Source organism: Actinoplanes sp. NPDC051494 (genome assembly GCF_044454705.1).
Lineage (GTDB): Bacteria > Actinomycetota > Actinomycetes > Mycobacteriales > Micromonosporaceae > Actinoplanes.
In genome coordinates this window covers 238,651-279,685 of the sequence record NZ_JBITDZ010000013.1, presented here as the reverse complement: position 1 = coordinate 279,685, position 41,035 = coordinate 238,651, and the positions used below count along the sequence as shown (strand labels likewise).

The window sequence follows — 41,035 nt, the reverse complement described above, 5'->3', positions numbered from 1 at the left end:
TTGGAGGCCTTCATCTGTTCACCAGATCGATCCAAGATCCTCAGATCGAGTGGTCACAACCCCTCGACCAACGTCTGGGGACATCACAGCTAGACCGACGCGGTGCGGCGTGAACCGAGCCGCAGACGGGGTGCGACCAGGTGATCCACGCTGTACTTGCCGGCGCCCAGGACGGCGAACAGCAGGGTGGCCGCGGTCAGCGTCAGCACCAGCTCGAAGCCGTTGCCGCTGACGAAGACGCCGTTGCCGGCGTGGACGATGATGAACGCGCCGAGCATGTCGACCGCGAGCAGCAGCGCGACGACCGGCACCGCGGCGCCGAGCACGAGGGCGGCGCCGCCGACGAGCTCGACGATCGCCGCGAACCAGGCGCTCAGCGTCGGCAGCGGGACGCCCATCTGGTCGAACGCGGCGGAGGTGCCGTCGAGGCCCCACTCGTCGACCTTCTGCCAGCCGTGGGCGATGAAGACGATGCCGACGGCGACCCGGGTCACCAGGATGATCACGTCACGGAGCGTGGCGTTGTTCACGAAGAAGCCTTTCCGGTGGTGACGGCTCAGTTGGTGACGGCTAGGCCGCCGGTCCAGGTGATCTTCTCGGCGGCGGCGAGGGTGATCTGCAGGAAGCCGATGGCCTCGAGCTCGCGGGCGCGCTTGAGGCCGCCCGCGTCGACCGCCTTGAGGCCGGCGGCGGTGACCACGCCGGCGAGCAGCGCCTTGGCGTCGGCGTCGTCACCGGCGATGAGCACGGTGGTGGTCTCGGCGCCGACCGTGCCGGCGACCAGGGTGCTGCCGAAGTTCGTGTTGAACGCCTTGAGGACGGTCGAGTCCGGCAGCTGCGCGGCGATCTCGGCCGCGGCGGAACCGTCGGCCGGCACGGTCAGGCCGTCGAACGTCGCGAAGTCGAGCGGGTTGGTGATGTCCACGACGATCTTGCCGGCGAGCTGCGTGCCGCGCTGGGCGACGACCTCGGCCACCGACCCGTACGGAACGGCCAGCACGACGATGTCGCCGGTGACCGGGTTGCCGCTCTGCGTGCTGTTGACGGTCTCGACGGTGTTGCCGCCCTTGGTGACCAGGCCCGAGATGGCCTGACCCATGTTTCCGGTGCCGATGATGCTGATGTGCGCCATGACGTTCTCCGTTCACTTGGTTGTAGCTACAACCATGGCAGTGACGTTCAGTTGAAGCAACAACTATTGTTGCTTCAACTATATGGAGTGGGTCACACCGCGTCGTAGCGGCGGTGGATCGCCGCCCGGCTGTCCCCGGGATCGAGGCGGCGCAACAGGGCGTCGGTGATCGCGGTCAGCTGGGTGATCTGCTCGGGGGTGAGCGCGTCGATGACGTACTCCCGGGCGGTGGCCACGTGGCCGGGCGCGCTCTCGCGCACCACCCGCCACCCCTCGTCGGTCAGCCGGGCGTTCGTGGCCCGCCGGTCCGTCGGGCACGGGAAGCGTTCCAGCAGGCCACGGGCCTCCAGTCGCTGCACCACGTGGGACAGCCGGGCGAGCGTGGCGGTGGTCCGGTCGGCGAGCGCGGACATCCGCAGGGTGTGCTCGGGCGCCTCGGAGAGCTGGGAGAGCACGTAGTAGTCGAAGTGCGTGATGTGCGCGTCCCGGCGCAGCTGCGAATCCAGGACCCCGGGCAGGAGCTCGACCACGCCGAGCAGCCGCACCCATGCCGCGAGCTGCTCCGGGGTGAGCCACGGTGTCTCCACGCCCACATTGTCGACCCTGAGGCCCCGAGGCTGTCGCAGGGGGCCGGTAGCCTGGCCCGCATGACCGACGATCGTCCCTGGCTGGGCGCCTACCCGGAGGATGTCCCGGCGGACATCACGCTGCCGGACCGCCCGCTGACCGCCAACCTGGACGGCGCGGTCGCGCGCTTCCCCGACCGGATCGCGCTCGACTTCCTCGGCGCCACCACGACGTACGCGCAGCTCGGCGACCAGGTCGCCCGGGCCGCCGAGGCGTTGCGGGGCCTCGGCGTGAGCCACGGCGACCGGGTCGCGCTGATCCTGCCCAACTGCCCGCAGCACGTCGTCGCGTTCTACGCGGTGCTGCGCCTCGGTGCGATCGCCGTCGAGCACAACCCGCTGTACACCGCGGACGAGCTCGCCCACCAGCTCGCCGACCACGGCGCCACGGTCGCGATCTGCTGGGAGAAGGTCGCCGCGACGGTCGTCGCCACCGCCGCGAGGACGTCGGTCACCACCGTCGTCAGCGTCGACCTGACCGCGGCGCTGCCCCTGGTGAAACGCCTCGCGCTGCGCCTGCCGCTGCCGCCCGCGCGCCGGACCCGGGCCGAGATGACCGGGCCGGTGCCCGACGGCGCGCTCAAGTGGGAGAAACTGGTCGCCGGCACCGCGCCGATCGCCGCCACGGTGGCCGGGCCCGGCGTCGACGACGTCGCGCTCCTGCAGTACACCGGCGGCACCAGCGGCACCCCCAAGGGCGCGGTGCTCACCCACAAGAACCTGGCCGCCAACGCCGAACAGAGCCGGGTCTGGGTGCCCGGGCTGCGCGACGGGGGCGAGACCTTCTACGCGGTGCTCCCGTTCTTCCACGCGTACGGGTTGACGTTGTGCCTGACCACCGCCGTGCAGATCGCCGCGACGATCGTGCTGCTGCCCCGCTTCGAGGCCGGCATGGTCCTCGACGCGGCGAAACGCCGCCCGCCGACGTTCTTCCCGGGCGTGCCCCCGATGTACGACCGGCTCGCCGCGGCGGCCCGGGAGCGCGGCGCCGACCTCAGCTCGGTGCGCTACTCGATCAGCGGTGCGATGCCGCTGCCGCCGGAGACCGTGGACACCTGGGAGGCGATCACCGGTGGCCTGCTCATCGAGGGCTACGGCATGACCGAGACGTCGCCGATCACGGTCGGGAACCCGATGTCCGCGAAGCGCCGCACGGGCTCGATCGGGATCCCGTACCCGTCGACCCGGGCCCGGATCGTCGACCGGGACGACCCGTCGCGGGCGATGCCCGAGGGCGAGCCGGGTGAGCTGCTGCTGCAGGGCCCGCAGGTCTTCTCCGGCTACTGGGGGATGCCCGAGGAGACCGCCGCGGTGCTGCTGCCCGGCGGGTGGATCCGCACCGGTGACGTCGCCGTGCTGGGCCCGGACGGCTTCCTGTCGATCGTCGACCGGGTCAAGGAGCTGATCATCACCGGCGGCTTCAACGTGTACCCCTCCGAGGTCGAGGACGTGCTGCGCGGGCACCCCGAGGTCGCCGACGTCGCGGTGGTCGGCCTGCCCTCGGCACGGACCGGGGAGGAGGTCGTCGCGGTGGTCGTGCCGGTCGAGGGCGCCGACCCCGACGCGACCGCGATGGTGGCCTGGGCCCGGGAACGCCTGTCCGGGTACAAATCCCCCCGCCGGATCGAGTTCACCGCAGAGCTGCCGCGCAGCCAGATCGGCAAGGTCCTGCGCCGGCAGGTGCGCGACGGGCTGATGGGCAGCTCACCCTCGGTGTGACGGTCCGCTCAACCGCTGGTAAACGCTTGTTGATTGGGGCGAGGATGATCCCCGGCTAAGTCAACGAACGTTTACCGGTGTGGGAGTACCCGTGGCTCAGGTTATCGGCAAGGCGCGCCGCCATCGCGTCCGTGGCCGGCTGCGGCGCTCCCGGGTCGTCCGGGCGGTCTGCACCGGCCCCTCGAAAGACCAGGCCAAGCCCTCCTGGGTACGCCGTAACGGGCTGCGCCTGCTGGCCGGGCTCGCCGCGGCCGTGGCCGTCGTGGTGGCACTGCGCGGCCGGATCCCCGACCCCGCCGAGGTGGCCTCCGTCCTCGCCGCCGCCAACGTCGGCTGGCTCGCCACCGCCGTGGTCGTCCAGTTCCTCTCCCAGGTCGCGTTCGCCCGCCAGCAGCGCGCCCTGCTCGCCGCCCTCTCCGTCGAGATCTCCCGGCGCGACGCGCTGGCCATCACCTACAGCCGCTCCGCGATGAGCATGGTGCTGCCGGCCGGCTCGGCCATGTCCGCCGCGTTCGCGCTGCGGCAGTACAAACGGCGGGGCGCCAGCACCGCGGTCGCCGCCACCGCCATGGTGCTGTCCGCGGCGGCGTCCGTGCTCGGCCTCGGCCTGCTCTACGCCGGCACCGTCGGCGTGCCCACCTGGGTGCACCTGGTCGCCGAACACGTGATCCCGGCCGTCGTGATCGCCGCCGCCCTGGTCGCCGCCGGCCTGGCCGCGTACTGGCGGGCGGTGACCCACCGCTCCGCCGCCGTGGTCCGCGCGGCCCGGCACCTGCGGTGGGGCTGGGCCGACCGGCTGCTCGGCCACCTGCGGGGCATCCTCGCCGAGGCCCGCACCGTACGCGTGCGCGACTGGGCCCTGACGATCTCCTACGCGGTGCTCAACTGGCTGCTCGACCTCTGCTGCCTCGTCGCCGTCGCCCAGGCCTGCGACCTGGAGCTGGGGGTGTTCCAGCTCGCCACCGTGTACCTCGCCGTGCAGGTGGTCCGGCAGATCCCGCTGACCCCCGGCGGCGTCGGCCTGATCGAGGCCAGCCTGCTCACCGGCTTCGTCGCGGTCGGCACCCCGCAGGCCGTCGCCGCCGCGGTCGTGCTCGGCTACCGCATCGTGTCGTTCTGGCTCGTGCTGCCCGCCGGACTGTTCGCCTACCTGCGCGTCAACCGGGGCGGCGCGGGGGAACGTCCGGCGGTCGTCACCCCTTCCTGAGGACCGGGTCGGCGGCCAGCGCGGTCGTGCGCTGCTCGATCACCGTGCGCAGCTGCTGGGCGTCCGAGGTGACAGTGTCCGGGGCGGCACCGTCCACCGTGGCGAGCACCCCGGTGATCCGGTCCAGCGCGCTCAGGGCCGTATCGTCCGCGAAGATCTTCCGGTAGAGCGTGGCGTAGGCCTTCTCGTAGACCTCCGTGAACGCGGGCGCGGCCAGGAAACGCTCCTTGAGCACATGCCCGCCGAAACCGCCGCCCCCACCACCCATCCGGCCGGCGGCGTGCGGCCCCTGCGCCGGGTCGCCGCTGAGCGTCAGGTTGTAGTCCCAGCCGACGACGGAGAACCTCTTGCTACCCAGGTCGTACCAGAGGTAGTAGTTGCGGCCCGGGCCGGCCATGTCGTCGAAGTTCAGCAGCAGGTTCTGCAGGGCGGCATACCGGGCGAACGACGCCACGTCGACATGCTTGTCGAGGTCCGCGGCGAACGCTTCGTCGCTGCTGGTGTTCACCCACTTGATCAGGTCGATGACCGGCTGCAGATCCTGACTGCCCTTCTTCGTGATCTGCTTGAAGTCGTCCTGATAATCGGTCTGGTCGTCACCCTGATCGGTGAACTGACTCCCGGCGAGAGCCTTGTAGAGCACGCCGGAGCCGTCGATACCATCGGCGAAGTGCTCGTCCGGGTGCTCGACGACCAGCCGGGCGGTCCGCGGCCGATCGTTGATCGTGAACGTGGTGTAGGCATACCGCTGCGCGACCTCGCCGGCCTGGGCGAGCACATCCAGGGTGACCGCCTCGTTGAGCACGGTCGAGCCACCGCCCATCCCGGCCACCCGCACGGTGACCTCACGATGCCCCTGGTACCGCCGCCCGTCCACGAACTCGTCGAACCGGATCAGCCACGGCAGCGTCTCGGGTTGCTCGGCCCGCAACGAAGCCCGCCCGAACCCCCCACCCCGCCCCGGCCCAGCCCCGCCCGGCGCCGCACCCTGGTCCGCCCCGCCTTGGTCGGCCCCGCCTTGGTCGGCCCCGCCGGGAAAGGCGCCGCCGGGAAAGGCGCCGCCGGGGAAGCCGCCTTGATCGGCTCCGCCGGGGAAGCCGCCGCCGGGGAAGCCTCCGTCCGGCCCGCCACCGGGAAAACCGCCTCCTGGAGCGCCTCCTGGAGCGCCGCCTCCCGGCCCGCCGCCGCCCGGGGCGCCGCCTGCGCCGCGGCGTGGGCTGGTGACGCCGTTGCGGGTCAGGCCGCCGAGGGTGGAGTTGCCCTTGAGGCGGATGCCGACGCTCGGCACGCTCAGGCCGTCGATGCGCAGATCGGCCTCGACGTACTCCTTCTCGCCGTCGTCGAAGTAGGCGTCGAGGGCCCGCTGGTAGTCGTCGTCGCGGAACGTGAGCTGGATGCTGTGCGGCACCGCGGCGTCGAACAGGTCCACCGAGCCCGTGAGGTCCACGGTGACCTGGTCTCCGCTCGCGGCGCTACCGCTGGTCACGTACGGGCGGATCCGGGTCGTGTTGACGACCAGGGTGACCGTCACGACGAAGGCCCCGCAGACGGCCAGCAGCTTCCAATAATGCCGGACCCGGACCGGGATGCGCTGCCGCAGCGTCCGCCCCATCACAGATCCGTCTGGTCGTAGCCGGTCAGGACGGTGACCTTCTGGCCGGCGTTCTGTTCGCCCAGCGCCGCGATGAGCCCGCCCGGTTCGACGCCCTTCTTCATCCGCACGGTGTACATGATCTCGGTCAGTGCCCCGCCCCGGATGCTCTCCATGCTGACCAGCTCGAACTCGGTGGTGAAGCGGATCAGCACGTCCTGCAGCCCGGCGGTGCGGTCCCCGTCCGGCGGTACCTGCACCTTGACCACCTGGCGCTGCACGTTGAGCGCGAACCAGTTGAAGCGGTACATCACCACGATGATGAGGCAGATCGCGACCGCGGCGATGATCGCCAGGCTGTAGAACCGGGTGCCGGCGGCCATCCCGATGCCCATCACCAGGAAGATGAACCCGACGTCGCGGGTCTCCTTGATGGCGTTGCGGAACCGGACCACGCTCAGCGCGCCGACCAGGGCGAAGGCCCGCGCGATGTTGGAGCCCACCACCAGCATGATCAGCGAGATCAGCATGCCGAGGATGACGAGCGTCTGCACGTACGACTGGCTGTAGGAGACATTGCGGTGGGTGAACCGGTACACCCAGCCGATCATGGCGCTGAGCACGAACGACAGCAGCAGGGCGATGGCGATGTCGCCGACACTGAACGTGCCGGACAGGTCCTGGATCTCGAAGGGCATGGCTGGTCAGTCCTCATCGGTGACGTGGAAGATGGAGCGCGGGGCCCGGCCGAACGCCTCGACGCTCTGGCAGTACTTGGACATCCGGACGACGGACATGTCGGTGCGGGCGGCGAGGTCGGTGAGCCAGTACGGCACCCGTTCGTTGGCCTTGACCTCGACGACGGCGAGCCCGGCCGGTACGGTCAGCCGGTTCTCCGCCTCCGCGCCGAGGTCGAAGTCCCGGTCCCGGCCGCGGATCCGCTGGTCGACGGTGACCCGCAGGCCGACGTCGGCGTCGCGGCCGACGAACGCCTCGCGCTGGTACCCGGTCATCGCGACCGGGCGCAGCCGCAGACCGGAGACCAGCTCGAGGACCTCCTCGAGGAACGCGCGCTGCCCGGGCTCGTGCTCCACCATCACCTGCCGATCACAAAGATCCAGAGCGAGGTGGTACGGCAGCCCGACCCGCCGTTTCTGGGTCACCTTGTTGACCCGCTGCTTGATCTCGACGTACACGATGGTGTCGTCGTCGATCGTGGACCGGTCGCCGTAGTGCCGGATCCGCAGCTTGCGCCGGAACCGCAGGCCCTCGATCTTCTCCCAGTAGAAGCGCAGGTCGGCGGTGTCGTAGTAGACGCTCCAGACGCCGTATCCCGAGCTGTCGCCGTGGCTGTCGGCGTCCATCCGGCCGGCGAGCTCGGCGCGCAGCACGGGCAGGTCGCCGCTGGGCACCAGGTATTTGATCTCGTACCGGTTGAACGCGTGCAGCCGGCCGGGCGCGCGCAGGGCATGACCGGCCTCGTCGCCGGTGGCGTGCGCGGGCCGGGGCGGTGGCTCGGGGGCGGGTCCGGCCCGTCCCCTTCGGAACAAGGAACGCATGGGGCGCAGCCAAGCACCCGGACCTCAAAACTTCGTGTGAATCCTGGCTGAACGGAAGGCATACCCCACCCTGACGGGGGCGCAGCTCTACTTCGGCCGGCCGGCGGCGCGCATGAAGAAGCCGGGGCCCCGTTGACGGGGCCCCGGCTGCTTACCTCAGTGCCGGACCAGCTCGCGCTGGTGGGTCAGGAGTCGCGCAGCGGGCGGCCCTGGGCGTCGACGCCGCCGTTGACGAGGATGAGGATGCCGTCGATGAAGCCCCAGAGGCCACCGATGCCACAGGTGATGAGGGAGACGACGAGCTGCCAGACGCCGGTCTTGGTGTCACCGATGTAGAAGCGGCCGACGCCGAAGGTGCCGAGGAAGATGCCGAGAAGGCCGGCGACGAGCTTGCTCTTGTCGGAGAGAGCCGGGTTCTGGTACTGAGGGTTGGTCATGAGGCGCCACCCTAGTGATCCAGTGGTACTGCGACAGGCCCCGGGTCCAGAATGTGGGACGGAGATCGGGTAATGGTGCCCGATCGGACTCCGCCGGGGGCCGTTTTCGCCGAAGACCGGACCATCGGACGACCTCGGGCGGGCGTCCCGCGTATGACGAAGGTGATATGGCCGCGCGCCGTCCGGTGTGACCCTAGAATCACCAGCATCTATGTAGCCTGGTGATCGGAGTGACCATGTCCGGGCCGACGCGTTACCGGCGAACCGCGGTGCTCGCCACACCCGCCCTCCTGGGGGCGCTGGTCCTGCTAGCCACGTTCTTCCGGGCCCCTGTCATGGTTCCGGCCGCCGCCGCCAGCATGACGGTCGCCCAGGCGATCGCCAGTCAGAGCGGCACCGGCACGGTGACCGGATACGTCGTCGGGGAGCCGACCGCCACCAGCACGGTGCGCACGAGCGGCTTCACCGGCGACACCGCGCTGGCGCTGGCCGACAGCAGCAGCCAGACCGGCACCGGCTCGATGCTGTACGTGCAGATCACCAGCACGTACCGGTCGGCGTTCGGGCTGCTCACGAATCCCGGGCTGATGCGGACCCAGATCACCGTGACCGGGACGCTGACCGCGTACTTCTCGCACGCCGGCCTGAAGTCGCCGACCGCGATGACGAAGGGCGCGGGCAGCACGACCAGCCCGACCACGGCCCCGACCGTGACGCCGACGAGTTCGAGCGGCACGGACGCCTACTACGCGTCCGCGCTCGGCAAATCCGGTGACAGCCTGAAGAACGCGTTGCACAGCATCATCTCCAGCGGCGTGACCAAGCTGTCGTACGACGCGGTGTGGAACGCCCTGAAGGTCACCGACCAGGACCCGTCGAACTCGTCGAACGTCATCCTGGTGTACTCGGGCACCAGCCGGTCCAAGACGCTCAACGGCGGCGACACCGGCGACTGGAACAGGGAGCACGTCTGGGCCAAGTCGCACGGTGATTTCGGCACCGCCACCGGGCCCGGCACCGACCTGCACCACCTGCGCCCCGAGGACGTCACGGTCAACGCGGTGCGTGACAACAAGGACTTCGACACCGGTGGCAGCGCGGTGTCCGGGGCCGCCGGCAACTACACCGACAGCGACTCGTGGGAGCCCCGCAACGCGGTCAAGGGCGACGTCGCGCGGATGATCTTCTACATGGCGGTGCGGTACGAGGGTGACGACGCGTTCGCCGACCTCGAGGTCAACAACTCGGTCTCGAACGGCAGTGCCCCGTACATCGGCAAGCTCTCGGTCCTGAAGACCTGGAACACCCAGGACCCGCCGGACGCGTTCGAGAAGAACCGCAACCAGGTGATCTACGCCAGCTACCAGCACAACCGCAACCCGTTCATCGACCACCCGGAGTGGGTCAGCTCGATCTTCTGAGCCCGCGACGAGGTGCCGGGTGGGTCACCCGGCACCTCGTCGCTCAGGCCCGCAGGACCACCCGCAGCCGCTGCGGGGACGGCTTCAGCCGGTAACGCGGCAACACCCCCTGCCCGCAGGACGCGGTGCCCACCCCGGACGACGCGGCGTCGATCGAGACCCAGGTCCCGGTCGGCGCCGCCAGCTCGTGATCATGGCCGGTCCTGGCGATCTCGGTACGGGACCAGGGCCGCACCGTCAGCGGCACCCCCGCCCCGAGCACCCGCAGCGCCTGCCCGCCGACGTCGATCGTCGCGTCGTCCACCCGGCGGGCCCCGTGCTCCTGCGGCCGCACGGTCCGGACCGCATAGGTGTCCCGGTCCGCGGTGAACGTGCCGTACCGGGCGCCCTGGCCGGTGTCGGGGTACTGCGGCCCGGGCCCGTAACCGGTCCAGGTGACCGATGTGGTGGGTGCGGCGAGGCGCAGGTCGAGGCCGGCGCGGGCCCAGTCGCAGGGCCAGGGTCCGTACGGGTCGATGCTGAGGTCGAGCGCGAGGGCGGTCCCGTCGGTGGTCCAGCGCCAGGTGAGGTCGAGGCCGGCCGAGATGACGGGCGGCCCGCTGCGGGTCCGCACGACGAGGGCATCGCCGTCCGTGGTGATGTCGACGAGCCGGGACCGCAGGTCGTCGAGCCGCGCGCCGGCCCACCGGACGGCCATGGGCGGCAGGTCCCGTTCCTCCCACCCGGTGCCGCGGTCGTTGTCGGTGGGCGCCCGCCACAGGCTCACCGCGACGTCGTGCAGCTCCAGCTCCCCGAGCCGGGTGGGCATGCCGGTCCGCTCATCGAACACCGCCGGTCCAAGTCGTAGCGAAACCGCGCCCGGTCCGCCCGCTGCTGCCGCGCCCGCCCGGTCCGTGCCCGGCTGGGTGACGGCTGGCTGGGAGACGGCTGGGTCGGGCAGGGTCGGGTGGGGGCGTGCGGGGACGTGCTGGGTCCAGGCCACCTCGTGGCCGGCGGGGCAGCCGTCGCCGGGGGCCCGGCGACGCAGGGACACGGTGGCGACCGTGTCCGCCGCGAGGTGGAGCGGCACCACCGCGGTGGTGCCGGCGGGCACCGGTGGCAGGGGGAGCGGGGTTTCGGTGCCGTCCACCAGCAGGACCGCTTCCAGGTGGGCCAGGTCCAGGCTGTGGTGGCGGTTGACGACGGTCAGCTGCTCCGTCGTGAGGTCGAGGCCGACGGGGGCGAAGACGCGGGCGAGGTCGGCCAGCGCCGGCCCCGGGGTCTTGTCGGCGTGCACCAGACCGTCGATCACGAAGTTGCCGTCGTGGACGCGTTCGCCGAAGTCGCCGCCGTACAGCCATCTGGTCTGCCCGCCGTCGGTGGTGCCGCCGTGCAGGGCGTGTTCGACCCATTCCCAGATGAAGCCGCCGGCCAGGCTCGGATACCGGTGGAACAGGTCCTGGTACTCGCTGAGCCCGCCCGGCCCATTGCCCATGGCGTGCGCGTATTCGCAGAGCACGAACGGCAGCTGCGGCCCCTCGCCGGAGGTGGCGAAGGTCTCCACCTCGTCGACCACGGCGTACATCCGGGAGTAGACGTCGACGTACGTGGAGCGCCGGTCGCCCTCGTAGTGCACGAGCCGGTCCGGGTCGCGGCGTTTGGTCCAGCGGCCGATCGCCTCGAGGTTCGAGCCGGTGCCGGCTTCGTTGCCGAGCGACCAGATCAGGACGCTGGGGTGGTTCTTGTCGCGTTCGACGGTACGCAGCATGCGGTCCTCGAACGCGGGCAGCCACGCCGGGTCGTCGCTGGGGTTCCCGGCCCAGTCCTCGTTGTTGACGAAGCCGTGGGTCTCCAGGTCGTTCTCGAGGATCAGGTAGAAACCGAGTTCGTCCGCGAGATCGAGGAATCCGGCGTTCGGCGGGTAATGCGAGGTGCGGACCGCGTTGATGTTGTGCTGTTTCATCAGCAGCAGTTCCGCGCGGGCCGTCTCCAGGTCGACCGCACGGCCCTTGTACGGATCGTGTTCGTGCCTGTTCACCCCGCGGAACAACAGTGGTGCCCCGTTGAGTTTCAGCGTCCTGCCGTCGACGTGCACGGTTCGGAAACCGACACGCAGGTGCACGGTTTCCGCGTCGGTGCGCACCTGGGCGTCGTACAGCGTGGGTGTCTCGGCGGTCCAGGGCCGGACCGACGGCAGGTGATGATCCACCCCGGGGGTGATGTCGTGCAGCCCGAGCTCCGGGATGCTGATCACGGCCGCGGACGTGGTGTCGACGCGCAGCGTGCCGGTGCCGTTGTCGTAGCCGGCGTGGACGAAGACATCGTCGATGCCGCCGGTGGGGCGGGCGAGCAGGGTGACGCCGCGGAAGATGCCGGGCATCCACCACATGTCCTGGTCCTCGAGGTAGCTGTGCGCCGACCACTGCGCCAGTCGCACGTCGAGGACGTTGGTGCCGGGCCGCAGGATGCCGGTGGTGGCGAACTCGTGGGTGAGGCGACTGCCCCGGATCGTGCCCAGCTCGACGTCGTTGAGCCACACCGTGGCCGCGCCGTCGACACCTTCGAAGCGCAGCAGTGACGGGTGGGCCAGGACCTCGGCCGACGCGGCGAATTCCAGCCGGTGGTCGTGGACCGGGTTGTCGTCCGGCGGGTACGGCGGGTCCATCGGGAACGGGTAGTCCGCGTTCGCGTAGACCGGGGAGCCGAATCCCTGCAGGGCCAGGTGCCCGGGGACCTGGATCGGGGCCCACCCGGAGCCCTGGCGCACCTGCCAGGTGCCGTCGAGGCTCTGCCGGGGCGCGTCGGAGTGCAGATGCGCGCGCGGGGGGAGGCTGCCGCGGCCGGGAAGCGGCGATGCCAGGTCGGCGACCAGGGGATTGTTCGTCACACCACCGAGTCTGCCCGGGCCGGAGCCCGGTCGGTAAGCGGTGCGGGCCGATGTGGTGATCCCCACGGACGGGGTCACGGTGCCGGCGGCCGGCACCGTGACCTCCGGCGTCAGCCGCGGATGGCGTCCTTGATCCACCGGGCCAGGTTGTCGGTGCGGGCCGGGCTCTCGACCTCGGTGTGCGGGCAGCTCGGGCCGTTGCTCACGACCGCCACCAGCTCCGGGGCACGCCAGCGGGACTCGCGGAAGAACGGGCCCCCCGAGTCGTACGGGCAGGGGGTGGTGTCCGCCTGCGGGGCGAGGCCCTTGAGGCCGAGCGTCGCGTCCTGGATCGACTCGACGGTGAGCTGACCGGTCTGCAGGTGCGTCGCCGGCACCGGGTTGGTGCTGGTCAGCGAACCGTACCCGGTGAGCCGCAGGGTGTCGCCGACCTCGGGGGCGCGCTTGCCGAGCTTGAGCGGCTTGACGTCCTTGACCGGCGTCGCGAGCTTGGCCAGCGCCACGTCCGCGGTCGCCGACTGGCGGACCGCGACGATCTCGACGTCGTGGCCGCCGGTGCCGGTGGCCAGGTCGGTGCGCCCGACGGTCGCCACGGTGGACGCGGCGACCGGGCGCTCGACGCGCACCCCGTTCTCGTCGCGGAAGCAGTGCCCGGCGGTGATGATCCACTGGGCCGAGATCAGCGCACCCGAGCAGGCGCTGTTGCGGGTGCCGCCGCCGGCCACCGGGATCCCGGTCATCGTCAGCTTGGTGGAGAACGCGTACTTGCCCTCCTCGACGGCCTCACCGTTGGCGATCGCATTCGCCGGGCCCATGCCGAGCATGGTGATACCGGCCGCCACCACGACGGTGGCGGTGCCTGCGAGCAGGCTGATTTTCCTGTTGCGTCGCACCAATTCACTCCTCGTGTCGGACTTGCGGTTCTCACGCTAATAAACGCATGCGAATGCCTCAACTCGAGAAGCTGGATTCGTATTGATGGAAATTGCTGAGAGTCGTCGCCGTATATCTGTTTGCGACGACACGCCGTGCGCCTATGGTCGGCCCATGAATACGCCGCCCGCGGATCTGCCCGAGCCGGCACTGATCGCTGCCCTCGAGGACGGCTGGTCGTTGCCCGCCGCGACTCCGGCGCACCGGTGCCGGCTGGCGGCTCATCGACTGGGACACCGCGCTGATCGCCCCGCCCGAGCGCGACCTGTGGGACCTCGGCCTGGACGACGAGTACGCCGCGGCCACCGGCGTCACCCCGCGCCCGGATCTGACGGCGCTGTACCGGCTGCGCTGGGACCTCGCCGAGATCGGGGTCTGCGCGGCCCGGTTCCGGGAACCGCACGGCACCACCGAGGACGACGACGAGACCTGGGGGATCCTCGAGGAGACGGTCACCCGGCTGGCGGCAGCGTGACCCGGGTGACCGCGCTGGTGTTGCCGGCCCGGTCGGTGGCGGTGACCTCCAGGATCTGCGGCTCGTCGCGCAGCGCCCGGGTGAACGGCTCCTGGTAGACACCCCAGAACGTCTCCGGCGTGCGCCAGCGGATCCGGTCCACCCCGGAGACGTCGTCGTCGGCGTCCAGGGTGATCTCGACGTTGTCCGGGCCCAGCGCGCGGACCCGGGTGCGCACGACCGGCGGCTCGGTGTCCACGGCGACCTCCCGGGTGGCGTGCACGACCCGGCCGGCCAGGTCGGTGGCCCGCGCGCGCAGCACGTGCCGGCCGTCGCGGCCCAGCGGGACCACCCCGGTCACCGGCTGCCAGTCCGCGGAGCCCACGGCCGCCTCCAGGGTGGCGGGGGCGAGCGTGGTGACGGTGACCGTGGGTGCGGTGGTGTACCAGCCGGTCGCGGTGCGGTCCCCGGCGACGTCCACCCGCAGCACCGGCAACGGGTCGCCCGCGCCGATGTCGGCCGGCAGCGTCCACTCGTACGGCCCGTGGGCGGCGGCGGCGGCCTTGAGCACCACGATCGCCTCGTCCCGGCTCAGCAACCCGGACCGGGCCGCCCGCACCACCCCGGCGTGCACCGCGGCGAAGAAGGTGGCGGTGTCCGGGAAGCCGCCGGAGCCCCACAGCCCGGTGAGGAACGACCAGCCGTCGCCGTCGTGCCGGTCGGGGACACCGGTGGGGGTGTCCAGGAACGCGATCTCGTCGTCGGCGAGGCGCAGGTACATGTGGTAGCGGTGGTCACCGCCGGACCAGGCGGGCTCGAACGTGCGGCCGAACACCGACACGAGGTCCCCGTCGGTGGTGTGCCCGGCGATGCTGCCGTCGACGTGCCGGTGGGCGGCCGGGGCGATCGGCAGCGTGGTGGTCGCCTCGTCGCGGGCCAGCAGCACGGTCGGCCCGAGCTCCAGGCTGACCAGGGTGGGGTCGTCCGGCGTGGGGACCAGGCGCAGCGGCATCGGCAGGTCCAGCCGCACCACGTCACCGCGCCGGAAGGGGCCGGGACGCACCACGACATCGGTGCCGGTCCGGGCCCAGGGCGGGAGGCGCAGGTGCAGCTCGCCGTCGAAGTCGGCGTCGAACTCGACCGCCACCGCCCCGTCGCGCGGATAGCGGGTCCGCAGCGTCACCGTGCCGCCGGCGAACCGGAGCCGCGACGGTACGTACTGGGCCACGACGAGCGTGCCGGGGGCGTGGAACCACACCGATTCCTGGTGCTTGACGTGGCTCTCCAGGCCGGTGCCGCCGCAGCAGGTGCCCACGTTGTCGTACTCGCGGACGGCCCCCGGGTCGACCGGGTACATGTACAGCACCTCGGGGCTGGTGTCCGAGGTGACGTCCGCGCGCGAGCCGACGATGTGGTTCAGCGACGCGCGTTCGATGTAGTCGGCGTAGCGGGTGTCCCGGGTCCGCCCGAACAGCGCCCGGGCGATCTTCAGCAGGTTGTACGTCGCGCAGGTCTCCGCGTTGCGCCGGGCGACGAACCCGGCCACCGCGCCCGGCGGGCCCCACAGCTCGCCCTCGCCGGTGCCGCCGTGCGCGAACGTGCGGCCCGGGACGACCTGGTCGAACAGCGTGGTCGCCGCGTCGAGGTAACGGTCGCGGCCGGTCGCAGCGAACTGGTCGAGGTGGCCGATCAGCATCGGCAGGTGCTGGTTGGCGTGCATCCCGGCGAGCACGTCGCGGCCTTCCGCGGCGGCGTCGAGCAACGGGTCCAGCTCGAAGCACCCGGCGGCGTCCAGGAACGACCGTTCACCGGTGATCCGGTGCAGCTTCGTCAGGCTCTCGTTCATGCCACCGAACTCGCCGGCGATGTACAGCGCCCACATCCGCTGCAACCGCGCCCGGTCCAGGCGCAGGACCCGGCCGGCCACCCAGTGCCCCATGCCGGTGGCGAGCTCCAGGGCCTGCCGCGAGCCCGTCATCTCGTACGCGTCCAGCAGCCCCGCCATGATCTTGTGACAGGTGTAGTAGGGGGCCCAGATCTCGCCGTACGGTGCGAGGTCCTCGAGCCGGGCGAACTGCCACTCGCCGTACGCCGCGAGGAACCCGGGATGGGTGTACCGCCCGGTCGCGGCCAGCACGGCGCGCACCTCGGCCAGCCCGGCGACCATCTCGTCCGTCTTCGCCAGCAGCAGCGGGTCCCCGGTCGAGGCGTAGGCCAGCGACAGCATCGACAGGAAGTGCCCCGCGTAGTGCCCGCGCAGCAGGCTGGCGGTGGGTGCCACGCCCGGCCCGGGGTAATCGGCCCCGGACCACGGCTGCTCGTCGGGATGCCCGAAGTCCTCCCAGGTGCCCGGCGGCAGCGCGCCCCGGGTGTCCAGGCCGGCGTTGGCCCGGAACACCGCGAGCACCCGGTCGACGGGGAACTCCCGGGCGAGGTGCAGCATCTGGTCGCGGGTCCGGGAGTGCACGCCGTCGAGCAGGTCCACGTCGCGCAGCGGGAACGGGGAGACCGGGGTCACCGGGCCGCCCACTTCTCGATCCCGGCCGCGTCGATCGGCAGCGCCCCGGACAGTACGTCGTGCCCGGTCGCGGTGACGAGCAGGTCGTCCTCGAGGCGTACGCCGATCCCGCGCAGCTCCGGTGGCACGGTCTCGTCGTGGGCGTGGAAGTACAGCCCGGGTTCCACGGTCAGCACCATGCCCGGGCGCAGCGCGGCACCGTGGTACTCCTCGTACCGCGACGAGCCGCAGTCGTGCACGTCGAGGCCGAGGTGGTGCCCGACGCCGCAGACGATGTAGCGGCGGTGCTGCTGGCCGGTGGGCGCGAGCGCCTCGTCGACCGAGACCGGCAGCAGCCCCCAGTCGTGCAGGCCGCGGGCCAGGACCTCCATGGACGCGAAGTGGAAGTCCGAGTAGGAGCCGCCGGGGCGGACCTGCGCCATGCCGGCCCGGTGCGCGGCCTCGACCAGGTCGTGCACCCGGCGCTGGGCGGGGGAGAACGCGCCGCCGACCGGGATCGTCCGGGTGACGTCGGCGGTGTACAGCGAGGTCGCCTCGACGCCCATGTCCAGCAGCAGCGTCTCGCCGGGCCGGACCGGGCCGTCGCAGCGGACCCAGTGCAGGATCGGCGCGTGCTCCCCGGACCCGACGATGGTGCTGTATCCGGGCCCGTTGCCGAACGTGCGGGCGTACCGGTCGAACGTGCCCTGCAACCACCGCTCGCCGAGCCCGGCCGCGACGGCGTGCGGCACCTCGTCGGCGACCGCCGCGAACCCGGCGACGGTGTGGTCGACGGCGGACCGCAGCTGCGCGATCTCCCACTCGTCCTTGATCATGCGAAGGTCGGAGACGACGGTGCCCACCTCCGTGCCCGCGGTCTCCGGCAGCTCCGTGAGGGGCCGGACCGGCAGATCCAACGCGGCGGACCACTCCGCCAAGCCCGCGGACGGGCCGACCCACAGCTCGCCGTGAGCCGCGCTCGCATAGAAGTCGCGCTCGCCGGGGCGGGCCGGCGGCGGCATGTAGAGGACCGTGTCCCGCGGGGTCAGCACCAGCACCGCGCCCTCGACCTGGCACGACGTCGCCCAGACGAAGTCGCTGTCGGCGCGGAACGCGTAGTCGGCGTCGCCGTTGCGGTGGCGCGCGTGGCCGGCCGCCAGGACCACCGTGCGGCCCGGCAGCGCGGCCCGCAGGCGTTCCCGGTGCTCGGCGGCCGCACGCGCGGCCGCCGGGTCGACGGGTGCCGGGACCCGGCGGTCGGCCCAGCCCTGCGCGATGAACGCCTGGAAACCCGGGCTGTCATCGGCCAGGCGCGGGGGTTTCGTGCCCGAATACGGCAGGGTCATCGCTTCTCGCCTCCACGGTCGCGGACCATCTCCCGCAGCCGGCGGAACACCCGGCTGTCGGTGATGCCGTCGTGCTCGTACTCGTTGGTGACCCAGGCCTGGGTGTTGCCGACCCGGGCCAGGGTGTCGCGTTGCAGTCCGGCATCGACGAACACGTCGTCGGCATACACCGCGGCGGCCAGCGGCACGTCGTTCGCGGCGAGCCGGGCCGGGTCGTACAGCGGGCTCCAGATCTCCTGCCCGGCGAGCAGCTCCATCGCGGGCGCGAACGCGCGCAGCGCCGGGATCTCCTCGAACATCCAGGGGAACGTCATCTCGGAGGTGAACAGCAGCGGCCGGCGGTCCCCGTCGAACTCCGGGCGCCGGTCGCGTTCGCGCTGCGCGGACCAGCGGAACGGCCCGTTCGCCCCGTCGCCGTAAATGGATTCCTGCAGCGTCCAGAACAGCGGATTGCCGGTGTTGCCGGTCTTGACCAGCGCGGTCTCCAGGAACTGGTCGGTGAGCCGGCCGTCGGGGCGGATCGCCTCGGAGACCAGCCAGTGCAGGCGTACGTGCCCGGTCCCGAAACCCAGGTCCCCGCCCAGGGTCTGGAACCGGCGCACCGACAGCGGGTACGTGCCGCCGGCGAGCCGGTCGGCGATCGCCGCGACGGTCGCGACGTCCTGCGGGTAGCGGCGGTAGAAGTCGGCGGTCTTGCCGGCGATCCGGTCGAACGTGCGCCGGTAGACCTCGTCCGGGTCGGCCGGGAGGCCGGGGATCCCGCCGCAGACGTAGCACGCGGTCAGCGCCTCGGGGGCCGTGGACAGGTAGGTCAGGGTGATCCAGCCGCCGAAGCTCTGCCCGAGGGTGGCCCACTTCTTCCCGCCGTAGCAGTGCTTGCGGACGTGTTCGAGGTCGCGCACGATCGCGTCGGCCCGGAACCGCAGCAGATGGTCGGCGGCGGCCCGGGCGTCCGGGAACGCGCTGATGACCGTGCCGTCGACCGGGGTGCTGCGCCCGGTGCCGCGCTGGTCGACCAGCACCACCCGGTAGGTCCGCAGCGCCTCGGCGAGCCAACCGTCCACGGTGGCCGGGCGCGGGTTGGCGCCACCCGGACCGCCCTGCAGGTACGTCAGCAGCGGCAGATCGTCGTGCCGGCGCTCAGGATCCACGAACTCCCGGACGAACAGCTCGATGGTGGTGTCACCGTCGAACGGCGCGTCCACCGTGAACTCACGCACCCACGCCCCGGGCAGCGGGTATTCGACCGGTGTCATGCGACGGCTCCTCGGCGGCGGCGTGCGGCTTCCCACTCGGGGCGGATCCGCGGCACGGCGGCCAGTAGTTTGCGGGTGTAGTCGTGCCGGGGATTGCCGAAGACCTCGTCGCGGTCGCCGGCCTCGACGATCCGCCCGGCGGTCATCACCGCGACGCTGGTGGCGATCTGCCGCACCACGGCCAGGTCGTGCGCGATGAACAGGCAGCCGAAGCCCTCCTCGCGCTGCAGGTCGCGCAGCAGCGTGATGATCTGCGCCTGGACCGAGACGTCGAGCGCCGAGACCGCCTCGTCGCAGACCAGCACGCGCGGGCCGACGGCCAGGGCGCGGGCGATGCCGATGCGCTGGGCCTGCCCACCGGAGAACTGCGCCGGATAGCGCCCGTAGTGGTCGGGGTTCAGGCCGACCCGGTCCAGCAGGGTACGGGCGACCGCGCGCGAGCCGCCCGGCATCGGCCGCTTCTGGTAGCGCAGCGGGGCGGTGACGATCCGTTCCACGGTGTGCCGGGGGTTCAGCGACGAGAACGGGTCCTGGAACACCACCTGCACCTGCCGCCGCACCTCGTTCAGGGCGGCGCCGGTGGCCGTCGTGACGTCCTGGCCGTCGAGGTGGACCGAGCCGCTCGTGACGTCGATCAGCCGGGCGGCCAGACGGGCGGTGGTGGACTTGCCCGACCCGGACTCGCCCACCAGCGCCAGCGTCTTCCCGGCGTGCAGGTCGAACGACACCGCGTCGACGGCGGTGAACGTACGGGCCGGGCGCAACAGGGTGGCCGTACCCGCGACCGGGAATTGTTTGACCAGGTCCCGGGCCTGCAACAGAATCGCGTCGCTCATGGTGCCCCGATCTCGTCGTCGATGCGCGGCAGCGCGTCGAGCAGCGCCTGGGTGTACGGATGCCGCGGGTCGGAGAAGATCCGCTCGGCCGTCCCCGCCTCGACCACCTCGCCCTGCCGCATGACGATCAGCTCGTCGGCGACCTCGCTGACCACGGCCAGGTCGTGGGTGATGAGGATGAGCGCGGCCCCGGTGTCCCGGCGGACCTCGGCGAGCAGCTCCAGGATCTGGGCCTGCACGGTGACGTCCAGCGCGGTGGTCGGCTCGTCGGCGATGATCAGCTCGGGTTCGGTGCTGAGCGCCATCGCGATCATCACCCGCTGCCGCATGCCGCCGGAGAACTGGTGCGGGTAGTCGTCGACCCGCCTTCCGGCGTCGCGGATGTGCACCCGTTCCATCGCCTCGATCGCGGCCCGGCGCCCGGCCCTGCGGCTGACCCCGGAGCGGTGCGCCCGGTAGGCCTCGGCGATCTGCGTGCCCACCGGGTAGTACGGGTTCAGCGACGAGAGCGGATCCTGGAACACCATCGCGATCCGGTCGCCGCGCACCGAGCGCATCTGCCGCTCGCTCAGCGTGGTGAGGTCGTCGCCGCCGAACGTGATGGTGCCCGAGCGGGTGGCGCCCTTCGGCAGCAGCCCCATGATCGCGAGGCTGGTCATCGATTTGCCCGACCCGGACTCGCCGACGATCCCGAGTGCGCCACCCGGGGGCAGCGCGAAGTCGATCGCGTCCACCACCGGGGTCGCCCCGAACGCGACGGTGAGGCCCCGGATGGTCAGCAGGTCGCTCATGAGGTCCCCACCCTGACCCGCGGGTCGATCGCCGAGTAGAGCAGGTCGACGACCATGTTGCCGACCACGACGAAGAACGCCGCGAGCAGCGTCACCGCCATGATGACCGGCTGGTCGTTCTTGGTGATGGAGTCCGCGGCGAGCTTGCCGACGCCGTTGATCCCGAAGACCGTCTCGGTGATCAGAGCGCCGCCGAGCAGCCCCGCGAAGTCCATGCCGGCGATGGTGACGATCGGGGTCAGCGCCGGGCGCAGCGCGTGCCGGCGCCAGACCAGCGCCGGTGGCAGGCCCTTGGCCTTCGCGGTCCGCACGAAGTTCTCGCCGAGCGTGTCGATGACGTTGGCGCGGGTCAGCCGGGTGTACGACGACGCGTACCCGATCGCCAGCACCGTCCACGGCAGGATGAAGTTGAGGAACCACCGCACCGGGTCGTCGGCGAACGGTACGGCCTGGGGGAACGGCAGCCACTGCAACCACACGACGAAGACGTACTGCAGCGCCAGGGCGAGCACGTAGTTCGGGATCGACATGCCGGCCAGGGTCAGTCCGGCGATGAACCTGTCGGTGAACTTTCCCTCCCGCACCGCGCTGACCAGTCCGCCGATGACGCCGGCGAGCAGCCAGAGCACCGCCGCGCCGACGGCCACCACCGCGGTCACCGGCAGCCGCTGCATGATCATGTCGGTGACGACCTGCGACGTCTGGAACGAGTAGCCGAGGCAGGGCGCCGGGCAGTGCACGCCGTTGCCGTAGTCCCGGCCGGTGAACAGCCCCTGCAGGAAGTGCAGGTACTGGGTCAGGAACGGTTCGGTGAGGCCGAGGTTCGCGCGGATCTGGTCGATGCGCTCCGGCGTGCAGTTCTTGCCGCAGATCTGCACCGCCGGGTCCGGCGACAGGGCGAAGAAGATGATGTACGTGAACAGGCTGACCAGGAACAGCACCACGAGCATGCCCCACAGCCGGTGCACCACGTAACGCGTCACGCCCTGCCCTCCTTTGGCATGCTCTTCTGGCCCTCGCCTGCGACGCCGCCTGGAACCGCCGGCAGGTGCCGCTCGGTGCAGGCGATCATGCCGCGCCTCCCGGCTCGGCGGCCGCTCTGACATGGTCGCCGAGCACCATGAAGGACAGCACCAGCAGGGCCAGGAACACACCCGGGACCAGGAAGTACGTCGGGACGACCGAGTACCACTGGACCGAACTGGAGATCATCTGGCCCCAGGACGGGGTGGGCGGCACGACGCCGACGCCGAGGAACGACAGCCCGGCCTCGGTGCCGATGTAGCCCGGCACCGCCATGGTCACCATCACCAGCACGGTCGAGCGCAGGTTGGGCAGGATCTCGGTGAACACGATCGTGGTGCGCGAGGCACCGGACGCCCGGGCCGCCTCGACGAACTCGCGTTCCTTGAGCGACATGGTCTGCGCCCGCACGATCCGGGCCAGGTACGGCCAGCCGAACACCGAGATCACCACGACCAGCAGGTACTGCCGGTCGTCGGCGGGCAGCGCCGAGAGCACCGCGATCATGAAGATGAGGGCGGGGAACGCCATCAGGAACTCCATGACCCGGGAGATCAGCATGTCGGTGCGCCCGCCGAAATAGCCGGAGAGCAGGCCGAAAACCATGCCGAGCGCGGTGGTGAGCAGCGTCGCGGACAGCGCGATGAGCATCGAGGAGCGGGCGCCGTACACGATCCGGGCGAAGATGTCCCGGCCGCTGCCGGGTTCGACGCCGAGCCAGTGCGACCCGGAGATGCCGCCCCAGGACCCGAGCGGTACGCCGCCGAGGTTGGTGTCGATCGCGCTCTGGTCGAACTCGTACGGGTCCCAGCCGCTCACCTTCACGATGAGCGGCGCGAACAGGGCCATCAGCAGGATCAGGGCGATGTAGCCCAGACACGCCACGGCGGCGGGGTCGCGGGCCAGGCGCCGCGCCACGCTCCACCGGGGATCCGGTGTGGTGACGACGGCGCCCAGCTCGGTGGAAGGGAGGGTCATGTCAGCCCTTCGCGGGGTCCTTGAGACCGATGATCCCGTAGTCGAGGTCGCCCGACGGCGCGATCACCCCGGCCACGTTGGTGCCCGGCAGGTAGATGCGGTTCTCGACGTTCAGCGGCACGATCGGCGCCAGCTCCATGATCTGCTTGTCGAGAGCGCCCCAGGCGGTGTTGGCCTTGGCCAGGTCGGTCTCGTTCTTGGCCGCGTCGATCGCCGTGTTCACCGCGTCGTCGTTGATCTGGGCGAGGTTCTGGTTGCCCTTCGCGGTGATCAGCCGGCCGTCGAACAGCGGCGGCAGGAACGTCGACGCGCTCGACGCCCAGTCGGGGCACCAGCCGGTGATGGCCGCGTCGTGCTGCTGCGACGGGGTGCCGATGGTCTCGTAGTACGTCGAGACGTCGATGACGTTCAGCTTGACCTCGATGCCGGCCTTCTTGAGCGACTGCTGGATCGCCTCGGCCTGCCGCTGGGCGGTCGGGTGCGAGCGTACGTCCAGGGTCATCGTGAAGCCGGTGGGCAGGCCCGCCTCGGTGAGCAGCGCCTTGGCCTTCTCCGGGTCACCGGCGTTGTCCGCGCTCGGGTACAGGTCGAAATCGGTGTGCCCGGAGACCGTACCCGGCAGGATCGTGGTGGAGACGGTCGCGAACTGGGTGCCGCCGGTCGCGTTCAGCACCGCGCTCTTGTCCACCGCGTACTCGATCGCCTGGCGCACCTTGACGTCGCCGAGCGGCTTCTTGGTCGTGTTCAGGCCCATGTAGGTCTGGCAGGTCGACGGCGCCTTGAGCACGCGGTCCTTGAGCTGCGGGGTCTGCAGCCGGGCGATGGTGGCGGTCTGCACGCTGCCGGCGATCGCGTTGACGTCGGCGCCCTGGCCGGCGATGAGCCGCTCGTCGATGGTGGCGCCCTCGATGCCGATGGTGAAGTTCCACGCGTCGGGGTAGGCCTTGCGCACCGGGTCGGTCGAGGCGTCCCACTTGTCGTTGCGCTTGAGCTTGATCGTGCTGCCCGGGGTGAACGTCTCCAGGTCGTACGGCCCGGAGGCGACCATGTCCTTGATGAACGTGTCGCCCGCGCCGGTGCCGACCGGGAACGGTGTGCCGCTGGGCATCGACAGCGCGGCGTCGAACTCGGGGAACGGCGCCTTGAGGTGGAACACGATCGTGGTGTCGTCCGGCGTCTCGATCGTCGCCAGCTCACCCGACCGGTACGGCCCCTGGTAGCCGGCCGGGGCGTCGATCAGCTGCTTGAGGTACGGCGAGCCGATCCCGATCTCGGGGTCCCAGCCTCGGCTGATGCCGAACTTGACGTCCTTGGCGGTGATCGGGGCACCGGTGTCGAACGTGATGCCGGCCTTGAGCTTGTAGGTCCAGGTGAGACCGTCCGCGGAGACCTCGCCGAGGCTCTGCGCGAGGTCGGGGACCATCGCGTTGGGGTCCTGGGCGTCGTTGGGTGCCTTGGTGATCAGCTGGCGGTAGACCAGGCGGTAGAACGCGTTCACGCCGCCGTCCCAGCCGCGGGCCGGGTCGAGATAGGAGAAGTCGGCGTTCTGCAGGACCTGCATGGTCCCGCCCTTGACCGCGCTGCCGCCGCTGCCGCCGGTGCCGGTGCCGGTGGACGAGGAGCCGCCCCCGGAACACGCGGAAAGGGCGAGGACGCCGGCCGTCAGCCCAGCGAGCGCCGCCGAGGATTGGATTCTTGTCACAGGGTCCCACCTTCAAGCACGGTGATCTGGGTCGCTTGGGGGAGACAGTAGTATGTCACACCTCGCAGGTGAAGAGATGTTCACCAGTTTTTTAACCTGTGGTCAGGGCGGCTCCCGGGCATACGCCGACGGCCCGTCCGGCTCGGCCGGACGGGCTCACGAAGCGGTGGTGCTCAGTCCTCGGAGCGGCCGTTCCACCAGCCGAGGACATGCCCGATGTGCGCGGTGAGCAGGGTTTCCGCGCCCCGGCCGTCGTGCGCCTCGAGCAGGTCGACCAGCAGGTGGTGCTCGGCCGCGGAGCGGGCCAGCTCGGCCGTGCCGACCATGTCGGCCAGCCCCACCATGCGGGTCTGCTGGCGCAGGTCCTTCACGATCGCGACCAGCCGGCGGTTGCCGTGCAATTCCAGCAGCCGCAGATGGAACGCCATGTCGGCGGCGAGGTAGGCGGCCAGATCGGCGGTGGCCGCCGCGTCGACGATGGTCTGGGCCAGGACCCGCAGCTCGGCCGCGGGGCCGGGCTGCAGGGTCCGGGCGATCTCGCGCATCGGCGGGGCCTCCAGCTGCTGGCGCAGCCGCACGATCTCCCAGAGGTCCTGCTCGCTGACGTCGGTGATCCGGAACCCCTTGTTGCGCACCGCGTCGACGAACCCGCGTTTCTGCAGGTTGAGCATCGCCTCGCGGACCGGGGTGGCGGACACCCCGAACCGCGCGGCCAGCGTCGGCGCGGTCACCAGGGTGCCCGGGGCCAGCTCGCCCGAGACGATGGCGGCGGCGACCGCGTCCTCCACGGTGCCGCGCAGGCTCGTCGCCACGGCCACCGGCCCGATGGTCGAAGGATGCATCCCCGCCCCCACTAAAATGTCACATCGCGCAGATCAGATGGATCGCGTGGTGCCGAGTATGGCATCCACCGCTCAGCGCAGGTGTGCGGGCAGCACCGTCGCCGGAGTGCCCTGGAACGTCACCGGCCGCTGCCACCGGGCGATCGCGTGCAACCCCACCGAGGTCGACGTCGGCGCGGTGGTCGCCGGGTACGGCCCGCCGTGGTGCTGCGCGCCGGACACCGTCACCCCGGTGGGCCAGTCGTTGTACACGATCCGGCCCGCCTTGCCGGCCAGCAGCTCGACCACCTCGGCGGCCACCGGGTCGTCGCCGTCGCTGAGCGCCTGCACGGTGCCGGTGAGCTGCCCGGGGAGCAGTTCCAGCACCTCGGTCAGCTCGCCCGGCGAGGCGTAGCCGATCACCAGGCCGGCCGGCCCGAACATCTCGATCTCCAGCATCCGCGGGTCGGCGAGCACCGCCCGGGCGCTGGAACGCAGCACGCTCGCGCGGACCCCCTCGTCGTTGGCCGGTCCCTGCACCGCGGCCCGCACCCCGGGCAGGTCGCCGACCCGGTGCACCGCGTCGGCGTACCCCTGTTCGAGTCCGTCGGTGAGCATCCGGCCCGGCGCCGGCAGTTGCAGGCCCTTGAGGAAGCCCTCGGCGTCGGGCACGAGCACGATGCCGGGGTTCGTGCAGAACTGGCCGGAACCCAGCGTCAGCGAGCCGATCCACTCGCGGGTGATGCCGGTGCCGCGCTCCCGCCACGCGGCCGGGGTCACCACGACCGGGTTGACGCTGCCCAGCTCGCCGTAGAACGGGATCGGCTCGGGCCGGGCCGCGGCGATGTCGAACAGCGCGCGCCCACCGGCGGTGGAGCCGGTGAAGCCGACCGCCTTGATCCGCGGGTCGCGCAACGCGGTCAGGCCCTCCTCGACCCCCTCGATCAGGCCGAAAAACGGCAGGTGCCCGCGCACGATCTCCGCGGTGCGCCGTGACAGCCGGGGATGCCCGGGGTGGGCCTTGACGACCACCGGGCAGCCCGCGGCCAGCGCCGAGACGGTGTCGCCGCCGAACACGCTGAACGCGAACGGGAAGTTGCTCGCCGCGAACACCAGCACCGGCCCGATCGGCACGACCGTGCGCACCAGCGCCGGCTTGGGACCCATGCCCCACTCCGGGTCGGCGGGCTCGACGGTCACCGGGGCCAGGTCGGCGCCGGCGAACAGCCGGGCCTGGAACGTGGTGCGCTTGAGCTCCCCGGTCAGCCGGGCGACCGGCAGGTGGGTCTCCTCGTGGGCCAGTGCCACCAGCTCGTCGGCGGCCGCGTCCAGCGCGTCGGCGGCCGCAGTCAGCCAGCCGGCCCGGTCCGCCGCTGTCGAGCGGCGCATGACGTCACGTGCGGCCTGCGCCGCGGCGAGAATCTCCACAGAAAACCCCTCAGAACTCGAAGCCGGCCGGGTACGGGTCGGCCGGGTCAAGCATGTACTGCCCGATCCCGGTCACCCACGCCCGCCCGGTGATGGTCGGCAGCACGGCGGGCCGGCCGCCGACCGTGGTCTCGCCCACCAGCCGCCCGGTGAACCGGCTGCCGATGAACGACTCGTTGACGAAGTCCCGCTCCAGCGGCAGCTCGCCGCGCGCGTGCAGCTCCGCCATCCGCGCCGACGTGCCGGTCCCGCACGGCGACCGGTCGAACCAGCCCGGGTGGATGGCCATGGCGTGCCGGGACAGTGTGGCGTCCGAGCCGGGCGCGATGAACTCGACGTGGTGACAGTGGTCGACCCCGTCGATGGTCGGGTGCTCCGGCGGCGCCGTCGTGTTGATCGCGTCCATGATGGCCAGGCCGGCGGCCAGGATCTCGTCCTTGTGAGCGCGGTCGAACGGCAGCCCGAGGTCGGCCAGCTCGACCATGGCGTAGAAGTTCCCGCCGAACGCCAGGCTGTAGCGCACCTCGCCGAGCCCGGGCACCTCGACGGTCGCGTCGAGCCGGTCGCAGTACGACGGCACGTTCTCCAGCGTGACGCTCTCGGCGTGCCCGTCCACCACCGCCACGTTCGCGATCACCAGCCCGGCCGGGGTGTCCAGCCGGATCCGGGTCACCGGCTCGGTCACCTCGACCATGCCGGTCTCGACCAGGACCGTGGCCACCCCGATCGTGCCGTGGCCGCACATCGGCAGGCAGCCGGACACCTCGATGTACAGCACGCCGAAGTCCGCGTCCGGGCGGGTCGGCGGCTGCAGGATCGCCCCGCTCATCGCCGAGTGGCCGCGCGGTTCGTTCACCAGCAACCGGCGTACGTGGTCGAGGTGTTCGATGAAGTGCAGCCGCTTGGCGTTCATGGTGGCACCGGGGATCACCCCGATGCCACCGGTCACGACGCGGGTCGGCATCCCCTCGGTGTGCGAGTCGACCGCGGAGAACAGCCGCGACGCGCGCATCTCAGCCCGCCAGCCCGGCCACGGCCCGCTTCATGTCCGCGCGTACCTGCTCGGTGTGCTCGGCGGTGAGCGGACCGCGCGGCGGGCGGCACGGGCCGCCGTAGCGCCCGACCAGGTCCATGGCGAACTTGATGGCCTGCACGAACTCGGTGCGCGAGTCCCACCGGAACACCGCGACGAGGTGCTTGTACAGCTCCCGGGCCTCGACGAACCGGCCGGCCAGCATGTGCTCGTAGATCGCCACCGACTCGGCCGGGAACGTGTTGGGGAAGCCCGCGAACCAGCCGACCGCGCCGTCGGCCATCAGCTCGAACAGCACGTCGTCGGCGCCGGCCACCACGTCGATGTCGCACCGCTCGGCGATCTCGAACAACCGGCGCACGTCCCCGCTGAACTCCTTGATCGCGGCGACGTTGGGCAGCTGGGCGATCTCGGCGACCAGGTCGGGCACCAGGTCGACCTTCGTGTCGATCGGGTTGTTGTAGATCATGATCGGCAGCCCGACCTCGTCGATCCTCGCGTAGTGCTCGACGACCTGGGCCCGGCTCGCCCGGTACATCGTCGGCGGCAGCGCCAGCACCGCGTCGGCGCCGTCCTCGGCGGCCAGCTCGGCCCAGTGCTTCGCCTGGTGCCAGCCCGGGCCGTGCACGCCCGCCACGACGACGCCGCGCCCGGCGACCGCCTCGACGGCGACCTGGACGACCCTGCGGCGCTCGGCGTCGGTCAGCGCGGAGTACTCGCCGAGCGAGCCGTTGGGGCCGACCCCGTGGCACCCGTTGGCCATCAGCCAGTCGCAGTGCTCGGCGTAGCGGTCGTAGTCGACCTCCAGCCCGGCCGGCGCCGAGGGGTTCTCCTTGAACGGCAGCGCGGTGGCGACGATGACCCCGCGCAGGGGGGTCGGTGCGGAACTCATGGGACGTCCTCTCGGTTACTGGTGGCAAGCTCGCCCAGGCGTAGCGGAAGTGCGATGGGCCGCCGGTCGGTGCGGCCCGGATCAAGAAGGCCGGGGACCAGGTCCTCGACGGTACGGCCGCACGTGCGGCCCTGGCACAGCCCGAGACCGGCCCGGGTGGTGAGCTTGAGCGAGCGCAGCCCGCGCGAACCGGTGACCGCGACGGCGTGCCGCAGCGCGCCGGCGGTGACGTCCTCGCAGCGGCACACCACGGTGCTGTCGTCGAGCCACGCCTGCCAGCCGGGGCGGATGCCGTGCGCGGCGGCCATGCGGGCGGCGAACTCCCGGAAGACCGCGCGTTGGCGCACCGCGGCCGGCCCGGGCACCCCGCCGGCGGCCACCGTCCCGGCGATCTCGCCCTCGGCCAGGGCCAGGTCGGCGCCGCCGATGCCGGTGAGCTCACCGGCGGTCAGCACGCCGGGCACCGACGTGCGCTGCCGGTCGTCCACGGTCACCGAGCCGTCCGGGCCGGTGACGCAGCCGGCGGCGACGGCCAGTTCGGTGCGCGGGACGAAACCGTGGCTGACACACACCGCGTCGGCTGCGATCCGTCGTTCCGTGCCGGGGACCGGTGCCCAGTCCGCTGACAGCCGGGCGACGGTGACCGCCTCGACCCGGTCGGTGCCGTGCGCCGCGACGACGGCCGCCCCGGTCCGGTACGGGACCCGGTGGGTGGCGAGCTCACGGACGTACCCGGCCAGCTCCGCGGTCTTGTGCCGGGCCGCGAGCAGCCGCCAGGGGCGGGCGGCCCAGCCGCGGGCGAGCTGCGCCGGGCCGGCCGCCTCGACGACGCCCGCGACCCCGGCGCCGATCCGCAGCAGGCTGGAGACCACCGGCAGCAGGAACGGCCCGGCCCCGGCGACGAGGACCCGCGCGCCGACCGCGACGCGCTCACCCTTGGCGAGCGCCTGCGCGGCCCCGGCGGTGTAGACGCCGGGCAGGTCCCAGCCGGGGAACGGCAGGGTCCGCTCGAACGCCCCGGTGGCGAGGATCAAAGTCTCCGGGGCATAGGTACGCGACTCGCGGCCCTGCCCGTCCGGTTCCCCGACGAGCACGTGCACCACCGGCGGGGCGTCGTCGCGCCGGTCGAGCTTCCAGACGTGCGCGTTCGTCACGACCTCGACGCGGGTCAGCCCGGAGCGCAGCGCGAGGAAGCGGTCCCAGCCGTGGTGCCAGACCCCCTCGTCCGCGCCGGTGCCCCGATGGCGCCAGAACTGGCCACCCACGTCGTCGCCGGCCTCCAGCAGCACCACCCGGGCGCCGTGCCGGTGGGCGGCGAGGGCCGCGGCCATCCCCGCCGGTCCGCCGCCGACGACGAGCACGTCGCTCACGCCTGGTCCTGCTGCAGCTCGACCCGGTCGCCGTCGGCGGCCCGGCGCTGGCAGGCCCGCACGTCGCGCAGCCCGTTGACGGTGACGAGGCAGTCGAAGCAGACGCCGATCCCGCAGAACACGCCGCGCGGCCGGCCGGTCCGGGTGCGCCGCCAGGACGCCCGCCCGTCGGCCAGCAGCAGCCCGGCGAGGGTCTGCCCGTCCCGGCCCGCGAGCCGCTGCCCGTCGACCTCGATGTGGATCATCGGGTGCTTCCTTCCAGGTGCGGCAGCAGGGTGGGCCGGTCGAGACGGAACTCGTTGTCGCCGCCGGGGCCGCCGTCGAGCATCAGGTCGCGCAGGATCTCGGCGGTGGACAGGCTCAGCCCGATCCCGGCGCCCTCGTGGCCGGTGGCGTGCCACAGCCCGGGCAGCCGGGGATCCGCGCCGATCACCGGGAGATGGTCGGGGACGAAGGGGCGGAACCCGCCGTACGCCCGCATCACCTGCACGTCGGCCAGGAACGGGAACAGCAGCAACGCCTTCGCGGCCAGCGTGGTCAGCACCCGGACCTCGATCCGCTCGTCGAAGCCACGGCGCTCGCGCGACGACCCGATCAGCACGGTGCCGCCCGCGGTGGACTCGACCACGCTGGAGACCTGCAGATCGGCCGAGCCGGAGCCGACCGCGCCCACGTAGTCGGCGTCGTAGACCTTGTGCCGGATCCGCCGCGGCATGCGCGAGGTGACCAGCACGGTGCCCCGGCGCGGGCGCACCGGCAGCGGTACGCCGAGCCGCTCGGCGACCACGCCGGACCACGGACCGGCGGCGACCACCACGGCGTCGGCCTCGAACGTCCCGCCCCCGGCGCGGACCCCGCCGAGCCGCCCGGAGACCAGCAGCGGCCCGGTCACCTCGACGCCCTGGACCACGCGCGCGCCGTGCCGGCGGGCCGCGGCCAGCAGCGCCTCGGTCGCGGCCACCGGCTGCACCTGCAGGTCCTCGGGGTAGTACACGGCGGCGGTGCTGTCCGGCGTGAGATCCGGTTCCAGCTCGTGGGCCCGCGCGCCGTCGATCGTCTCGGCACGCACCCCGGCGGCCCGCTGGGTGCCGGCGAACGCGAGCAATGCCTGCGCCCCGGCGCCGGTGGTCGCGACGACCAGGCCACCCTTGCGTTCCAGCTCGAGGTCCGGGAACCCGGCGGGCAGCTCGTCGCGCAGCTCGTCCTCGATCGTCGCCCAGGCGGTCAGCGAGCGCTGGGCGAGCCGCAGCTCGGCGCCGGGCTCCTTGTCGGAGACGAGCAGGTTGCCCTCGCCGCCGGAGGACGTGCCGCCGGCGGTGGCCCCGCGGTCGACCACGGTCACGGCGCAGCCCGCGCGGGCCAGGGCGCGGGCGGTCGCGGCGCCGACGATGCCGGCGCCCACCACGACGACCCGGAGAGGAGAGGACACCGCAGTACTATGTCACATGCCCTCGGTTCGCGGGAATAGTTGCCCCGAACGGCCAAATACTCGTGCTGTGAAATGTTACTGAGCATCAGAGACTCATGGACACCATCGCCGGACCGCCCACCCCGCTCACCACCCCGGACGGGCGGCCCGCCGCGGCCGCGTGGCCGCTCACCCCGGCCCTGCGGCACCTCAACCACGGCTCGTTCGGCGCCGTCCCGTCCGCGGCGCTCGCCGTCCAGGCCGCCCTGCGCACCGAGATGGAACAGGCCCCGGTGCGCTGGTTCGCCGGCCTCCCGCCCCGGATCGCCGCCGCGCGCGCCGAGGTGGCCGCGTTCCTCGGCGCCGGACCGGGCACGCTCGCCCTGGTGCCGAACGCGAGCGCGGGGGTCAGTGCCGCGTACGCCGGGCTGCCGTTCCCCGCCGGAGGCGAGATCGTGCTGACCGATCACGGGTACGGGGCGGTGGTGCTGGGCGCCGAACGCCTGGCCCGCCGCCACGGAGGCACGGTGCGCGTGGCGCACGTACCGCTGGCGGCGGGCCCGGAGGAAGCGTGCGCGGCGGTTGTCGGCGCGCTCACCGGGCGGACCGCCCTGGTCGTGGTGGACCACGTGACGTCACCGACCGCCCGGTTCCTGCCGGTCGCCGCGATCAGCGCGGCGGCCCGGGAACGCGGCATCCCCGTACTGGTCGACGGCGCCCACGTCCCGGCCATGGTCGCGGACCCGTTCGACGGCCTCGACTGCGACGTGTGGGTCGGCAACCTGCACAAGTTCGGCTGCGCGCCACGTGGCAGCGGCGTCCTGGTGGCCCGTGGCCCGCACGCCGCCGGCCTGTACCCGCTGATCGACTCGTGGGGCGCGCCGCTGCCGTTCCCGGACCGCTTCGACGTCCAGGGCACGCTGGACGTCACCGGGCAGCTCGCCGCGCCGGCCGCGCTGGGCGGGATCGACCGCCTGTGGGGCTGGGCGACCGTCCGTGACTACGCCACCCGGCTCGCCGGCTGGGGCGCGGACCTGGTCGCGGCCGCGTTCGGCGAGCTCACCGGCGAGGACCACACCGTCGTCACCGGCATGCCGGCCGGCCCCCTGCGCCTGGTCCGCCTGCCCGGCGAGCTCGGCGCGGTGCCCGACGACCTGCGGCTGCGCGTGCTGGACGAGCTCGGCGCCGAATGCGCGTTCTCCCGCTTCGCCGGGGTGGGCTACCTGCGGCTGTCCGCGCACGCCTACAACACCGCCGCCGACTACGAGGACTTCGCCGAGCGCTGCGTCCCGGCGCTGGCCGCCTGGTCCCGATAGGGCGGGTCGTTTGCTCAGGTCCGGGCCGCGGGGGACCGATCAGGGGGCAGTGAGGGAGTTCGAGAGCCGGGCGCTGCGCGTGCTGGCCGGGGTGACCGCCGTCTGCGTCGCCCTGTTCGCGGTCGGGGCCGCGGGTGGGTGGTTCCCGCCCGCCCCGGTCACGTGGGTGCTGATCATGGTCGCGCACGGGCTCAGCGTGCTGGTGTGCGCGCGGACCGCGGTGGCGGGCGGCCTTGACCCGTACGCGCGGAGGTTCTGGCGGACCGCGTCGCTGGGGCTGGCCGTCATGGCCGGTGGCCTGGGCCTGCGGCTCGTCACGGCGGTGACCGGCGCGGACCTGACGTCCACCGCGCAGATCATCCACGGCGCCGGCGCGCTGACGATGCTGTGGGCCGTGGCCCGGCTGCCGGTCGCCACGCGCGGTGGGCGCTCCCGGATCGCCCTGTGGCTGGACCTCGCCATCACGATGACCGCGTCGGCGATCTTTCTGTGGCACACCGCGGCGCTGGAGGCCGTCCGCGATCCTGCGGCGCTGGCCACCACCGTCGTCATGATGGGTGTCGGGCTGATCGTCGTCTTCCTGGTGGCGAAACTGATCCTGGCCGGCTCCGAGTCGCTGCCGCGCGGCGTGCTGCACATGTTCGCGTGCGCCTGCCTGGTCGGCGGCGTCGGCACGGCGGCCGGGATCGCGCTCGGCGACCACAGCGGCCTCGAACCCCTGCTGATGGTGATCCCGGGCGCCGGCCTCGCCATCGCGATCGCAGCCCGGCGTCAGCTGCCCGCCCCCGGCGGCGCGACGGCCACGGCCGGCCCTCCGCGGCAGTTCAGTCTGCTTCCGTACGTGGCGGTGGCCGCGGTCGACGGCCTGCTCCTGCACGTCGTGGCCACCGACGGCCGCAACGCCCTGGTGGTCGCGATCTTCGCGGTGCTGCTCACCGCGCTGGTCGTCTACCGGCAGGTCAACGCGTTCCGGGACAACGAGGCGCTCAAGGAACGGTTCCGGCTGATCGCCCAGAACTCCTCGGACATCGTGACGATCACCGACCGCGACCACAACGTGAAGTACCTCAGCCCGGCGACGCTGCGGGTGCTCGGCCGGCACCCGGACGACCTGCTCGGCACTCAGCTGCGCACGTTCCTGCACCGCGACGACCTGCCCCTGGTGCAGGCCGCCGCGGTGGCCGTGTTCACCGACCCCACCAGCACCGCGACCTACCAGGCCCGCTTCCGGCACGCCGACGGCACCTGGATCTGGTTGGAGGTCGTGCTGTCGAACCTGCTCGACCAGCCGAGCGTCGCCGGCATCGTGGGCAACGCCCGCGACATCACCCAGGTGCGCGAGACCCAGGACCGGCTCAGCCACGACGCGACCCACGACGCGCTGACCGGCCTCGCCAACCGGGTGCTGTTCGGGCAGCGGGTCGCGGAGAACACCCGGGCGCCGTTCCCGGACCACCGGTTCACCGTCGTGCTGATCGACCTCGACGAGTTCAAGCTCGTCAACGACACCCTCGGGCACGCCGCGGGCGACGCGCTGCTGGTCGCGGTCGCCGAGCGGATGCTCGCCTCGGTGCGCCCCAGCGACCTGGTGGCCCGGCTCGGCGGCGACGAGTTCGCGATCCTGTTCGAGAACCTCGGCGGCACCGACGTCACCCGGGTCCTGGACCGGATCGCCGACCAGCTGCGCCTGCCCGTCGAGGTCGACGACCAGCTGCTCGCGGTCCGGGCCAGCTATGGCGTCGCCGAGGGCGTGAGCGGCGACGACGCCGGCGACCTGCTGCGCCGCGCGGACGTCGCCATGTACGAGGCGAAGGCCCGCGGCGAGGGCGGCCACCAGCGGTACGAGCCCGGCATGGACACCCAGCGCGCCGAACGGGCCCGGCTCAACTCGACGCTGCAGTCGGCGCTGGCCGGCGACGAGTTCGTGCTGCACTACCAGCCGGTGGTCAGCCTGCCGGACGGCGTACCCGTCGGGGTCGAGGCCCTGCTGCGCTGGCAGCACCCGCAGCGCGGCCTGCTCGGCCCGCACGAGTTCCTGGCCGCCGCGGAACAGAACGGCCTCATCGTGCCGCTGGGCCGCTGGGTGCTGCGCGAGGCGTGCCGGCAGGCCGCGTCCTGGCCCGCCTCGATCGCCTCGATCGCGGTCAACGTGTCCGCCCGCCAGCTGCACGAGGGAGACTTCGTCGCGGAGGTGGCCGCCGCCCTGCACGACCACGGCCTCGCCGCGTCCCGGCTCACCCTGGAGATCACCGAGTCGACCGCGGTCGACCCCGGCCGCACCCGGCACGGCCTGGAACAGCTGCGCGCGCTCGGGGTCCGGATCGCCCTCGACGATTTCGGGACCGAGGCGTCCACCCTCAGCGTGCTGGCCACCTGCCCGGTCGACCAGATCAAACTGGACCGCTCGTTCATGCCGGTCCCGCGCCCGGACGCGATCGCCCGGGCCGTCGTCCAGCTCGCCGACGCGATGGGCCTGGAAGCGGTCGCCGAGGGCGTGGAGACCGAGGAACAACGCCGCCGGATCATCGACCTCGGCTACCGCCGTGCCCAGGGCTACCTGTTCGGCCGCCCGGTGCCGGCCGCGGAGCTCACCGCGATGCTGGCGGTCAGTCCTCGCTGAACCCCGTCAGTGCAGGGCGGGCTGCCTCATCTCGGTCGTCAGGGCCGTACAGGCGTGGGCGACCCGCTCGTACTCGGCGCGGATCCCCGGCAGGACCTGCTCCGGGTCGGGCAGGTCGTCGTCCTCGCGGGCGGCCGCCTCGAGCGGGGCGAACAGGGCGGCCAGCGCCCCGGCGCCGAGGTTGCCGACCGTGCCCTTGAGGGTGTGGGCCCGGCTGCGGACCGCTTCCCGGTCACCGGCGCGCAGGGCGGCCTCGAGCTCGTCGACGGCCTGCGGGGTGCGGTCGGTGAACGACGTGAGGAGCTGGGCCAGCATGGCCCGTTCGGCGTCGGTGGGGTCGATGGCGGTGATGTCGATGAGCCGGGCCCGGATGCCGTCGATCGGGTCGGCGGCGCCGGTGGCCGGGGTGCCGGCCCGGAAGGCCTCCGCGACGTCCTGCCCGGCGCTCAGCCGGGCGAACGCGGCCGCGACGTCGTCGAGGCGGACCGGTTTGGCCAGGTAGTCGTCCATCCCGGCCAGGCGGCAGGCGGTGCGGTCCTCGATGAGCACGCTCGCGGTCATGGCGATGATGTACGGCTGCCGGGCCGCGGGCAGCTCGGCCCGGATCAGCCGGGTGGCCTCCAGCCCGTCCAGGACCGGCATCTGGATGTCCATGAGCACCACGTCGTAGTCGGCCTGGCGCAGGGCCTCGACGGCCTCGCTGCCGTCGGCGACGGTGTGCACCCGGTGCCCGAGCTTGGCCAGCATGTGCTGGGCGACCTGCTGGTTGACGTGGTTGTCCTCGGCCACCAGGACCCGCAGCGAACGCTGGACGGCCGCCGTGGCGCCGGGTGGCGGTTCGTGGGTGGCGGTGGGCTCGGCCGGCGCGAGCAGCCGGACCAGCGTGGTGTGCAGCGTGCTGGACCGGGTCGGTTTGGTCAGTACCGCGTCGAACAGTTCCCGCTGCCCGGGCCGGGGCTGCCAGGTGATGCTGCTGGCCAGCAGCAGCGGCATGGCGGTGGTGCCGGGCGAGTCGCGCAGCACGGTGGCGAGCTCGGCGCCGTCGAAGCCGGGCATGTGCATGTCGAGCACGGCGCAGTCGAACGTACGGTCGCCGGCGACGATCTCGAGCGCCTCCTCGCCGGACGCGGCGAGCGTGCACTCCATGCCCCAGCCGGCGAGCTGACGCTGCAGGACGGTCCGGTTGGTGGCGTTGTCGTCGACCACCAGCGCGGACCGGCCGATGAGGCGCAGGTCGGAGCGCCCGTTGCCGGCCGCCTGGGTGCAGGCGCGCAGCCGGGCCGTGACGGTGAACGTGGATCCCTCGCCCTCCCGGCTGGTGACGGTGATGTCGCCGCCCATGGCGTGGGCCAGCCGGCGGCTGATCGCGAGGCCCAGGCCGGTGCCGCCGTACACCCGGGTGGTCGAGACGTCGGCCTGGATGAACGGGCTGAACAGCGCGTCGACCTTCTCGGGCGGGATGCCGATGCCGGTGTCGCGCACGTCGATCGTCACCAGCAGCCGGTTCTCCGGATCGGGGTCGCCGGCGGACATGGTCGCGACGACCTCGCCCTCGTCGGTGAACTTGACCGCGTTCGAGAGCAGGTTGATGACGATCTGCCGCAGCCGGGTCGCGTCGCCGCGCAGCACCGGCGGGCAGCTCGGCCCGACGTCGCCGACGAGGTCGATCTTCTTGTAGCCGGCCGGCACCGCCATCAGCGCGAGCGCGCTGTCGAGGAAGTCCTGGGCCTCGAACGACGCGTCCTCGAGGTCGAGCTGGCCGGATTCGATCTTGGACCAGTCCAGGATGTCGTTGATGATCACCAGCAGGGCCTCGCCGCTGTCGCGCACGGTCGTGGCGAGGTTGCGCTGCTCCGGCGTCAGCCCGGTGTCCAGCAGCAGCCCGGTCATCCCGATCACCGCGTTCATCGGGGTACGGATCTCGTGGCTCATCGTGGCCAGGAACGCGCCCTTCGCCGCGCCCGCGGAGACCGCCTGGTTGCGGGCCTCCAGCAGGGCCTGGGTCGAGGCGTTCACCGCGGTCGCCATCCGGGCTATCTCGACGGGCCCGGAAACCGGCACCCGCGTCTCCAGGTCACCGTCGACCACGGCGTCGGCGGCCCGGGTGACCTCCCGTAGCGGCCGGGTGATGCGCAGGATCAACCACACGGCGGTCACCGACATGGCCACACCGGCGAGCGCGGTGACCAGAATGATCATGAACTCGGTTGTCGCGGCACTCTGGGAGCTGGTCTCCTGCCTTGCTCTCAGCAGTCGCTTTTCCTCCGTCTGCATCGCCGCGAGCATCGCCTCGATCCGCACCATCGTCTTCGCCCCCTCGTCGGACATGACGAGCTTGCGAGCCGCCTCGAACCCCTTCTCGTCGTGCAGGCGGATGGACTCGGCGAGTTCCTCGTTCTTCTCCACGAACGTCCGTTCCAGGCCGTTGAGGAGCATCTGCTGATTGGGGTTGTCCCGGGTGGCGTGGCGCAGGTCGCGGATCGTGGCGGGCATCCGCGCGGCCGCGTCGGTGTACGGCCTCAGATACCGCCTGTCGCCGGTGATGAGGTAACCCCGCTGCCCGCGTTCGGCGTCCTGCACATAGCCGCGCAGCTGGGCGATCGACGCGAGCACCTCGTTGGAGCGGTCGACGGGATCGCGGTCGGCCAGTAACCGCTCGATACGCAGGAAGGCGCTGACGCCGATGACCAGCACCAGGACGATGCTGAGCACGGTCGCGGTGGTCAGGGCGCGACTGATCGTCCAGGCGATGGGCCCGGGTGTGCGCTTCGATGCCACATTGCCTTATCGGCTGGCGGCGGCGAGGGCTGAGCGGGACGGGCGCGTACCCGGCGTGCGTCGCGAACGGGAACGGGACGGGCAGACTGCGCCCGTGACAAAGGTGACGGTGCTCCTCGTGGCGGTGCTCACCGTGCTGCTCGTCGTCCCCGGCACCCGCACCGGGAGTCCCCGGCCGGAGGCCGTCCTGCGGCTGGACCGCGCCGGGTACGCGCCCGGCGAGACCAAGATCGCCTACCTGCGGACCACGGCGGAGGTCCGGGCGGTGGTCGTCGGACCGGACGGGGCCGACGTGCTCACGCCCCGGATCGGGCCCCGCCGGGGTGGCCTGCGCACCGTCGACTTCAGCGCGCTCAGCGAACCCGGGACCTACCGGTTGCGCGTCGGGGGCACCCTGTCCCGGCCGTTCCGGGTCGCGCCCGCCGCCGACCTGTTCCGGCCGCTCGCCCTCGACGCGGTGCGGCGCCTGCGCAACCGCCCGGACGAGGAGACCACCGCGTACGCGGTCGTCGCCCTGCTGCTGGCCGAGCGCTACGGCCTGGGCACCCCCGACGTGGTGGCGCTGATCCGCCGGGGGGTGGCGGCGCTCGACCGCAGGGCGGCGGCCGGGGAGGGCACCGGCCAGATGGCGGCGGTGTTCGCGCTCGCCGCGCGGGCCGAGGTCGAGGAGGACCCGGCCGGTGCCGAGTCCCATGTCGCCGCCGCGGTGCGGGCACTGGGCCTCGCGAGCGGCCGGGGCGAGGAACCCGGCCACCTGGCACTCGGCGCCACCGAACTGGCCCGCACCGCGCGGAGCTTCGGCGACCCCCGGGCCGGGGACTGGTTCCGGATGGCCCTCGGCTGGGCCGCCAAGGACGCCCGCCGGGCCGGTGACGCCGCGCTGGGCATCGACGACGTCAGCGCCCTGGCGAACGCCGAACTGGCCGCGGCCCTGGCCCCGGAGCCCGTCACGGCGCTGCGCACCACGATGCGGAGCCGGCTGGACGCCGCGGTCGACCGGGCCGGGGCCGACCCGCTGGGCGCGTCCGGCCTCGGCTACGTCGCCTCCGCGCACCTCTACGAACAGGCGTTCCGGGACGGACGGTACGCCGCGTACGCGACCGCCCAGCGATCGCGTACCCCGTCCTGGTGCCCCGGGACCTGCGGCGCGGAGGCCTTCCCGGGCGCCGACGCCACGGCGCTGCTGACGTACGCGTTGCTCGCCGTTGATCCTTCTCAGCTCTGATCGGCCGGCGCCGATGGGGCCGGCGTGACCCGCCTGTTCCGCTGTATCGGACTCCGCTCCCGCCTGGCTGCTTCAAGTACTCGTGAGCCCGCGGTTCCGGAAGGGTGGGCTCGCCGCCACCGCGGGGATCGCGGTGCTGGTCGCGGCCGTGGCATCGCTGCGGCCCGGCGGCCCGGGCCCGCCGGCCGACGGGTCCGGCCTCGTGATGATCTGCCCGCTGCGGCAGACCTCGGAGGAGATCTGCGGCCGGCCGGTACGGGGTGCCGGTGACCGCCTCCCCGGCAGCACCGCTCCGGGCATCGAGGAGACGGCCGGGATGATCGCCGTCCTGGCCGCGGACGGGGGCTGGTGCATCACCGGGAGGCCCGGCACCTGTGCGGAGGGCGGGCGCCGTCTGCCTCCCACGGAGTCCGACGTCCGGGTGGCCCGGTCAGGTTTGACCGAGGCCGGCTTCCCCGACCACGTGGTGCGTCTCGCGCGACCCGGCGACCCGGCCCCCGAAGGTGCGTTGCTGTATGCCGTCAAGATCGGGGACGTCTGCGTCATCGGGGACACCGAGACCGTGCCGCGGACGTCGCGCGGATCGTCGTTCGAGATCCTGGGGCCGCTGCCCGACGGCTCCTGCCTGGATGCCTAGGGTGCGTCTGGCGGTTCACGACGGCCTGCGACGAGGCCCGGCTTCCGCCTCGCGATGCTGTCCGAACACGCAGGTATAACACCGGTACCTCCGGGCCCGGCCCCGGTTTTTGCACCCGGCCATGACCGTCGAGCCGGACGGCAGCGGCACCACCTTCGGCTTCACCACGATGACCCACGGCAACACCGCCGCCCGCCCCCAGATCACCGGCTGAACGACAACCATCCGGAAGGATGCCAACCCAGGTTCCTAGGATGCTCAAGGCGGGGTGGGCGGGGTATCCGCGCAGGGCCCGACGTGCCGGCGGCGCTGTGATGTCAGCGATGTTCGAGGACTTGTTCGAGGGTGAAGGTGGTTCGGCGAACCTCACATGATCCTGACTTCTGGCCGGGAGGCTGGCCGTTCGGCCCGGGGGAGTCCTGGGCCGGGTCGGACAGAGGGGCAGGCTCATGCGCAGGAGTTTCGGGCTGGTGGCGGCGGCTATCGCGATGACCGGGCTGGCGGCCTGTGGGTCGTCGGAGCCGGGTGGGGCGTCGGGGGGTGCGGGGGACCCGGCGGAGGCGAAGGTGGCGACGCTGGTGAGCACCGCGGCCACGCCGTCGGCCTCGGCCAAGGTCAAGGCTGAGCGGCCTCGGGAGACGCTGGGGATGACCTCGGAGGAGTCCGAGGCGTTGCTGGCTCCGTATCAGAAATGCTTGAAAGAGAACGGCGTCGAGAGCGGGGACATCAAGGCCGCTCGGTCGGGGACGCGGGCTGCCACCGAGGCTGAGATGTCGAAGATGGAGAAGGCCAACCAGATCTGTGAGCCGCAGTACTTCCCGCTGCCGCCGTGGGAGAAGGACCCGGCCAATCCGGAGTCGCGGGACTTCGCGGTGGCCACGGTGAAGTGCCTCAAGGAGAAAGGCATCGAGTTCGTGGAGGTGTCCGAGGACGGCATCAGTATCGCGCTCGGTGGGGACCAGAACGATTCGCGGTCCATCACCCGGGGGATGGACCTGATCCCCGGGTGCGAGCGTGAGATCGCCGCCAGGACCAAGTAGACGCGGCAATGAGAAGCGGGGGGGGGGGGGGGGGGGGGGGGGGCGGCGGCGGGGGGGGGGGGGGCGGCCGGGGGCGGGGGGCGGGGGGGGTCG

Annotated in this window: 33 protein-coding genes; 8 read left to right on the top strand and 25 right to left on the bottom strand. The window is 72.2% G+C overall.

Features of this window, described 5'->3' with window-relative positions; genetic code table 11:
* Window positions 1-89: 89 nt before the first annotated feature.
* The 3 genes from ACIA6A_RS35535 to ACIA6A_RS35525 form a co-directional block, all read right to left on the bottom strand.
* A complete protein-coding gene (locus tag ACIA6A_RS35535; RefSeq protein ID WP_396102395.1) occupies window positions 90-530 on the bottom strand; it encodes a DoxX family protein in 441 nt (146 codons plus the stop codon).
* A 26-nt stretch (window positions 531-556) separates the two neighbouring features.
* Window positions 557-1,132, bottom strand: a complete 576-nt coding sequence (locus tag ACIA6A_RS35530; protein ID WP_396102393.1) for an NADPH-dependent F420 reductase — start codon at window positions 1,130-1,132, stop codon at window positions 557-559.
* Between the two features lie 92 nt (window positions 1,133-1,224).
* Window positions 1,225-1,719 carry a MarR family winged helix-turn-helix transcriptional regulator gene (locus ACIA6A_RS35525; RefSeq protein WP_396102392.1) on the bottom strand — a complete coding sequence of 165 codons (495 nt, stop codon included), beginning with the start codon at window positions 1,717-1,719 and terminating at the stop codon, window positions 1,225-1,227.
* Between the two features lie 60 nt (window positions 1,720-1,779).
* Between ACIA6A_RS35525 and ACIA6A_RS35520 the strand changes: the two genes are divergently transcribed.
* Entirely contained in the window at window positions 1,780-3,477 is a 1,698-nt protein-coding gene (locus ACIA6A_RS35520; protein ID WP_396102391.1) for a long-chain-fatty-acid--CoA ligase, read from the top strand.
* A 91-nt stretch (window positions 3,478-3,568) separates the two neighbouring features.
* Window positions 3,569-4,684, top strand: coding sequence for a YbhN family protein (locus ACIA6A_RS35515; RefSeq protein ID WP_396102390.1), 1,116 nt, complete (start codon window positions 3,569-3,571; stop codon window positions 4,682-4,684).
* Here the strand turns inward: ACIA6A_RS35515 and ACIA6A_RS35510 are convergent.
* The 4 genes from ACIA6A_RS35510 to ACIA6A_RS35495 form a co-directional block, all read right to left on the bottom strand.
* Window positions 4,671-6,296: a CotH kinase family protein gene (locus ACIA6A_RS35510; protein ID WP_396102389.1), complete on the bottom strand. Its 1,626-nt coding sequence runs from the start codon at window positions 6,294-6,296 to the stop codon at window positions 4,671-4,673. The genes ACIA6A_RS35515 and ACIA6A_RS35510 overlap by 14 nt on opposite strands.
* The gene (locus ACIA6A_RS35505) at window positions 6,296-6,973 is read right to left on the bottom strand and encodes a DUF4956 domain-containing protein (protein ID WP_396102387.1); all 678 of its coding nucleotides are present in this window, start codon (window positions 6,971-6,973) and stop codon (window positions 6,296-6,298) included. The genes ACIA6A_RS35510 and ACIA6A_RS35505 overlap by 1 nt, the downstream gene beginning before the upstream one ends.
* 6 nt (window positions 6,974-6,979) lie before the next feature.
* Window positions 6,980-7,834, bottom strand: coding sequence for a polyphosphate polymerase domain-containing protein (locus tag ACIA6A_RS35500; protein ID WP_396102386.1), 855 nt, complete (start codon window positions 7,832-7,834; stop codon window positions 6,980-6,982).
* A 185-nt stretch (window positions 7,835-8,019) separates the two neighbouring features.
* Window positions 8,020-8,271, bottom strand: coding sequence for a TM2 domain-containing protein (locus tag ACIA6A_RS35495; RefSeq protein ID WP_396102385.1), 252 nt, complete (start codon window positions 8,269-8,271; stop codon window positions 8,020-8,022).
* A gap of 236 nt (window positions 8,272-8,507) precedes the next feature.
* Here ACIA6A_RS35495 and ACIA6A_RS35490 point away from each other — a divergent pair, with 236 nt between their 5' ends.
* Entirely contained in the window at window positions 8,508-9,692 is a 1,185-nt protein-coding gene (locus ACIA6A_RS35490; RefSeq protein WP_396102384.1) for an endonuclease, read from the top strand.
* A 43-nt stretch (window positions 9,693-9,735) separates the two neighbouring features.
* Here ACIA6A_RS35490 and ACIA6A_RS35485 read toward each other — a convergent pair whose 3' ends face one another.
* From ACIA6A_RS35485 to ACIA6A_RS35405, 17 genes are all read right to left on the bottom strand, one after another.
* Window positions 9,736-12,558, bottom strand: coding sequence for a glycoside hydrolase family 2 TIM barrel-domain containing protein (locus tag ACIA6A_RS35485; protein WP_396102383.1), 2,823 nt, complete (start codon window positions 12,556-12,558; stop codon window positions 9,736-9,738).
* A gap of 110 nt (window positions 12,559-12,668) precedes the next feature.
* A complete protein-coding gene (locus ACIA6A_RS35480; RefSeq protein ID WP_396102382.1) occupies window positions 12,669-13,451 on the bottom strand; it encodes a S1 family peptidase in 783 nt (260 codons plus the stop codon).
* 492 nt (window positions 13,452-13,943) lie between these two features.
* Window positions 13,944-16,475, bottom strand: a complete 2,532-nt coding sequence (locus ACIA6A_RS35475) for a beta-L-arabinofuranosidase domain-containing protein (protein WP_396102380.1) — start codon at window positions 16,473-16,475, stop codon at window positions 13,944-13,946.
* Complete coding sequence (locus tag ACIA6A_RS35470) at window positions 16,460-17,788, bottom strand: aminopeptidase P family protein (protein ID WP_396102379.1); 1,329 nt, start codon at window positions 17,786-17,788, stop codon at window positions 16,460-16,462. Before ACIA6A_RS35470 ends, ACIA6A_RS35475 begins: the two co-directional genes overlap by 16 nt.
* Complete coding sequence (locus ACIA6A_RS35465) at window positions 17,785-19,044, bottom strand: alpha/beta fold hydrolase (RefSeq protein WP_396102378.1); 1,260 nt, start codon at window positions 19,042-19,044, stop codon at window positions 17,785-17,787. The genes ACIA6A_RS35470 and ACIA6A_RS35465 overlap by 4 nt, the downstream gene beginning before the upstream one ends.
* On the bottom strand, window positions 19,041-19,880 hold the full coding sequence (locus ACIA6A_RS35460) for an ATP-binding cassette domain-containing protein (RefSeq protein WP_396102376.1): 840 nt from the start codon (window positions 19,878-19,880) through the stop codon (window positions 19,041-19,043). The genes ACIA6A_RS35465 and ACIA6A_RS35460 overlap by 4 nt, the downstream gene beginning before the upstream one ends.
* A complete protein-coding gene (locus ACIA6A_RS35455) occupies window positions 19,877-20,671 on the bottom strand; it encodes an ABC transporter ATP-binding protein (protein ID WP_396102375.1) in 795 nt (264 codons plus the stop codon). The genes ACIA6A_RS35460 and ACIA6A_RS35455 overlap by 4 nt, the downstream gene beginning before the upstream one ends.
* On the bottom strand, window positions 20,668-21,654 hold the full coding sequence (locus ACIA6A_RS35450; protein ID WP_396102374.1) for an ABC transporter permease: 987 nt from the start codon (window positions 21,652-21,654) through the stop codon (window positions 20,668-20,670). The genes ACIA6A_RS35455 and ACIA6A_RS35450 overlap by 4 nt, the downstream gene beginning before the upstream one ends.
* Window positions 21,655-21,739: 85 nt before the next feature.
* The gene (locus ACIA6A_RS35445; protein ID WP_396102373.1) at window positions 21,740-22,672 is read right to left on the bottom strand and encodes an ABC transporter permease; all 933 of its coding nucleotides are present in this window, start codon (window positions 22,670-22,672) and stop codon (window positions 21,740-21,742) included.
* Window position 22,673: 1 nt separating this feature from the next.
* Window positions 22,674-24,374, bottom strand: a complete 1,701-nt coding sequence (locus ACIA6A_RS35440) for an ABC transporter substrate-binding protein (protein ID WP_396102372.1) — start codon at window positions 24,372-24,374, stop codon at window positions 22,674-22,676.
* Between the two features lie 173 nt (window positions 24,375-24,547).
* Window positions 24,548-25,216, bottom strand: a complete 669-nt coding sequence (locus tag ACIA6A_RS35435) for a GntR family transcriptional regulator (protein WP_396102371.1) — start codon at window positions 25,214-25,216, stop codon at window positions 24,548-24,550.
* Between the two features lie 72 nt (window positions 25,217-25,288).
* Window positions 25,289-26,623, bottom strand: coding sequence for an aldehyde dehydrogenase (NADP(+)) (locus ACIA6A_RS35430; protein ID WP_396102370.1), 1,335 nt, complete (start codon window positions 26,621-26,623; stop codon window positions 25,289-25,291).
* Window positions 26,624-26,633: 10 nt separating this feature from the next.
* Window positions 26,634-27,635 (bottom strand): proline racemase family protein, encoded by a 1,002-nt coding sequence (locus tag ACIA6A_RS35425; protein ID WP_396102369.1) that lies wholly within the window; start codon window positions 27,633-27,635, stop codon window positions 26,634-26,636.
* Between the two features lies 1 nt (window position 27,636).
* The gene (locus tag ACIA6A_RS35420; protein WP_396102368.1) at window positions 27,637-28,548 is read right to left on the bottom strand and encodes a dihydrodipicolinate synthase family protein; all 912 of its coding nucleotides are present in this window, start codon (window positions 28,546-28,548) and stop codon (window positions 27,637-27,639) included.
* Window positions 28,545-29,918, bottom strand: coding sequence for an FAD-dependent oxidoreductase (locus ACIA6A_RS35415; RefSeq protein WP_396102366.1), 1,374 nt, complete (start codon window positions 29,916-29,918; stop codon window positions 28,545-28,547). Before ACIA6A_RS35415 ends, ACIA6A_RS35420 begins: the two co-directional genes overlap by 4 nt.
* On the bottom strand, window positions 29,915-30,163 hold the full coding sequence (locus ACIA6A_RS35410) for a (2Fe-2S)-binding protein (RefSeq protein ID WP_396102365.1): 249 nt from the start codon (window positions 30,161-30,163) through the stop codon (window positions 29,915-29,917). Before ACIA6A_RS35410 ends, ACIA6A_RS35415 begins: the two co-directional genes overlap by 4 nt.
* Window positions 30,160-31,347, bottom strand: a complete 1,188-nt coding sequence (locus ACIA6A_RS35405) for an NAD(P)/FAD-dependent oxidoreductase (RefSeq protein ID WP_396102363.1) — start codon at window positions 31,345-31,347, stop codon at window positions 30,160-30,162. The genes ACIA6A_RS35410 and ACIA6A_RS35405 overlap by 4 nt, the downstream gene beginning before the upstream one ends.
* 95 nt (window positions 31,348-31,442) lie before the next feature.
* Here ACIA6A_RS35405 and ACIA6A_RS35400 point away from each other — a divergent pair, with 95 nt between their 5' ends.
* Together ACIA6A_RS35400 and ACIA6A_RS35395 are read left to right on the top strand one after the other, a co-directional pair.
* Window positions 31,443-32,642, top strand: a complete 1,200-nt coding sequence (locus ACIA6A_RS35400; protein WP_396102362.1) for an aminotransferase class V-fold PLP-dependent enzyme — start codon at window positions 31,443-31,445, stop codon at window positions 32,640-32,642.
* 49 nt (window positions 32,643-32,691) lie between these two features.
* Window positions 32,692-35,262: a putative bifunctional diguanylate cyclase/phosphodiesterase gene (locus tag ACIA6A_RS35395; protein ID WP_396102361.1), complete on the top strand. Its 2,571-nt coding sequence runs from the start codon at window positions 32,692-32,694 to the stop codon at window positions 35,260-35,262.
* 6 nt (window positions 35,263-35,268) lie between these two features.
* Here ACIA6A_RS35395 and ACIA6A_RS35390 read toward each other — a convergent pair whose 3' ends face one another.
* A complete protein-coding gene (locus tag ACIA6A_RS35390; RefSeq protein ID WP_396102360.1) occupies window positions 35,269-38,040 on the bottom strand; it encodes a response regulator in 2,772 nt (923 codons plus the stop codon).
* A 94-nt stretch (window positions 38,041-38,134) separates the two neighbouring features.
* Here ACIA6A_RS35390 and ACIA6A_RS35385 point away from each other — a divergent pair, with 94 nt between their 5' ends.
* From ACIA6A_RS35385 to ACIA6A_RS35375, 3 genes are all read left to right on the top strand, one after another.
* Window positions 38,135-39,265: a cellulase N-terminal Ig-like domain-containing protein gene (locus ACIA6A_RS35385; RefSeq protein ID WP_396102359.1), complete on the top strand. Its 1,131-nt coding sequence runs from the start codon at window positions 38,135-38,137 to the stop codon at window positions 39,263-39,265.
* A gap of 82 nt (window positions 39,266-39,347) precedes the next feature.
* The gene (locus ACIA6A_RS35380) at window positions 39,348-39,902 is read left to right on the top strand and encodes a hypothetical protein (RefSeq protein WP_396102358.1); all 555 of its coding nucleotides are present in this window, start codon (window positions 39,348-39,350) and stop codon (window positions 39,900-39,902) included.
* Window positions 39,903-40,351: 449 nt separating this feature from the next.
* Window positions 40,352-40,942, top strand: a complete 591-nt coding sequence (locus tag ACIA6A_RS35375) for a hypothetical protein (protein WP_396102357.1) — start codon at window positions 40,352-40,354, stop codon at window positions 40,940-40,942.
* Window positions 40,943-41,035: the final 93 nt, after the last annotated feature.

Bases quoted from the DNA above. Each gene is read 5' to 3' on its own strand.
- ACIA6A_RS35530 (WP_396102393.1), bottom strand. From the start codon at position 1,132: ATGGCGCACATCAGCATCATCGGCACCGGAAACATGGGTCAGGCCATC.
- ACIA6A_RS35520 (WP_396102391.1), top strand. From the start codon at position 1,780: ATGACCGACGATCGTCCCTGGCTGGGCGCCTACCCGGAGGATGTCCCG.
- ACIA6A_RS35510 (WP_396102389.1), bottom strand. From the start codon at position 6,296: ATGGGGCGGACGCTGCGGCAGCGCATCCCGGTCCGGGTCCGGCATTAT.
- ACIA6A_RS35505 (WP_396102387.1), bottom strand. From the start codon at position 6,973: ATGCCCTTCGAGATCCAGGACCTGTCCGGCACGTTCAGTGTCGGCGAC.
- ACIA6A_RS35500 (WP_396102386.1), bottom strand. From the start codon at position 7,834: ATGCGTTCCTTGTTCCGAAGGGGACGGGCCGGACCCGCCCCCGAGCCA.
- ACIA6A_RS35495 (WP_396102385.1), bottom strand. From the start codon at position 8,271: ATGACCAACCCTCAGTACCAGAACCCGGCTCTCTCCGACAAGAGCAAG.
- ACIA6A_RS35490 (WP_396102384.1), top strand. From the start codon at position 8,508: ATGTCCGGGCCGACGCGTTACCGGCGAACCGCGGTGCTCGCCACACCC.
- ACIA6A_RS35470 (WP_396102379.1), bottom strand. From the start codon at position 17,788: ATGACCCTGCCGTATTCGGGCACGAAACCCCCGCGCCTGGCCGATGAC.
- ACIA6A_RS35465 (WP_396102378.1), bottom strand. From the start codon at position 19,044: ATGACACCGGTCGAATACCCGCTGCCCGGGGCGTGGGTGCGTGAGTTC.
- ACIA6A_RS35460 (WP_396102376.1), bottom strand. From the start codon at position 19,880: ATGAGCGACGCGATTCTGTTGCAGGCCCGGGACCTGGTCAAACAATTC.
- ACIA6A_RS35455 (WP_396102375.1), bottom strand. From the start codon at position 20,671: ATGAGCGACCTGCTGACCATCCGGGGCCTCACCGTCGCGTTCGGGGCG.
- ACIA6A_RS35445 (WP_396102373.1), bottom strand. From the start codon at position 22,672: ATGACCCTCCCTTCCACCGAGCTGGGCGCCGTCGTCACCACACCGGAT.
- ACIA6A_RS35435 (WP_396102371.1), bottom strand. From the start codon at position 25,216: ATGCATCCTTCGACCATCGGGCCGGTGGCCGTGGCGACGAGCCTGCGC.
- ACIA6A_RS35425 (WP_396102369.1), bottom strand. From the start codon at position 27,635: ATGCGCGCGTCGCGGCTGTTCTCCGCGGTCGACTCGCACACCGAGGGG.
- ACIA6A_RS35420 (WP_396102368.1), bottom strand. From the start codon at position 28,548: ATGAGTTCCGCACCGACCCCCCTGCGCGGGGTCATCGTCGCCACCGCG.
- ACIA6A_RS35410 (WP_396102365.1), bottom strand. From the start codon at position 30,163: ATGATCCACATCGAGGTCGACGGGCAGCGGCTCGCGGGCCGGGACGGG.
- ACIA6A_RS35400 (WP_396102362.1), top strand. From the start codon at position 31,443: ATGGACACCATCGCCGGACCGCCCACCCCGCTCACCACCCCGGACGGG.
- ACIA6A_RS35375 (WP_396102357.1), top strand. From the start codon at position 40,352: ATGCGCAGGAGTTTCGGGCTGGTGGCGGCGGCTATCGCGATGACCGGG.